At 59.3% G+C, this 57,671-nt stretch carries 47 protein-coding genes and 1 riboswitch (1 of these 48 running past the window's edge); of the genes, 20 read left to right on the top strand and 27 right to left on the bottom strand.

All coding sequences use genetic code 11. The features are described from left to right. Positions 1–649: the 3' end of a serine/threonine protein kinase gene (locus CRI94_RS05135; RefSeq protein WP_143815307.1), read on the top strand. Its footprint begins 818 nt before the window's first position; the window shows 649 of its 1,467 coding nt (coding positions 819–1,467); its start codon lies beyond the left edge, outside the window; it ends in the stop codon at positions 647–649. 87 nt (positions 650–736) lie between these two features. Here CRI94_RS05135 and CRI94_RS05130 read toward each other — a convergent pair whose 3' ends face one another. Next, the gene (locus CRI94_RS05130; RefSeq protein ID WP_098074591.1) at positions 737–1,987 is read right to left on the bottom strand and encodes a D-alanine--D-alanine ligase family protein; all 1,251 of its coding nucleotides are present in this window, start codon (positions 1,985–1,987) and stop codon (positions 737–739) included. A 345-nt stretch (positions 1,988–2,332) separates the two neighbouring features. On the opposite strand from CRI94_RS05130, the gene CRI94_RS05125 reads away from it, so the two are divergent. Then, positions 2,333–3,034: a metallophosphoesterase family protein gene (locus CRI94_RS05125; protein WP_179862170.1), complete on the top strand. Its 702-nt coding sequence runs from the start codon at positions 2,333–2,335 to the stop codon at positions 3,032–3,034. 31 nt (positions 3,035–3,065) lie between these two features. On the opposite strand, the gene CRI94_RS05120 is transcribed toward CRI94_RS05125, so the two are convergent. Next, positions 3,066–4,361, bottom strand: a complete 1,296-nt coding sequence (locus CRI94_RS05120) for a dihydroorotase (protein WP_098074589.1) — start codon at positions 4,359–4,361, stop codon at positions 3,066–3,068. Between the two features lie 305 nt (positions 4,362–4,666). On the opposite strand from CRI94_RS05120, the gene CRI94_RS05115 reads away from it, so the two are divergent. Continuing rightward, positions 4,667–4,999: a carboxymuconolactone decarboxylase family protein gene (locus tag CRI94_RS05115; RefSeq protein WP_245846079.1), complete on the top strand. Its 333-nt coding sequence runs from the start codon at positions 4,667–4,669 to the stop codon at positions 4,997–4,999. A gap of 139 nt (positions 5,000–5,138) precedes the next feature. Here the strand turns inward: CRI94_RS05115 and CRI94_RS05110 are convergent, their stop codons facing one another. Beyond that, the gene (locus CRI94_RS05110; RefSeq protein ID WP_098074588.1) at positions 5,139–7,502 is read right to left on the bottom strand and encodes a S9 family peptidase; all 2,364 of its coding nucleotides are present in this window, start codon (positions 7,500–7,502) and stop codon (positions 5,139–5,141) included. Positions 7,503–8,181: 679 nt separating this feature from the next. Here CRI94_RS05110 and alr point away from each other — a divergent pair. The 7 genes from alr to CRI94_RS05075 all read left to right on the top strand — a co-directional run bounded on the left by alr (position 8,182) and on the right by CRI94_RS05075 (position 18,324). After that, positions 8,182–9,375 carry an alanine racemase gene (gene alr, locus CRI94_RS05105; RefSeq protein ID WP_098074587.1) on the top strand — a complete coding sequence of 398 codons (1,194 nt, stop codon included), beginning with the start codon at positions 8,182–8,184 and terminating at the stop codon, positions 9,373–9,375. A gap of 289 nt (positions 9,376–9,664) precedes the next feature. After that, positions 9,665–10,378: a response regulator gene (locus CRI94_RS05100; protein ID WP_098074586.1), complete on the top strand. Its 714-nt coding sequence runs from the start codon at positions 9,665–9,667 to the stop codon at positions 10,376–10,378. 164 nt (positions 10,379–10,542) lie between these two features. Beyond that, positions 10,543–12,012 carry a sensor histidine kinase gene (locus CRI94_RS05095; protein WP_245846078.1) on the top strand — a complete coding sequence of 490 codons (1,470 nt, stop codon included), beginning with the start codon at positions 10,543–10,545 and terminating at the stop codon, positions 12,010–12,012. Between the two features lie 614 nt (positions 12,013–12,626). Continuing rightward, positions 12,627–14,891 carry an alpha-ketoacid dehydrogenase subunit alpha/beta gene (locus CRI94_RS05090; protein ID WP_245846077.1) on the top strand — a complete coding sequence of 755 codons (2,265 nt, stop codon included), beginning with the start codon at positions 12,627–12,629 and terminating at the stop codon, positions 14,889–14,891. 301 nt (positions 14,892–15,192) lie between these two features. Further along, complete coding sequence (locus CRI94_RS05085) at positions 15,193–15,825, top strand: hypothetical protein (protein ID WP_098074585.1); 633 nt, start codon at positions 15,193–15,195, stop codon at positions 15,823–15,825. A gap of 161 nt (positions 15,826–15,986) precedes the next feature. Next, on the top strand, positions 15,987–17,768 hold the full coding sequence (locus tag CRI94_RS05080) for a S8 family peptidase (protein WP_098074584.1): 1,782 nt from the start codon (positions 15,987–15,989) through the stop codon (positions 17,766–17,768). 232 nt (positions 17,769–18,000) lie between these two features. Then, entirely contained in the window at positions 18,001–18,324 is a 324-nt protein-coding gene (locus tag CRI94_RS05075) for an ArsR/SmtB family transcription factor (protein WP_098074583.1), read from the top strand. Between the two features lie 354 nt (positions 18,325–18,678). On the opposite strand, the gene CRI94_RS05070 is transcribed toward CRI94_RS05075, so the two are convergent. From CRI94_RS05070 to CRI94_RS05055, 4 genes are all read right to left on the bottom strand, one after another. Then, the gene (locus tag CRI94_RS05070; RefSeq protein WP_098074582.1) at positions 18,679–20,388 is read right to left on the bottom strand and encodes a hypothetical protein; all 1,710 of its coding nucleotides are present in this window, start codon (positions 20,386–20,388) and stop codon (positions 18,679–18,681) included. Between the two features lie 154 nt (positions 20,389–20,542). Then, positions 20,543–21,727: a KamA family radical SAM protein gene (locus CRI94_RS05065; RefSeq protein WP_245846076.1), complete on the bottom strand. Its 1,185-nt coding sequence runs from the start codon at positions 21,725–21,727 to the stop codon at positions 20,543–20,545. 160 nt (positions 21,728–21,887) lie between these two features. After that, entirely contained in the window at positions 21,888–22,889 is a 1,002-nt protein-coding gene (locus tag CRI94_RS05060) for a D-alanine--D-alanine ligase family protein (protein WP_098074580.1), read from the bottom strand. A gap of 194 nt (positions 22,890–23,083) precedes the next feature. Further along, the gene (locus tag CRI94_RS05055; protein ID WP_098074579.1) at positions 23,084–23,389 is read right to left on the bottom strand and encodes a hypothetical protein; all 306 of its coding nucleotides are present in this window, start codon (positions 23,387–23,389) and stop codon (positions 23,084–23,086) included. An 860-nt stretch (positions 23,390–24,249) separates the two neighbouring features. Between CRI94_RS05055 and CRI94_RS05050 the strand changes: the two genes are divergently transcribed. Then, complete coding sequence (locus CRI94_RS05050) at positions 24,250–25,686, top strand: OmpP1/FadL family transporter (RefSeq protein ID WP_179862169.1); 1,437 nt, start codon at positions 24,250–24,252, stop codon at positions 25,684–25,686. Between the two features lie 18 nt (positions 25,687–25,704). Further along, positions 25,705–26,988 (top strand): SGNH/GDSL hydrolase family protein, encoded by a 1,284-nt coding sequence (locus tag CRI94_RS05045; protein WP_179862168.1) that lies wholly within the window; start codon positions 25,705–25,707, stop codon positions 26,986–26,988. 308 nt (positions 26,989–27,296) lie between these two features. Here the strand turns inward: CRI94_RS05045 and CRI94_RS05040 are convergent, their stop codons facing one another. The 17 genes from CRI94_RS05040 to CRI94_RS04960 form a co-directional block, all read right to left on the bottom strand. After that, positions 27,297–28,376, bottom strand: a complete 1,080-nt coding sequence (locus CRI94_RS05040) for a DUF4097 family beta strand repeat-containing protein (protein WP_098074576.1) — start codon at positions 28,374–28,376, stop codon at positions 27,297–27,299. Between the two features lie 57 nt (positions 28,377–28,433). Next, positions 28,434–29,318, bottom strand: a complete 885-nt coding sequence (locus CRI94_RS05035) for a cell division protein FtsX (protein WP_098074575.1) — start codon at positions 29,316–29,318, stop codon at positions 28,434–28,436. Positions 29,319–29,447: 129 nt separating this feature from the next. Next, positions 29,448–30,311 (bottom strand): prephenate dehydratase, encoded by an 864-nt coding sequence (gene pheA, locus CRI94_RS05030; RefSeq protein WP_098074839.1) that lies wholly within the window; start codon positions 30,309–30,311, stop codon positions 29,448–29,450. Positions 30,312–30,439: 128 nt separating this feature from the next. Further along, positions 30,440–31,225 carry a CPBP family intramembrane glutamic endopeptidase gene (locus CRI94_RS05025; protein ID WP_098074574.1) on the bottom strand — a complete coding sequence of 262 codons (786 nt, stop codon included), beginning with the start codon at positions 31,223–31,225 and terminating at the stop codon, positions 30,440–30,442. Between the two features lie 229 nt (positions 31,226–31,454). Then, a complete protein-coding gene (locus tag CRI94_RS05020; protein WP_179862167.1) occupies positions 31,455–31,892 on the bottom strand; it encodes a high-potential iron-sulfur protein in 438 nt (145 codons plus the stop codon). 492 nt (positions 31,893–32,384) lie between these two features. Continuing rightward, positions 32,385–32,825, bottom strand: a complete 441-nt coding sequence (locus tag CRI94_RS05015) for an Hsp20/alpha crystallin family protein (RefSeq protein ID WP_098074572.1) — start codon at positions 32,823–32,825, stop codon at positions 32,385–32,387. A gap of 249 nt (positions 32,826–33,074) precedes the next feature. Next, positions 33,075–34,211: a homoserine O-acetyltransferase MetX gene (gene metX / locus CRI94_RS05010; RefSeq protein ID WP_098074838.1), complete on the bottom strand. Its 1,137-nt coding sequence runs from the start codon at positions 34,209–34,211 to the stop codon at positions 33,075–33,077. Between the two features lie 128 nt (positions 34,212–34,339). After that, a complete protein-coding gene (locus tag CRI94_RS05005; RefSeq protein ID WP_098074837.1) occupies positions 34,340–35,704 on the bottom strand; it encodes an O-acetylhomoserine aminocarboxypropyltransferase/cysteine synthase family protein in 1,365 nt (454 codons plus the stop codon). A gap of 254 nt (positions 35,705–35,958) precedes the next feature. Continuing rightward, a riboswitch (SAM riboswitch) is annotated at positions 35,959–36,095 on the bottom strand. A gap of 286 nt (positions 36,096–36,381) precedes the next feature. Beyond that, positions 36,382–37,416, bottom strand: a complete 1,035-nt coding sequence (locus CRI94_RS05000) for a PorV/PorQ family protein (RefSeq protein WP_098074571.1) — start codon at positions 37,414–37,416, stop codon at positions 36,382–36,384. Between the two features lie 59 nt (positions 37,417–37,475). After that, positions 37,476–39,071 (bottom strand): WD40/YVTN/BNR-like repeat-containing protein, encoded by a 1,596-nt coding sequence (locus CRI94_RS04995; protein ID WP_098074570.1) that lies wholly within the window; start codon positions 39,069–39,071, stop codon positions 37,476–37,478. A 239-nt stretch (positions 39,072–39,310) separates the two neighbouring features. Continuing rightward, complete coding sequence (locus tag CRI94_RS04990; protein ID WP_098074569.1) at positions 39,311–39,817, bottom strand: hypothetical protein; 507 nt, start codon at positions 39,815–39,817, stop codon at positions 39,311–39,313. 125 nt (positions 39,818–39,942) lie between these two features. Further along, positions 39,943–41,334, bottom strand: coding sequence for a site-2 protease family protein (locus CRI94_RS04985; protein ID WP_245846074.1), 1,392 nt, complete (start codon positions 41,332–41,334; stop codon positions 39,943–39,945). Between the two features lie 187 nt (positions 41,335–41,521). Further along, positions 41,522–42,742, bottom strand: a complete 1,221-nt coding sequence (locus CRI94_RS04980) for a pyridoxal phosphate-dependent aminotransferase (protein WP_098074567.1) — start codon at positions 42,740–42,742, stop codon at positions 41,522–41,524. A 150-nt stretch (positions 42,743–42,892) separates the two neighbouring features. Next, entirely contained in the window at positions 42,893–43,390 is a 498-nt protein-coding gene (gene coaD, locus CRI94_RS04975) for a pantetheine-phosphate adenylyltransferase (RefSeq protein ID WP_098074566.1), read from the bottom strand. A 56-nt stretch (positions 43,391–43,446) separates the two neighbouring features. Then, positions 43,447–44,178 (bottom strand): RsmD family RNA methyltransferase, encoded by a 732-nt coding sequence (locus tag CRI94_RS04970; RefSeq protein ID WP_098074836.1) that lies wholly within the window; start codon positions 44,176–44,178, stop codon positions 43,447–43,449. A 156-nt stretch (positions 44,179–44,334) separates the two neighbouring features. Continuing rightward, positions 44,335–45,264: a hypothetical protein gene (locus CRI94_RS04965; protein WP_098074565.1), complete on the bottom strand. Its 930-nt coding sequence runs from the start codon at positions 45,262–45,264 to the stop codon at positions 44,335–44,337. 258 nt (positions 45,265–45,522) lie between these two features. Continuing rightward, positions 45,523–45,984, bottom strand: a complete 462-nt coding sequence (locus CRI94_RS04960; RefSeq protein WP_098074564.1) for a hypothetical protein — start codon at positions 45,982–45,984, stop codon at positions 45,523–45,525. A gap of 576 nt (positions 45,985–46,560) precedes the next feature. Here CRI94_RS04960 and CRI94_RS04955 point away from each other — a divergent pair. Both CRI94_RS04955 and era read left to right on the top strand, forming a co-directional pair. Then, on the top strand, positions 46,561–47,283 hold the full coding sequence (locus CRI94_RS04955; RefSeq protein WP_098074563.1) for a pyridoxine 5'-phosphate synthase: 723 nt from the start codon (positions 46,561–46,563) through the stop codon (positions 47,281–47,283). Positions 47,284–47,424: 141 nt separating this feature from the next. Continuing rightward, positions 47,425–48,336 carry a GTPase Era gene (gene era, locus CRI94_RS04950; protein ID WP_098074562.1) on the top strand — a complete coding sequence of 304 codons (912 nt, stop codon included), beginning with the start codon at positions 47,425–47,427 and terminating at the stop codon, positions 48,334–48,336. Positions 48,337–48,595: 259 nt separating this feature from the next. On the opposite strand, the gene CRI94_RS04945 is transcribed toward era, so the two are convergent. Then, positions 48,596–48,931: a hypothetical protein gene (locus tag CRI94_RS04945; RefSeq protein WP_098074561.1), complete on the bottom strand. Its 336-nt coding sequence runs from the start codon at positions 48,929–48,931 to the stop codon at positions 48,596–48,598. 229 nt (positions 48,932–49,160) lie between these two features. Here CRI94_RS04945 and CRI94_RS04940 point away from each other — a divergent pair, with 229 nt between their 5' ends. After that, positions 49,161–49,802 (top strand): MBL fold metallo-hydrolase, encoded by a 642-nt coding sequence (locus CRI94_RS04940; protein ID WP_098074560.1) that lies wholly within the window; start codon positions 49,161–49,163, stop codon positions 49,800–49,802. Positions 49,803–49,899: 97 nt separating this feature from the next. On the opposite strand, the gene bshA is transcribed toward CRI94_RS04940, so the two are convergent. After that, positions 49,900–51,048 (bottom strand): N-acetyl-alpha-D-glucosaminyl L-malate synthase BshA, encoded by a 1,149-nt coding sequence (gene bshA / locus CRI94_RS04935; RefSeq protein WP_098074559.1) that lies wholly within the window; start codon positions 51,046–51,048, stop codon positions 49,900–49,902. Between the two features lie 355 nt (positions 51,049–51,403). Here bshA and CRI94_RS04930 point away from each other — a divergent pair, with 355 nt between their 5' ends. Continuing rightward, positions 51,404–52,045: an outer membrane beta-barrel protein gene (locus CRI94_RS04930; protein WP_098074558.1), complete on the top strand. Its 642-nt coding sequence runs from the start codon at positions 51,404–51,406 to the stop codon at positions 52,043–52,045. Positions 52,046–52,377: 332 nt separating this feature from the next. Here the strand turns inward: CRI94_RS04930 and CRI94_RS04925 are convergent, their stop codons facing one another. Beyond that, positions 52,378–53,079, bottom strand: a complete 702-nt coding sequence (locus tag CRI94_RS04925; protein WP_098074835.1) for a cell wall hydrolase — start codon at positions 53,077–53,079, stop codon at positions 52,378–52,380. A 338-nt stretch (positions 53,080–53,417) separates the two neighbouring features. Here CRI94_RS04925 and CRI94_RS04920 point away from each other — a divergent pair, with 338 nt between their 5' ends. From CRI94_RS04920 to CRI94_RS04905, 4 genes are all read left to right on the top strand, one after another. Further along, complete coding sequence (locus tag CRI94_RS04920) at positions 53,418–54,620, top strand: 4-phosphoerythronate dehydrogenase (protein ID WP_098074557.1); 1,203 nt, start codon at positions 53,418–53,420, stop codon at positions 54,618–54,620. A 167-nt stretch (positions 54,621–54,787) separates the two neighbouring features. After that, a complete protein-coding gene (locus CRI94_RS04915; RefSeq protein WP_098074556.1) occupies positions 54,788–56,245 on the top strand; it encodes an LptF/LptG family permease in 1,458 nt (485 codons plus the stop codon). A 36-nt stretch (positions 56,246–56,281) separates the two neighbouring features. Next, positions 56,282–56,953: a 16S rRNA (cytidine(1402)-2'-O)-methyltransferase gene (rsmI, locus tag CRI94_RS04910; protein WP_098074555.1), complete on the top strand. Its 672-nt coding sequence runs from the start codon at positions 56,282–56,284 to the stop codon at positions 56,951–56,953. A 254-nt stretch (positions 56,954–57,207) separates the two neighbouring features. Beyond that, positions 57,208–57,648 (top strand): TlpA family protein disulfide reductase, encoded by a 441-nt coding sequence (locus tag CRI94_RS04905; protein WP_143815306.1) that lies wholly within the window; start codon positions 57,208–57,210, stop codon positions 57,646–57,648. Positions 57,649–57,671: the final 23 nt, after the last annotated feature.

The following is a 57,671-nucleotide window of genomic DNA, read 5'->3' as shown; positions in this document are numbered from 1 at the left end:
CAGCACAATTTGCCTAGTCCCATCCCTTGGTATCGTCATCAAACAGCCTGGACCCGAGCCCTTCCACGACATCAACCTGGGGGCGCGCACCTATGATGGCAAGCCGGAGAACTGGCCGGTCCTTGAGAAAAACGGTGCCGTGGTGACGCCGCGCGGCCGGGTCCGTATCGTTCTTGAGGAAAACGTTGTGCCTCGCCTTCATGCCGCATTTAACCACGACGTTCGATTCTCCGCACTTCTGGGTTTTATCATCGAAGATCACGTGCCCGGCCCGACCCTTCAGGAGTACATCGAAAACGATTCGAGTCGTATGACCGAAGACCTCTACCGCCGCGTCTTAACCACACAGCACGTCTGCGAGGCTCTCGGGGTCAACAACCCGGACTGGCATTCTGCCAACTTCATCGTCAACGAGGAAACGGGCGACCTCATGCATATCGACTGGGGAGCTGCACGTCCGCTGCCTGAGGGCGACCGAACCGAGGCCGATCGCGATCAGCGCATCGAACAGGTTCGCAACTTCGCCTACTCCTTCCATGATGACGCGATCGCAGAACAGGTGCAGGACCTCCACGAAAAGATCACCAGCGCCCCCGAACATATGCGATCAATCCGCCAGTCCGCGGAGAATCTTGCAGCAAACGTGTGAAACGCTCTGCCTGGAATCCGACTCGGAAACGCTTCGGCCCGTCATTCCCCAGATTCGACGCACGTGATGGATACGATACTATGCCCGCTATTCCCCTTTCGCGCCCTTCAGACCTGAGAGACTACGCTCAGCCAGAAGGTTGACGTCATACGTCCGAACCCGACCATTTTTCTCCCGGTGTTGCTTCCGCGCAATCTGGATCATGCGGTCCATGAGCTCATCGAACGGCACGCCGGACGGATCCCAGAGGTAAAATGAGAACGAGCCGGGGATCGTGTTGATCTCGTTAAAGAACAGCTCGTCGGTCGCCTCGTCGATCATGAAGTCGATGCGTGCGACACCGGCACATTCGAACAGCCGGAAGATACGGATGGCGAGATCCTGAATCTCCTGCGTGCGCTCATCTGACAGATCCGCCGGAATGATGCGGTCGAGCGATGCCATGCCTTCCGGGCCGGGGCCGTCGACCTTGTCTCCGCCTTTTACCCCGCCATCATCCTCTCGCATGTACTTGTCCTGAAAGGTTAGCACCTCGTCGTCATCAGACGCGACGGGCTCCTCCAGCACGCTCGGCTCGACATGCGTTCCATCGCCCAAAAGCGAGCAGTTGATCTCTCGAAGCTCCTGCACGGCCCGTTCGACAACGACCTTATCGTCGTACCGAAACGCGTCCTCGATCGCCGCATCCAGCTGTTCGCGATCTTCTGCCCGCATGATCCCGATCGACGACCCTCCGCGCGCCGGCTTCACAATCGCCGGATAGCCGACCTCCTTCTCGCACCGGTCCAGCCCGTCCTCCTCCCGGTGGGCCCACTCGTGCTCGTAAAATGCTACAAAGTCCACAACCGGGATGCCCACTTCTTGACACAGGTGCTTCGAGAGCACTTTGTCCATGCCGATCGCCGAACCGAAGATTCCGCTTCCGGTGTACGGTACATTAAACGTCTCGCACAGTCCCTGCACTCCGCCGTTCTCACCGGCGCCGCCGTGGAGGCCGGGAAGAACGACATCAATCGAGAATCGGCGTGGGGGCCGCGTCAAATGCGATAACGCCCCTCCGTCCCGGACTTCTACACATTCGAGCGTGCCATGTGGACCCGGAAAAAGAGCCAGCGGGATCGCTGTTTCGCGCAGTTCATCGATATCCCGGTACGCCTCGACATCGAGCAAGTGGTCGCCGGTGTACCACATACCGTCCTTCGCGATGTAAAGCGGAACGGGCTCGTACTTCGAACGGTCGAGCGCCGCTGCGGCCTGCAATGCTGAAATGATGGAGACTTCGTGCTCGGGGGCGACGCCTCCAAGGACGACACCTACCGTAAGAGCCGTATCGGACATACACTATTAGGTTTGAGACGACATTTTGAACCAGCGTGCGCGTTCGGTTGATAACCGGAAACACGTCGGCAGGAAAGAGGTGATACGGCCATGTCTTCCACATTGGACAAAGCCGTCCGCGTACACGTCTTCACGTGCGCGATGGAAAATACGCGATCATAATAAGCGACACCGGAGGACAAACTCGAACGCGCTGGCGTCGTGCAACGCACGAATGGGTCTAGCAATCCCGTTGAAAACGCATGTCGACGCAGCGAGTCGTCTGGTTTTACCTTTCGGACTCCCGTAGATTGCACATCTGATTCCGCATCATCCATCCGTTCTACTCCCCAGTTCGTCCCGCCTGTGCGTCTAGCCATCATCTCCGACATTCACTCGAACCTGGAAGCCCTGCAAACGGCGCTCCGGGCCATCGAGCGCGTCGGCGTCGACCGAATGTACTGTCTCGGTGATGTCGTCGGCTATAACGCCAACCCGGTCGAGTGCATGCATCTCGTCGCCGAGCACTGCGACGGTGTGGTGGTCGGCAACCACGACCTCGCAGTCGCTACGGGGGACGGCATCGAGCAGTTGCCACCGGACGCTCAGAAGGCAGCGCGGCATAATCAAGAGCTCCTCAGTGATACACACAGGGAGGAAATTCTGTCGTGGCCGGATGAAATTGTTGAGCACGACTGCACCTTCGTCCACGCCACACCGGACGAACCCCGAGCGTGGAAGCGCATCAATTCGTTTCCCGCAGCAAAGCGCCAGTTCGAGCACTTCGACACACCTGTGTGTTTCGTCGGCCACACCCACGTCCCGAGCGTCGTGTCGGACCGTCTCGGCGTACTGAAAGTTCGGCCCGGACACCGGTTCATGATCAACCCAGGCAGCATCGGGCAACCGCGAGACAACAATCCGAAGCTCAGCTTTGCGCTGTTCGACACGGCGTCGATGCAGTACCGGAACGTCCGGTTGGACTACGACATGGAGACGACGGCACGCAAGCTACAGGCCGCCGGGCTTCCAGATCGCCTAGCCCACCGACTCCTCGAAGGCGCGTAAAGCGGAAAGCGCGGAAGGCAACGGGCGCAGCTTATTTCTCGCGCGTCGCCGGCACCCACTGGCCTTTGCTGTAAATGCCGAAGGCCCGGCCGATCAGTTCCTCGCCAACAAACGGCGTATTCCGGCTCTTCGACCGGATGTCCGTCTCTTCGAAGGTCCAGCGCGTCGACGCGTCGAAAATTGTCAGTTCGGCCGTAGCGCCTTCCTCCATCACAGGCAGCGGCAGATTCATAATCTCTCGAGGTGTCACAGTAAGCTTGCGCACGGCCTCCGCGACGGAGAGATGTCCCGGCTCCACCAGCTCGCGAACGGTAAGTCCCCACGCCGTCTCCAGACCGAGAATCCCGAACGGTGCGGCATTGAACTCGACGTCCTTCTCGTGCGGGGCGTGGGGCGCGTGATCGGTGCAAATTGCGTCGATCGTTCCGTCGACGAGCCCCTCGATGATCGCGTCCACGTCTGCGGCACTGCGTAGCGGCGGATGCATCTTCGTGTGCGTGGAAAAGCCGGTGGTCTCGACCGCCTCGTCGGTAAGCGTGAAGTGGTGCGGGCAAACCTCGCTCGTAATGTTTACGCCGCGAGCTTTCGCCTCCCGCACAAGCGCCACGCCCCGGGCCGTGGAAATGTGGGCAACGTGAACGTGTCCGCCGGTGGCCGCCGCAATCTCGATGTCCCGAGCGATCATGACGTCTTCACTCAGCGCCGGGATGCCGCTCACGCCGAGACGGGCCGAGACTTCGCCTTCGTGCATGTGACCCTCCGGGTTGAGCGTAAGCTCCTCCATGTGGTTGATGATCGGCGCGTTCAGCATCGAGCTGTACTCAAGCGCCCGTCGCATCAATCCCGCATGTTGAACCGGCGACCCGTCGTCGCTGAACGCGACCGCGCCTCCTTCCTGGAGGTCGGCCATCTCTGCGAGCTCCACGCCCTCCCGCTCCTTCGAGACCGTCGCGATCGGGTGAACGTGAACCGGCGTGTCTTCAGCGCGCTCGAGCACGAACTCCACGACATCCCGCGTGTGGATCGGTGGGTTCGTGTTCGGCATGCAGGCCACCGATGTGAATCCGCCGAAGGCTGCCGCCCGTGCGCCGGTCGCAACGGTTTCCTTGTGCTCGTATCCGGGCTCACGGAAGTGAACATGCATGTCCATCCACCCGGGCGAAATCATCTTCCCGGATGCGTCGACAACCGTGACATCAACGTCCGCGTCGAGCGATGCACCGATCTTCTCGATTCGCCCGTCGCGGATGAGAATATCAGCCTGTCGCGTCTCCCCGTTTTCCGGGTTGAGAATGGTACCGTGACGGATCAGCAGGTCGGCGGGCATGCTGGAATCGATGCATAGAGGAAAGGGGCAGGAGTCCGGCCGCGATTTTACTGCGGCCACTCATAACGTAGAGATGAACCGTTGGAGGGTCAACGACTCACTGCGCGAAGACCTGTTGGATTCGGACGGCACTCATAAAGCAAACCCTTCTTTCGGCCTTATCCCCCCGTCTTCTAACGTGTTCGGTGATGGCACCAGCGCATATCGTACCTACTACTTGCCGATACGCTGCGTAACGTCATCGGAGTTAGCATCACAGTGACATGTAGCAGGCGGAAGAATTCTCGCCCGACGTGACCCTAGACATGACTGAACTCCCTTTTCCGATGAGTAGCACACCCTCAGCACCAACCGCCGATGCCTCGTCCGTCCGAGAGAGTGCGCGTCAAGCGCTCGGCATGGTTCCTAACTTGATCACAGAGATAAGCAACCACAACCCGACAGTCGCCCGCGCCTGTCTGGAGGCCGGCCAGACACTCGGCAACGGCCTGCTCACGGATGCCGAGGAGAACGACTTCTCCGAGCTCGGAATTGATCGCGACGTGCTCTACGAAATCGTCGGATTGATCGGCCTCAAGACCATCAGCAACTACATCAATCACATTGCAGGAACGGAGATTGACGAAGCCTTCCGGTAGAATCCACGATGGTTGCGCTTCAGTTGACAAGAAAAATGCGGCACAAAACAAAACGGCACCGCCTTCCCTCCGGAAAGCGGTGCCGTTCTTTTCGTCGTCCGGCGATGGTTCAACCCGAGGTCGAACCGCGGCTTCGCGATCACTCGGTCGCGCCAATCATCGGTTCCTCTTCGACGAGGCTTTCTTCGACGAAGTCGGTCAGCATCGTAAAGAGGTGCAGTCGCGTGTTGCCCCCATAGATGCCGTGATTCCGGCCCGGATACACCATGAACTGGAACTGCTTGTTCGCTTCCTGCAGCGCATCGGCCATCTGCATGCTGTTCTGGAAGTGAACGTTGTCGTCGAAGTCGCCGTGGACGAGGAGCAGGTCCTGCGTCTCGGCCATCTGATCGGCATAATCGAGCGGCGCACCGCGATCGTAGCCCGCCTCGTTGTTCTGCGGTGTCGACATGTAGCGCTCCGTGTAGATCGTGTCGTAGAAGCGCCAGTCGGTGACCGGAGCCACCGAGAGCCCGGCCGAGAATGTCGACGGGCCTTCGCCAGAGAGCATGGACATTAGCGTCATGTAGCCGCCGTAACTCCAGCCCCAGATTCCGACGCGGTCGGCGTCAACCCAGGACGAATCGGCGAGACTCTGTGCCGCGGCGATCTGGTCGGCCGATTCCGGCGTCCCGAGATTCCGGTACGGCACGTCCTGAAAGGCTTTGCCGCGTCCGCCGGTCCCGCGATTATCGACGCTGACAACCACGACGTTATACGTTTCGGCAAGGTACTGGAACCACATCATACGGCGTCCACCCCACTGATTTGTTACCGTCTGGGCCCCCGGCCCGCCATACACGTACATCAGCACGGCATGGGGACGGTTTTCGTTGAAGTCGTTCGGCTTGATGATGTACGTATTCAGTGGCGTTTCGTCCGCTCCGGGCAGCGTGGTGAACGACGGTGCCGGCAGTTCCATGCTCTCGATCGTATTCCGCAGCGAGTCGTTACTTTCGAGCGTGGTCACGAGCGTACCATCCGCCTCGTGCAGCGTCCACGCCGGGGGCGTCGTCGCGTTGGAGTACTGATCGATGTAGTAACTGAGGTCGTTCGACATGTTGATGCTGTGCCAGCCGGACTCCTCGGAAACACGCTCCGGCTCCATCGCCGCTTCGTGCTTGCCCATCGACACGCCCACGCGGTACAGCTGGCGCTCGATCGACCCGGCCTTCGTCGAAGTGAAGTACGCCTGCAGGCTTCCCTCGTCGATTCCGTGAAAGGTGGTTACCTCCCACTCTCCGTCGGTGATCGGGCCGAGGTAGGTGCCGTCGTTCTTGTATAGGTGGATGTGGTTGTAACCGGTCCGCTCGGACAGGTAGACGAAGTGCTTACCATCGTCCAGGAATTGCAGCTTTCCATCCTCGACGTCGATGTAGGTATCGAGATTTTCCTGCAGAACGGTCTCCGCGCTCGCGTCGTCCGGATTTCCGTACAGGACATCGAGTCGATTCTGGCCGCGGTTCATCCGGAACATCCAGACGCGATGCTTCCCATCAATCTTCGGGGTCCACCCCATCCGCGAGATGTACTCCGTCGGGTCGGATGCCTCCGTCTCCTTGTCCAGTTCGGGGTCCCACGTTTCGGTTTCAAAATACTGAATGGCGTCCGGCTGGCCGGTCTGCGTCGTATCCAGAGCCGTCATGTCGACAACGCCAACTTTGATCTCGCTATTGACCTCACCGGCCTTCGGATAGCGGAAGCGTTCGTACTCGGGATAGCGCGTCCGAAAATCGGTCATGGCAAACTCGCGGGTGTCGGACTCGTCGAGCTTGTAAAACGAAATGTATGCGCCGTCCGGGCTCCAGGAAAATCCATCGCGTAGACCAAACTCTTCCTCGTAGACCCAATCGAACGTGCCGTTGATGATCGATCCATCGGCTCCGTCCGTCGTGAGCGCCGTTTCGTTCCCCGTCCCGAGGTCCACGACGAAGAGATCTCGCTTCCGGACAAAGGCCACCTTCGTCGCGTCCGGGTTGAACTTCGCGAACATCTGGTAGCCGTCTTCACGGTCCGCAATGGGCGTCAGCTCCTCCGTCTCGGTGTCGTATACGTAGTAGAATCCTTTGGTATTCTGACGCCATACCCGCTTGGAGTCGGTATAAAGCAGCACTTTCGAGCCATCACGGCTGTACTCGTAGCCTTCAATCTGAATCAGGCGATCGACATCATCCGCCTGAAGGGTCGTTCCATCAATGATGCGCGTACGCTCATCGGTTTCGAGGTTAAACCGCATGAGATGCGTCGCATCGCTATCGGAAACGGGCTCGATGTACGTAACGACGGGCCCTTCGTCAGCCCAACGTCCTCCCTGAAAGCGATCGGGAGACAACTCATTGCTGGCGTGAATCGTGCGCAGCGTGAAATCGGGGACGGACTCAGCCTGCTGCGCATGGCTCGCCGAGGGGAAGGTCGTCCAGACGAATAAAGCAAGGACGACTGCGACAGTACGAAGTTGCGACATAGAAGGAGGAACGGAAAGTCGATGCATGTGGCGGTAGATCATCGGCAGTACGGGCGGACAGAAGAATGTATCCCGCTCGAATCCTTTTCTCAACCCTGGCCTACTTACGTGTTCGAAGAGGGCCTTTCCAAACGCCACTTTCATGAAGATAGAAAGAAGGGTGTCCGGTTTCGGTCTCGTTTGTCGATTTACACGATGAAGGGCACGTGGTCATTTTGGCCATGAGGCCTTCCCTTTTCGGCCGGGACGCCGAAGAGGTCACTTCTTTCCGATGAACGCATTTCTTTTCATCGACCCTGTGGGGAAGAGCGCCCGGCGGAGAAATCTGCCCGGGCGCTCTGCCATTTAGGGGTATTTTCTTGCATCCGATCGGTGTCTGTCGGCCTCAACCTGTCTACATGGGCGTCGTGTTGGTTCTCGGAGACGCAGCGGAGAATGAATCTCGAGCGTCGCTCCCATGTGAATGATTTGTAGATAGACGAAGGCACGATGGTGTTCGTGTGCAGTTTGGGTCTTCATCTTCACAGAGTCTAGCCTCAGCGGCCAGGATCGGGCGGAACCATCACGGGATGCTGTTCCTATACGGAGTCTGTGAACGCCTAATCGAAAGACTTTTGCCGCTATTTCTGCTTCATCCCCCCACATTGACCCTCAGGCTCCAGCACGATCGCCTGTCGCAATGACCGGAGACGTTCCGGCTGCGGGAAGCTCGGTGTACGCAGAGATTGACCTGGCTGCAATCCGGTCGAACACCCGTCTGCTCATGGAGCGCGCGGCCCCGGCACAGCTGATGGCGGTGGTGAAGGCCGACGCGTACAGCCATGGAGCGACGCAGATCGCACCGGTTCTGGAGCAAGAAGGCGTGGCCGCCTTCGCTGTAGCTCGGCCCACAGAGGGCGTCGAACTCCGGGAGGCGGGCATCACGACGCGAATTCTCGTTCTGGGTGCCCCACTTCCGGGTGATCTTCCCGTCTGTGCGCACCACGATCTCGATGTAACCGTGTCTTCTCTCGAAGTCGCTGAACGCGTACGTGACTACGCAAGAGTTCAACCCCTTCGTGTTCACCTGAAGGTCGATACCGGCATGAGCCGGCTCGGCGTCTCCCCCGAAGACGTATCGGATGTCTACCGCACATTACAGAAGGAACGCCGCGTCACTGTCGGAGGCGTATGGACCCATTTTGCAACCGCCGACGCCCCGGGTCACCCGTTGACCGCCACACAGCGCGAGCGCTTCGACGCACTTCGCCGCGAACTCGACCTTCCCCTTTCGTTTCACACGGATAATACCGGGGCTCTCCTGACGGGGGACGGCACGCTGCCGTCACCTGAAGGTCCCGCATCTCAGACGTACCCGTCCTACGTACGCACGGGAATCGCCGTGTACGGCCTCGCGCCTACGTCTGAGTTGAGCAGTGGAGAGGTTGCATCCAAGCTCCGTCCCGCGCTCGCGTTGCGAGCACGAGTAACGCACCTGCACACGATCGATGCTGGGACATCGGTTTCCTATGGTGCCACATGGACGGCCGACCGTCCAACTCGAATCGCAACCCTGGGCGCCGGCTATGCCGACGGATACCCGCGCCTCGGCAGCGGAAGTGCACGCGTTCGCATCGGCGACGAGCTCCGCCCCGTCGTCGGCACCATCTGCATGGACATGTGCATGGTCGACCTCGGCCCGCCCGATAGCCCTCTGGCACGGCGGGTCGAGGTCGGCAATGCAGCCACCCTCTTCGGTCCCGACGGACCCACCATCTATGATGTGGCCCGATGGGCTCGAACTATTCCGTACGAAATTTGCTGCGGTTTGTCACGACGTGTCCCACGGATTTACACCGACGGTGAGGATTCCGAGGACGAGGCCAACCGCTAAGCATTCTGCTGCACCCGATCACACGCGTCTCGAGACGCATTTCTTCGACTACATACCGATAGTAGAACACTGCGCCTATGCGCGCGGACCTCTACACCGTGATTCCAGTGTAATAACAAGATGAGTCATCGCGGGGTCTTTCGGCCCATGCGTTGCCCTCCGGTGATTACCCCCCACTTCCCGTTCCGTGCGGCGATTGACGCTGACGACCTGACGGAAGATACGTGATCACCCATCTTGCCTGTTGACACGATTCGGTATTTCTCCACCACTGAATTCGTATCCACCCATGCCGATTACCGCAGATCCCAGCGATATCAACATCCTCGTCGTCGACGATGAAAAGGACGTCGTCGAGGTCGTCAGCCATTTCCTTCAGGAGGAAGGCTACAACGTCGAAACCGCATTTGACGGCGAAGAAGCCCTCGAAAAGGCCGGCAGCGACATCAACCTCATCGTCCTGGACATCATGCTGCCGGGCCTCGATGGGTATGAGGTCTGCCGCCGCCTTCGCTCCCGCGTCGAGACGGAAATGATCCCGATCATCTTCCTCAGCGCGAAAACCGAAGAAGAGGACCAGATCGAAGGCCTCATGCTCGGCGGCGACGACTACCTCACAAAGCCGGTGTCGCCCCAGGTTCTCGTGGCGCACGTCAAAGCCGTCCTCCGTCGGTCCGGCGTCGAAGAAAGCAACATCCTCGAGGTCGACAACCTCACGATTTACGAGGACGAGTATCGCGCTGAGCTGAACGGAGAAGACCTCGGCCTCACGCTCACTGAGTTCGAACTCCTCCGCTACCTCGTTCGCCATCCGCGCAAGGCGTTCACGCGCCAGCAGCTTCTGGAAACGATCTGGAAGGATGCCATGATGGTGACCGAGCGTACGGTCGACGCCCACATCAAGAACCTCCGCGAGAAGCTCGGCGAGTTCGCCAAGCACATCCAGACGGTTCGCGGCGTAGGCTACCGGTTCGTCCGCGAGGAAGAATCTGCCGAAGCGTAACCGCACGGCATGGCTGGTATACACATCCCGGGTACGACCGAATCCGTTTCCCGGGGATACCTCCATCCGCACGCGTAAGCCCGTAGCCCCATCCGTGGGCGCTGCGGGCTTCCGTTTGTCGGATGCATCCATCTATCCGTATTGCACGCCCTTTTTCCCTCCCTATGCCGTCTCCCTTCAAACGAATCGGCGAGTGGTTTCTGCCGGATCGCGCATCGACGCAAACGTGGATGGTCCTCACGTTCGCCCTCTTCGTCGGCATGGCCGTCGCCGTCGTCGCGCTCTACGTGGTTCTCGTCCTGACCACCGAGATGCGTACCGCGATGGAGCAAACGCTGCGCGACCAGGCGGAGCGCGTCGCCGTGCAAATCGAGAACGAACCCGACCCCCAGGCTCGCCTCCGCATCGTCGAGGAATTGAGCCGCCTGACGGATCTGCACATCTCCGTCGCAACACCGGATACGGTGTACTACGACCCCAATGGGCAGTCGCAGACGGCGGACTCGACGCTCATCGACCCGAATCGACTGGCAGCAATCGACACGCCGGAGTCGCGGTTTACCGAGCAGGTCGGCCTAGACGGGACGACCGTGTTCTACGCAGCGCTGTATCGCCCGAAGTCGAACCTGATCATCCAGGTGGGGCAACCGACGCCTCCGCTTTACGAACTGGCACAGCGGACGCAGATCGTGCTTGTCCTGGGAATGGTGCTCGCGCTCATTCTCTCGATCATCGGAAGCTGGATCGCAGCCTACCAGGTTACGACACCCCTCAAGCGAATACGTGACACCGCGAGCAAAGTCGCTGATGGTCGGATAACGGGGCGGATCCGTATAAATTCGCGGGCGGCCGAATTTCAGGATGTGGCCGAGAGCCTGAATCGCGCCTCTGACGCCTTCCGAGAAAAGATCGAGGAACTGGAGCGGCTGACGGCGCTGCAGAAGGAGTTCATCGGCAACGTCTCGCATGAGGTCCGCAATCCGATTTTCGCGATTAGCGGATACCTGGAAGCACTCGGGACGCCGAGCCTGACCGACGATATGCGTAAGCGGTACGCTGAGAAGGCACTGATCAACCTTGAACGGCTCCAAAACCTGTTCAATGACCTGATCGAGATCGCGCGTCTCGAGTACCGCGAGGACTTAATCAACCGCAGCGAGTTCGACCTCAAGGATCTCGTCAACGAGGTCAGCGAGATGCTGCGCCCGAAGGCGGAGAAGAAAGGCCTGGATCTGAACGTTGATATTCCACGGTACCTCGTGAGTGCCGACAGAAATCGCATCCGTCAGGTGCTGGTCAATTTTATCGACAACGCCATCGCGTACACCGATGAGGGATCCGTTCGGTGCCGCGTCCAGCGCCGACTCGATAAGGTTCGGATCGAGGTCGTCGACACTGGGAAAGGAATCGACGAAGAACATCTATCGCGCATCTTCGATCGCTTCTACCGGGTCGACCCCGATCGCTCCCGCGACAGTGGGGGCACCGGACTCGGACTCAGCATCGTGAAGCAAATCCTCCAGGCGCACGGCGAACATCCCCACGTCGAGAGCACCAAAGGACGCGGAACCCGGTTCTGGTTCGAGCTTCCCTACGCCGGCGTGCCGGAAGAAGCTGAGCCGGAAGAGGCGTAAGGCCGGTAACGATTTAAGTTGAACAGAGGCGCCTTCGGTTTTCGGCCGGGGCGCCTTTTTCTGTTTGAAGGTCTGGACGTGGGAAGGTTTGGATCTGGAAAAGTTTGAGAGAATGAATGTATGAGGGGAAAAAACTCAATATCCCGAAAACTCAGCAATCCAACGATCCAAACGTCCAACGCGTCAACGCCCAGCGCTTACAGAGCGAAGGCGAACGCACTCCGCCCGATATGATCCGACGAACAATCAACCACCCACGACACACAAGTCGCACAAAAAATGAAGACTCCGCGTGACCGGGTCCGGCCGCTTTTTCTTCCGAGCACCCATCTCTATACTTAATCTTGGTTTCGGGTCGTATGCCGACTCGGCACCGATGCGTACGCGTACCTCTAGACCGCATGTTCGTACATCCTTGATGTACCCGTACGCATCTTCTGCACCGCTGGAAGCGCTTCGTCCCGTTGCTGCTTCCGTTCGCTCCGGTCCGTGCGCCGTCTTGCCGTTCACCCCTCGACGGAGTTGACACCCTGCACAGCAGGTTCACGTCATCATCGTCTGGTGTCACTAACGGCACAGGAAAGAATCGCGACGGATCCGGAATTCCGCTCTGTATGGACGCAACTGGCCCGATAGGTATGGAGATGATGAGCAATTCGCCGGAGTCGAACCCGGAGACGCCCGACGTGCAAGAAGAGACGCCGAGCACCGCCGATGCCGGCTCTGGCTCTGCGCCCGACGGCCTTGCCACGCCGGATTCGCACACCGAGGCCGACGCCTCGGAAAGCATCCCGAACGGTCACTCGTTTCAGGATTCACCTGCGTATGAAGGTGACCTCGACGTAAATTTGCTGACGCCCGACGACTTCGACGCGGACGATCTTCGCACACGTCTCCGCACGATGATGCTGTCGCGGCGACTCGATGAGAAGATGATGACGCTTCTCAAACAGGGCAAAGGTCACTTCCACATCGGGTGCGCGGGACATGAAGCCGCGCAATCCGCGGTCGGCATGCATTCGCGTCCCGGGCAAGGTCCCGGACACGATTGGTTCTGCTTCTACTATCGGGACCTATGCATGGCGCTCACTCTCGGCATGAGCCCGGAGGATGCACTACTCGCCCACCTCGCGAAGGCGGACGACCCCAACTCCGGCGGACGACAGATGCCGGAGCACTTCGGGCTGAAGGACCTGAACGTCATGACGACCTCGTCGTCTGTGGGCGCGCAGTTCCTCCCGGCACTTGGCTTTGCGATGGGCGTCCAGCAGCGAGGCGAGGATAATTACGTGTACGCCTCGTGCGGGGACGGTGCAACCTCGCAGGGCGACTTCCACGAAGCCCTCAACTGGGCGACACGCCGCCAGGCGCCGGTCCTCTTCTTCGTGCAGGACAACAAATACGCGATTAGCGTCCCGGTCGAAGACCAAACCGCCGGTGGCACTGCATACAAACTTGCTCGCGGCTACGACGGGCTCACCCGCATGCGCGTCGACGGCACCGACTTCTTCGCCGCCGCCTCGGCTGCGGATGCTGCCATGAACCACCTCCGCAGCGGAAAAGGACCCGTCTGCCTTGTGGCCGACGTCGTGCGGCTCTACCCGCACTCTTCGTCCGACGATCACTCCAAGTACCGCACGCCGGACGAACTGGAAGCCGATAAGAGCATCGACCCGATCGAGCGGATGCGGGAATCGCTGGTCGACGCCGGCATCATCAGCAACGATGACGCCGAAGAGATGCGCGAGGACGTCCGCCAGCAGGTGGACGAGGCCGCAAACTGGGCCAAAGAGCAAGCCGACCCGGATCCAGAAACGGCGACCAAGTACGTCTACTTCGAGGGAGACGACGACATTGAGTACAGCTCGGAGTCGGACATCGACCCGGATGCCGACCCGATGGTGCTGGTCGACGCCGTCAACCGCACGCTGAAAGAGGAAATGGAGCGGGACGACAGCATCGTCGTCTACGGCGAGGACGTTGCCGGCAACAAAGGCGGCGTCTTCACGGCGACGAAAGACCTCACCGACATGTTCGGTGAGGATCGTTGCTTCAACTCGCCTCTCGCCGAGGCGTCGATCATTGGAACGGCCGTCGGGCTCGCCGCAAGTGGTTTCAAGCCCGTGGTCGAGATCCAGTTCGCCGATTATATCTGGCCGGCGATGCAGCAGATTCGCAACCAGGTGGCTCCGTTCCGCTACCGGTCGAACAACGACTGGGAGTGCCCGATGGTCATCCGTGTGCCATGCGGTGGCTACATCCACGGCGGACTCTGCCACTCCCAGAACATCGAGTCGATCTTCGGCCACATGCCCGGACTGAAGGTCGTGATGCCGTCGACGGCCGCCGATGCGAAAGGGCTGCTCACGACTGCCATCCGCTCGAAAGATCCCGTTCTGTTCCTCGAGCACAAGGCGCTCTACCGCGACGCCGCCGCCCGCACCCCCACGCCGCCGGAGAACTACACCCTCCCGATTGGCAAGGCGCGCACCGTGCGCGAGGGCGAGGACATGACGATCATCACATACGGCAAGATGGTCCCGTTCGCGGAGAAGGCTGCGAAGGAACTGGAGAAAGAAGGCGCTATCGTCGAAATCATCGACCTGCGCAGCATCACGCCTCTCGATAGCGACGCGATCCTGGAGTCGGTCAAGAAGACGAACCGCGCGCTCGTGGTCTACGAAGATCACGAGTTCATCGGGTTCGGCGCCGAGATCAGCGCACAGATCGCCGACCTTGCGTTCACGTACCTTGACGCACCCGTCCGCCGCGTCGCCGGCGACTTCACCTCGATTCCGTTCGCTCACTCTCTGGAGCGCGAGGTGCTTCCGAGCGATAGCGAGATCCTTGAAGCAGCACGCGACCTGCTCGCGTTCTAGCACACGCCTGATCTAGAGACAGAAGATACGAGCGGTGTCGTTTTCGAACGGCACCGCTTTTTTATTTACCCCCATCGATCCGTCGGGGTTTAGCTTGTATACCCGCGATGCAGGTGGCATTCACAGGCACGGGCCTCCTCAATATCCTCAACAGCAGGCACCTTGAATCCCTTTCCCTAACTGGAGGTTAAATTTATTATCAGAGAGCCAATTCTCTCAGGCTCTCCCGGTTCACACGTAGACCTCCTTCGTTCTGCCGGACTCGCTTTCCCTCCGCGACTGGCTCGCTGACGACCGACCCATGTTTTTCTTTCCGAGGCGTATCCCGATCCCCACAGAGTTCTATTCGACGGAGACGCATTCTCCCCTCGATTCATGTCTGGTATGCGACTGTCCACTCCTTGACACAGATGTCGAGTATCTCGTCGAGAAGGCCATTCGCCAGCATCCTGAGTACGATGTGCAGGAAGTGATTATCGAATATGCTCTCTGCCTCCGATGTCACTCAGACCTACAGACCAAGATCTCGTCTGCGTCGAAGCACGCGCTGGAAACGTACTTCCTCGAAAACACAAACCTCCACCACCGTGCTTCGATGCTGCTTTCGCAGAACCTCCCGGGCAATCCGGCATACGGCGGACCTGGCTCGGTTGACCCGTCGTCAGACGAGACCGCAATCCCAGAAGGATGGACCGATCGCTGCATCGTTGACGGCACATCGATAAATGACCTTCACGAATATCAACTGATCGGTCATTGCATCGGGCGGGAAATGCTGCTGACGCACATGCCGCTGGCGATCGGTGGACCCGCGATGGATGAGATCATGCACCAGCTATCCAACGAAACCCTGGACGAACTGGGCGGCTTCCGTGACGAATACTTCGGACCGCCGGAGTCCGCCCGCGACATTCCTGGCCCGATTCTCGCCTGAGTGGTTCTTCCGCCGCGGTCTTTTGTCTACGTCAGGAGCGCACGCCGGCCGGTGCCACAGCCTCAATCGCAACATCGCTCCTGTAATCAGGTACAGAATGGCGGGTGCTGCTGCCGCATGGCGCTCCCCCTTCCGCAGATTGCCCCACACCTCTTTTCGTTATGCCGAAGGCTCGACTTTTCGTTTTTCTGCTCGTCCTTGCCCTCGTATCAGGATGTAGCTCATCTCAACCCACCGTTTCCAATCAGCAGACGTCTGAACCGACCACTCAGACGTCATCTGCGGATACGGCGGATACTCAGGCAGCCGAATCTGCGTCCTCGACGGAGCAGGCAAAGCCGAGTGAGTCCGGGCCGGCGCCAAGTGGTCCTCCCGAGAAGGAAGCGAAACCCGAGCCGAGTCTCGCCGACGCCATCGAGTCGGCTCCGAAGGATTGGCAGCACCGTAGCCTGAGCGATGGGGACGTCCCCGGCATCGGAACGAAGATGGCGTATGAGACCATTTTGCAGGGCCGGAAGCCGAGGCAGACCGTCGTTGTCGCAGTCATTGACTCTGGCGTCGACACCGAGCACGATGACCTGGACGACAACATCTGGGTCAACGAAGACGAGGTGCCGGGCAACAGCGTTGACGACGACAACAACGGGTATGTCGACGACGTACATGGCTGGAATTTCCTCGGTGGACCGGACGGGGATAACATCGATAACGCTCCAATGGAGCTCACCCGTATCGTTCGCACGCTCGGCGAGACGTTCGCCAACGTGGATTCCGCTTCCGTAAAACCGGAATATCGCGAGGACTACGAGCGGTACCAGCGCTTGAAGAGCAAGCTTGATGAGATGCGGGCGAGCAAACAGCAGGAGTTCAACAATGTCCGCAACGCGTACGAAGCAATGAAATACGCGACGCAGATGTTGGAGCAGTCGCTCGGCACCGACTCTCTCTCCCTCTCGAAGGTTCAAAACCTGACCTCGCCGCGCCGCGACCTCCAACAGGCACGCGACATTTTCGTCCACTTCGCCAAGAATGATCTCCGGCTTGAGGACATCGAGGAGTACAAAACGAACATCGAGAACCAGCTCCGATACGGATACGATCTGGAGTTCGACCCGCGACCGATTGTTGGAGATAATCCGGACGACCTCTCCGAGCGCTTCTACGGCAACAACGACGTCACCGGCCCGGACGCTACGCACGGCACGCACGTGGCAGGAATCATCGCCGCCGAACGGAACAACGGGCTCGGAATTGATGGCATTGCAGAGGGTACAAAGATCATGGCCCTTCGCGCCGTACCGGATGGCGACGAACGGGACAAAGATGTCGCGAATGCGATTCGCTACGCCGCGGACAATGGCGCCGACATCATCAACATGAGCTTTGGGAAGGACTATTCACCTGAAAAGGAGGCCGTTGATGCAGCAGTGCGGTATGCGGATTCACTCGGCGTGCTCATGATTCATGCCGCGGGCAACGACGGCGCCAACGTCGATTCAACCGACAACTTCCCGTCGGAGGTCTACTTGAACGGCGAGTCGCCGCAGGCATGGATTACGGTTGGAGCCTCGTCCTGGAAGAGCGACACCTCCCTCGCGGCGTCCTTCAGTAACTACGGTCCCGCCCGCGTCGATCTCTTCGCCCCTGGAGTCGACATCTACTCGACCACGCCCGATCACAAATACGATCGCTTCCCCGGAACGAGTATGGCAGCGCCGATGGTATCCGGCGTCGCTGCGCTCATCATGGCGCATTACCCCGAACTCTCTGCGATGGACGTTCGATCGATCCTGCTAGAGTCGACAACCACGTTCCCGGATCGGATGGTCGTCGTGCCCGGTGGCAACCGCCAGGTCCCGTTCTCTTCTCTCTCGACAACGGGGGGAATCGTGAATGTTGTGGAGGCACTCAAACTGGCTGAACGCCACATAAGCGCACAGTAACACGCACCCGATGAGAACGTCGGGACGTGCGGTGACATTTCGCGCCGGGTGCGTATATACCACTTACTGTTTCTGGAAGGCGCCCCCACCACGACGAACCACATGACGATGGGATGTCTTCCCAGGCGAATTGTTTAAAACATGGTGACAGTGTCTATGGCGCCGAACCTGTTTGTCCATCCGGGCGTAACTGCTTGAGATTGTTGTACCTTACCAACGGTTCTGTCTGCACATGTCAGCGCAGTCTTTCTCTCCCGATCTTGAAGCGATTGCCGAGCGAGCGAAAGCAATCTCGCATCCAGCACGTCTCGCGATCATTCGTCACCTCGCCACACACGACGAGTGCATCTGCGGGGACATTGTCGAATCGCTGCCCCTCGCGCAATCCACCGTCTCGCGCCACCTCCGTGTCCTCCAAGAGGCTGGCATCATCCGTGTCACGCCGGACGGGCCACGTTCCTGCTATTGCCTGGATCGGGCCGCCCTCCGCGACATGCAGTCGTCGTTCGATGCATTTTTGGAGACGCCGGCGAATCCCGTGACGGAAAGAGCCTAAAGGCTCTTGGAAACGTTGCTTTGTTCGTCGAGCCCGAGCGAGTGGGTCTCTGGCAAGACATGCGAAGCAGGCCTAGTGCGAGCTACGGCGATGCAGCGACCCAAAGCTAGTGCCTCTGGTGCAGAACGACGCGAAAGCCCCTCAAAGCCGGGCGCAGCCCAAATGGAGTTTTGTAATCGCCTCCAGGATCCAGCGAAACCGCACGCCCTCAATCGAACGTTATGACGGGACCTTACGGACGTGCTGAGCCTCCACCGCCCCGTCGCGAAATAGCAACAATTGAATGCGCCGCTGCTCCGAACGGAACAGCGGCGCGTCGTGCATTTCATTAAACCAGGGCTCGGGGCGGGTCGGCTATTGGATAATTGTACAGGTCCCGGTTTCGTACGCCTCCTTCAGGGCTTCGGTCGCGTCCGCGCGGAGGGCTTCGGGCGTCTCATGTCGGCGCCCCCGAAGGGCGACGCCAATGCTTGCGCCGCCTTCGAGCTCACCGGTAGCTGCATCCATCGTCTCCTGCAGGTCGATCGCCCACGGCTCAACCTTGTCAATCCCTCCGTAGAAAAACACGCCATACGTCAGCTCGCCGAACCGTTCGACGCGATGCTCGGGCGACGCCTCCTGCAATCGCGAGCGGAGCGAGGCTTCCGCCGATTCAACGGCATCGTCTCCGGCACGCGCAATCGCCTCAGCACGGTTCAAATGCACGAGCACGAGCGCGATGTCTGTCCCGTGGCGGTCGGCCGCCTCCATTTCTTCCGCAATGATTTCGCGGCGCGGTCGCGGTTTGGTCTCCTCGCGTTCGTTTTCAGTCTCCATTTCGTCCTGGACGGCATGCTCACCGACTTCGACGTCGTCTGGATCCGGCGGCATGACCTCTTCGGATGGCTTGTCATCGGCGGCTGGCTCGTTGTTCTCCGCGCGAGCGCCTCCCTCACGTTTCGTCGGTTCAGGCTCGGTAAACAGATCTGGATGCTGGTCTTCATCCTTCGGGACGGGATCCGACTCGCGAACACGCGGCGTTCCTGTCCGGGATGGTGCACTGTCCCCGTGAATGGCTCGATGTGCATCGCCGTCATCCGAACGATTCGACGCGGATGCCTTCGACTGCAGGACGAGTGCGATCGTTTCCGCATACTGCTCGATAATAGCACGCGCGTTCGGCGCTCCGAGGTCGCCTTCGCCGGTTGCATCCACGAGCAGGAACGTCGTCGTAGCGGTGTCTCGCAACTGCACGGGGGCCAACGCGATGTGATCGATGGTCGGCGGGTCGTCATAGTAGCGCAGGTATCCGGCCACCACATCTCGACCGCCTTCGATCCGCCGCACGCTGATTGGCTGACGCGACATCGACGCGGTGAGGAGAGGATCGCTTGTGGAAAACATCCCCTCGCGCTTAACCGCGTCCGATTGGCTCGCGATCGCACGAATATGGTACTCTAGAACAACGTCCTCCTGAACGAGCAGGCAGACGGAGTGAGCATCTACGGCCGCACGCAACGATTCCACGAGCGGGACGAGTACGGGCTCTGTCGCGCGGGAGGATGTCGTAATCCCCGGCCCATCCTCCGTCGGCGACGGTGACACGTCCTCATCCATCGTCTCCGTAGCTGTCACCGCAGCACCGGTCGTCGCCGTCGCTGCCCCTGCTGTCGAAGCCCTATCACCCTGACGCGAGCCTTTGTTCTCGCTCGCACCGCGACCGTCCGTCCGTCCCCGGGGCGTGCTGGAGGGTCTCGTCGAGGGTGCCGTCTCGGCAGACGATGAGGCGCTGGTCACAGAAGCAGATTCAGACTGAACAGGGGTTTGGGAGTGCTTTTCCGCAGATCGCTTGTCCTGCGGACGGATGGAAACGATGCCGAAGTCCTGTAGACGATGCTCACGGTCGACGTCATTGCGGGCTGCGTCCCGCTTACGGCGGTGATATGCGCTCCACCCATATAACGCGAACCATCCGAGGGATGCCACGAGCGAAATACCGGACAGCACGTAAAGCCACGTATTATCCAGCCAGAACGCCATGATGGCGATCAGAACAACGAGGACGACGAGCAAGGCACGGATCATGCGAGCGGAGGTTGGCAAGACCTGCCATCGGAAGAGAAGGAGATCAAGCGTTAAATCTATTTCGGTCGGCGGGGAATGTCAACCAGGGGTTGCGGTACGTCCAGATGACACGATCGTACGCCAACCGATCGGAAGGGGCAATACACTCTGGACATCAACGTATATCGATTGTGTCTGCTTCGGGCGGCAGATCAATCGGCGGCAGCTGTAATGGAACGTTTTCGTCACTCGGGATCGGGTTCGGTTCTGCCCAGAGTTGCCCACTGTACGTTTCCATCACGACGCGGTCGCCCGCACGCCCCCGCACGTAGCTTCGGTGAAGCGGGACCTTTCCATGAGGTGTGTCCAAAACGTAGTCTGGAATAGCAAACCCGGTTGTCCGCCCCCGCAATTCGCGCATGATATGCATGCCGGTCTCGATCGGCGTCCGCAGGTGCGCGGTTCCCCCGATAAGCTGGGCCTGATACAGGTAGTAGGGTCGCACGCGCATTCGGACCAGCCCTTCGTTGAGCGCTTTCATCGTTTCGACGTCATCGTTGATGCCGCGCAGAAGCACGGTCTGATTCCCAACAGGAACGCCCGCTGATGTAAGGCGGTCGATCGCTGCCGCAGCGTCTGCCGTCAATTCCTTCGGGTGGTTGAAGTGGGTATTGACCCAGACGGGGTGGTGCTTCGCCAATAGCGAGCAGAGGTCATCCGTGATACGGTAGGGCAGCTTGACTGGCATGCGAGACCCAAACCGGATAATCTCGACGTGGTCGATAGCGCGTAGCCGCGAGAGAAGCCATTCGAGATGCGCCTCGTTGAACGTCAGCGGATCGCCCCCCGTCAGCAGCACGTCTCGAATCTCGTCGTGCGCGGCGATGTAGTCGATCGCCTCCTGCAATTCGCCCGTTCGCATGAAAAAGTCTGCGTCTCCCACCATGCGTTTGCGGAGGCAGTACCGGCAGTAGATCGCGCATTCGGCCGTAACGCAGAAGGCGACCCGATCACGGTAATTGTGAATCAGGTTCTTGACCGGCGAGTGCGCAACTTCGGTCAGCGGGTCCTCCACCCCGACAAGATCCTCCTCCAGTTCATTCATCGTCGGAATGACCTGCCGGCGAATCGGGCAGTTGGGATCCTCTCGATCCATCAACTGGGCGTAATACGGCGTCACGTTCCACCGAAAGACACCCTCGGTCTTCTCGATCGCCTCAATCTCATCCTCGGTCGGCTCGATCCATTCCCGAAGAGCCTCCACGCTGTGGATTCGATTCCGCATCTGCCACCGCCAGTCGGTCCAGTCCTCACTGGCCACGGTCGGCGGGGAAAGCGTTGCTTCAGGCATTGCAGACATGACGCGAATCGAGGGTGATGATGAATAACACTATGCCTACGCCTGACGAACACACAACGTTGCTCCACCTGGAGCGTCCGGACGCGGATTGTCGCGGTTTCCACAAATCGTGCACATATGTTCGCTCCACTCCCCATCCGCAAGTCATTACCGGGGCAATTCAGTCTCCCAACTGAAGTCGACGAAGCGCGCGCTGGAAGACGTCCGCCAGAAAGGCATCATAGGATTGATTCATCAGTTCGGCGGCGATAGCGAATGTGCCATCCGGTGCAAAGGTCGGCAATGGATTGATTTCAAGAAACCAGGGCCGACCACTGGCATCAACCCGAAAATCCGCCCGGGCAAAATCCACGCACTCGAGTGTGTCGAATACCGTCAGCGTAAGCTGCTGCAATTGCTCTTCCAGCTCCGGCGTCATCTCCCCTTCCAGGTCATACGCCCATTCGTCCGCCGGTTGCTCCGCGCCCCGATGCTCTAGCGCATGCAACCCGATGCGCGTGGACGACTCCACCGCGCGCTGCAGAACCGGAAGCGCCTCAGGCGGATCGTGGCCGATAACTCCGACGGTATATTCGCCGCCGCCCTCGACAAACGACTCGACGATAACGTCCTGATCGTACAGGTTTGTCTGCCGGGCAACTTCCGCCCGAAGCTCGCCGACGGTTGTCACGCGACTTGATGGCGCGATGCCCTTCGAGGATCCCTCGTATCGTGGCTTGACGAACAGCGGGAAATCGGGTAGGTCGTTTTCGGCTACCTCCTCCGCCCGGCCGAAGACGCGGTGCTCCGGGACCGGGACGCCGGCAGCGCAAACGATGTCTTTGGTCCACGCCTTGTCGAGCGTAAGAGATAACGTAAGGGCATCCGAACCGAGACAGGGAATTCCCGCCATTTCGAGCAGAATGGGTGCGTACGCCTCACGATTTCGGCTCCGTGCACCCTCCGAGATGTTGATCGCGGCGTCGAGGGAAAGCCCCTCTCTCAGCTTCTCCTGGAGGTCGAACGCCGTTCCGATCCGCACCGGGCGATGCCCCAGACCCGTGACGGCCTCCGCAAGAGCATCCACAGTTTCGACCGGTTCATACTCCGCATCCGCGTCCGGCGCCTCGTCCTCACGCCACGGGTAATCCTCGAATACATCGTATATCAGACCGATGTCCATGTGGGAGGTTTTTAGGTTTGGAAGTGTGGAAGTTTGGAGGTTTGGAAGTGTGGAAGTTTTGGAAGTGTTAGATGCTAACGTATCGACGTATTAGCGTGTCGGCGTCGTGCCGTGTGAAGCCTCGCGATTTTGCGCTTTACATTCCCACGTCGCATGTCGCACTTAGCATTTCGCACTTAGCATTTCGCCTTCCCCTATATCCCATCGCCCTCCACGACATCGTCCATTTCTTCGACGACCTCATCGACCACCTCTTCTGCCTTTTCCTCCTCGATCTCGACTGCTTCCGTAGCAATTTGAGGCTCGGTCTCAGGACGGTCGTTATGCTCCAGAATAACGAGTGCTGCGACGACTGGTGCGTCCGTGGCCCCGCCGGCGCCACCCATCGGCGCAACCTCGGCGACCGTCCAACCACGCTCAAGCTCGATGTTCAGTTCGTCGAGTCCTTCATGTCCGTCCGGACCGGTTCGGACAATCAGTGCCTTCTGCGTGGTGCTCATAACCTGTTTGGCGGATGGATAAAAAAAGCAAGGAAGAAGGTCGCGTCTCCGGCTGGGTTGAAGGTCATCCGTTTGCACGGACGCGGCAGACACAGTGCGCGAGATCAACCAAGACTGGTGTGACGAACGTTGCGAGGACCGACCAGCGGACGGACTGTACGATTGAATCGCCGAAGGCTGTCCGCCAAACAGGTTCTCTTCGTTTTACGTTTCGTAATGAAAGCTGGGCCGACATCGTGTGTCGTGCGTGCTCAACTGCCTCCGTATACACGGTCAGTGCATTCTTCTCGCTCGTCCACATGGTCGAGAGGACGTTCGCATTTTCCTCATACCAGGCACACCAACGCACACATCTCGACAATTGTTGATCGGAGGATCGGAGAATACGTAGACGAGACGACGGATGCGAACACCGTTCGGCATTCCGACGACATCATCCGCGTTCGAGGCCGTTCATCACACTCCGTATGCCCTCATTTTTCCATGGGTAAATCGACAAATTATGATATCGCCAGATCGAAGAAGAATTGCAGGAAGTACAGTTGATGCGCGTATTACGTTTGCAATTTGTTAACACTGTTAATTACTTGCGCATCGCCGCTGAAGCCGCTTTCGAGAACGTCTTTTTTTCTGCTAACGCAGCCGCGCTCAAACCGTATCAACGAGGGCGCCGTCGCATTCGAAAGCGGTTCCGAAACGTCGGCCCGACTCGAGATCTTTGGTCTCGTCAGATGTCCGTCGAAACGAGTTGCCGATCCTCGGTTGGAACCCAGATTCCGCGAGTAACGACCGCGAGTTTTGATGTGACGATGGTCGGCAAAGCGCCATTAACCGCTCTTCACCACTCACTCCTCTGTCTCATGCAGTCTCCAATCTGCGGGGCCTCGCGCCCCTCGGCCTCGGCATGGGTGCCGCCTCCACGGCGCGTCACTCGGGTCGGCCTCGGACTTCTCGTCGCTCTATTCATCTGGTTTGCCGCTCCCGCCGCACAGGTACAGGCTCAGGGATTCGGCGTCTACGAACAGGGAGCCTGCGCAATGGCGCGGGCGGGTGCTACCGTCGCACAGGGCTGTGGCGACGGCTCATCGCTCTACTTCAACCCGGCCAACATCGTTGACAACGAGGGCCTGGTCATCTCGGCCGGCGCGACGATGGTCGCAGCCGGAGGCGATTACACGAGTGGCCTCACCGGCAACGTGAGCGAACTGCAAAACGACCCGATTTACGTCCCGCACGCGTTCGCAACATACGAAATTAACGAATCTACTGCTGCAGGCCTCGGAGTCTACGTCCCATACGGACTCGCCACGGAGTGGCGCCCGACGTTTGAAGGGGCCTTTGAAGGATATGACAGCGGCGTTCAGTCGATCTACGTGCAACCAACCATTGCGATGAGCGATGGTCGGTTGAGTATCGGGGGCGGGCCAATCGTTGCCATCTCGAGTGTCGAACTGAACCAGCGTCAAGATCTCTCGCAACAGGAGGCATCACCTGGAACGTATTTTTCTCAGCTCGGCGTGCCCCACCATACCGCGTTCGTCGACGTCAAGCTCGAAGGGCACAATGCCATCGGATTCGGCGCGAACATCGGTGCAACGTTTGACGTGAATGACCAGCTATCGATCGCGACGCGCTTCACGACACCCGTCAGAGTAACGTTCGACGGCGATGCCACATTCACCCAGATTGAGACCGGAATCGTTCTTCCCGACGGGACGGGAATCGACGGAATTCTCGCGCAGACGCAATTTGCCGAAGGATCAGGGACGCTCATTGATCAGTCCATCGAGACAGAAATCACGTTTCCAAGCCAGCTGATCTTCGGCGTGAGCTATGACGCCACCGCCGACCTGACCGTTCTGGCAGACTATCAGTGGACGCGCTGGTCGAGCCTGGGCGCAATTCCTCTCGACTTTGAGAAAGACGCCCTCGACACAACACGGGAGCTGAACTACGAAGATACACACGGCGTGCGTCTCGGTGCACAGTACGACGTGGCCGACAACGTAGAGGCGCGGGCCGGGTTCATCTACAACACGGCAGCCGCTCCGGCCGCAACGGTCACCCCGCTTCTTCCGGAAAATGACCGTACGCACTACACCGTGGGCCTTGGCTACCGCCCGGCCGACAGCTTCGAGATCAATGCAGCCTACCAGTATCTCGGGCAAGCGGATCGCGCAGGTCGCGTTCGCGACGTGCGCCCGGGCGAGAACGTCGACTCGCTCGCAGACCTGAACGAAGGTCTGTACTCCTTCGACGCTCACCTCGTCGGCCTGACGCTCACTGTCCACCTGTAAACCACCATGCGAACTGATATGTCTTTCTTCAACCGCTCCGCTGCCTGGGGCCTGCTGCTGATTGCGTTCGCACTGCCCTTCGTGGCCGGGTGCGACAGCGATAGCCTTTCCGACACCGACCCACGCGAGTCGTCGGTCAACCCGATCTTCGACCGCTACGTGTCGATCGGCAATAGCATCACCGCCGGCTTCCAATCCGACGGAATCAACAGTAACACCCAGAACGAATCCTACGCCGTCCTCCTTGCAGATCAGATGGGCACGCCGTTCGATATCCCGGAGGTCCGCACTCCGGGTTGCCCACCTCCTTACACAAACATTCTGACTGGCGAGCGCGTCAGTGGCGCGAGCCGGAGCGATTGTGCGTTTCGCTCCACACCCGCTCCGCTCGTGTTGAACAACGTAGCGGTTCCGGGCGCCCTCACGATCGATGTCACAACGAACGATCCGTCCGAAGGCGCCAGCCCGTCCCCTCTCACAAGGCTGGTCCTTGGCAACCGCACGCAGACGGAAGCGGCCCTGGATGCGAACCCGACGTTCGCCAGCGTCTGGATCGGCAATAACGACGTGCTGGGCGCCGCCCTTGCCGGCAACCCGGATGGCATGACACCCGTCGCGGACTTTGAGTCGCAGTACACGGCCATGCTGGATGAACTCGAAAACGGTGGCGTGGACCGCGGTGTGCTCGTGTCGGTCGCCAACGTCGCCTTCGTCCCCAACCTGTCGCCTGGCCCAGCATACGCGGCGGCAGAAGCACAGCTGAACCAGTTCGGCTCACAGCAGTCTCCCGCCTGGGGAAGCTACACCGTGGACAGCTCTTGCGCACCGGGCGGCAGCGGAGACGCATCGCGGGTTCCCTTTAGCTACGGGTTTGGAGAGCTGTTTCAGCAGGCACTTCAGGGACAAAACGTAACGCTCGTCTGCGACCCAGCAACGGCTCCAGAGATCATCCTCACGGGAGCCGAGGCCCAGCAGATCGTCGCCCGCCTCACGGCCTTCAACAACTTCATCCAGAGCCAGGCCGACCAACGCGGCTGGGCGTACGTCGACGTGAACCCGTCGTTGCAGGCGCTGTATGCTGCCGGTAGCAACACGCCGATGGACCCGTCGGACGACCTCGTGCCGAAGTTTCCAAACACGAGCACGCCGACCTTTGGGCAGTTCTTCAGTGAGGACGGCGTCCATCCGAGCGGAGACACACACGAGGTGGTCACCAACCTCATCATCGAGGCCGTCAATACGGAGTATGACACATCGCTCGAAACGATCGATGCACCCTCCGTGCCCAGCGTGACGCCGTAGCACCAACACATCCCCTGTCACGCTTGCGTGACTCGCGAGATGTCAACGCGGAGTTCTTCCCGACCGGGAGGAGCTCCGCGTTTCTGGTTCTGGGTTCAGTGTTCAAAGTTCAGGGTTCAACGATCGAGGTCAGTCGCTATGAGCAAGCAGTGGGCCGGACCGTTTGAGGTACACAGCAGAAGGATCCGACGGAAACAGATGTACTGACATAAAAAAGCGTCGCACGGCCGTGCGACGCTTCGAGCCCTGGCAAACGGGTGCCAGGCGTGTCGTTCCCGCGGATTGGTAAGGACCGGAGTTCCAGAAGGCTATCGACTCGTGTCGGTATCGACGGTATCTGAGAGCACGGTGTCGGATGGCTCGGGCGTCGGCGCGTCGAGCGAGTCAGAAGGCGGCATCGTGTCCTCAGTCGTCCCGGTATCGCGGGGCGGCGGGCCGAAAACGCCGAGTTCTGCTCCGCTCGACGTGTCGGCCTGTGCCGAGTCCCCGTGCGGAGCCGCTGTCGAGTCCGTCGCCGTCGTATCCAGGAGAGACTCAGCATCCGGCAGTGCGCTCGGCGTTTTCTGTATCACGATCGAACCGTTTTCCGTTCGGAGCGTCGCGACGGCCTCGCCCGCACCGCGCTGAGCGGCGTACCGTGCCCCGGCACGAAGCGGCGTCAGGCGCTGCGGATTGAACGTCAGGTCGCGAATGAAAATGTCGCCCGCGTTGGTTTCGGCCTCGACCTGTACCGATGCATCCGAAGGAATAGCCAGCGCCATGTCTCCATTCTCCGTGGAGAGATTGATCTTCGCGCTTGGCGGCAGTTGACGATGCTGGACCATCACGTCGCCGTTTTTGATTTCGACCGTGACACTCGATTCTGCCTCCCGAATGTCGACGGATCCGTGTTCGTGCTCAATCTGAATCGGTCCGTCGACGCCGATCATCGCCACGGGTCCGGCGGCATGCTCGACGCGCAGGCGAACACCGGACGGAATCGTGCCCCGGATATCGGTCGCACTCCGCCTCTCGTCATCCGACTGCACCGTGTAGGTGTATTCATCCGCCGTTCCCTCCTCCATCACCCGAATGCCATTCAGGCTCTCTCTGGCCTCCTCTTCGGTTCCGCCCAGGCCTCGCTTCACGAACTCAAGCTCCGCCGTGCTCTGCGTCGTTCCCTCAAGCATGACGCTCCCGCGAAAGCCTTTCAAAACGAGCGTCCGGTCGCCGGGAGCGACTCCGCGCCGCACCGTCTCCGACTCCACGGCCGGCCCGACGCGCGCACGACCGTCCGCCTCGGTTACAACGTCCGACGTCCCACTCGGCTCACATCCGGCGAACACAACAAGGAGTGCCCCGGCGATACCGCTCCATAGTCTCGGGCGACAAAGAATTCCGGCGGTCATAAGAGAGAGTATACGGTTACGAAAAAGAAGCGAGAGGCCGACAACGGGATACGTCTGCTAGTGTATGTCGACGCTTTTAATGAAACGTCGAACGGCGAAAAACGACCCGACCCACCCAAGCAGAATGCCGCCCACAATGAGCCCGCCCACAAGAATGAGCTCGGCATGAGGGACAACGTAGCTGATCGCGAGGTCCGGAAGTTCTTCCAGCATCAGCCGGTACAGCCCCCAGACAATGCCGGACGCCACCGTGCCAGCAATCAGACCCTGCAGCACGCCCTCGACGAGAAAGGGTCGTCGAATGAATGCGTCCGTCGCCCCAACGAGTTTCATCGTGCGAATAAGCAGGCGCCGGGCGTAGATCGTCAAACGAATGGTGTTGCCAACGAGGAAAATCGCTGCGAGAATAACGATCGCTCCCAGCACCAGGCCGGCGAGACTGACGAGACGTACGTTCTGCTGGACGCGAGCCAGCAGCGCCTGATCGAAGACAACATCGTCGACGTAGTCAAAGCTCTGAATTTGACCCGCCATCTGCGAAATGCTATCCGTATGGATGTAGCTGGTCTTGAGCCTTAACCGAACGGACGCCGGCAAGAAAGGACCGTCGTCGTAGATCTCTGCGCCCTCTCCAAACTCCTCAGCGAAGATGGTCTGGGCCTCCTCCCTGCTGATGAACGTGGTCGATGCGACGGCAGGAATCGTCTTCAGTCGCGTGTGAAGCGCCTCGGCCTGTCGCGTGGACGCGTCTTCGTCGACGAACACCTCCACCTCACCGACGCGATCGCGCAGCCAAGATGAGACGTTCTGTGCTTCGAAGGTAACCAGCGCAAAAAGGCCGACGAGAACGAGGGCCACCGACATGGCGCTGGTCGAGGCGAATACAGCAAATTTGGCTCGCCGGAAGTTGGCGATGCCTTCGCGAATAGAGTACGGCAACATGCTGGGGAACGCGATGAGCAAAACGAGCGACCGCCCCGTTGGCGTCGCGATACGGGAGGGCGACCGAAGGATACGAACTATGATCCGAAGTTGCAGGTACGTCGATTCGATCTTTGCCCCGCCGCACCTTCACTTGATGGGACCATCGGACGACTCGATTTGAGAGGCGCGATACGAACCCAGAACGCGAAGATCTGTGGCAACTTCGCGGAGATTATCAAAGGCTCGCTCGAGCGAACGGTCCGACGCCCGGCCACGCACGTCGAGATAGAAGAGGTACCGTCCCGGTGCACCGACCAACGGCCGGCTTTCGATCTTTTCGAGGTCGAGATCACGAAGGGCAAAAACCGCCAGACTCTTGAACAGCGCTCCCGGGACATTCTCCCTCAGGGCAAAGACGATCGACGTCTTGAAGGGCGCATCGTCCGAACCGATCGGCGTAGCGTCATCGTCTGCGTCGGCCAGGACGAGGAAACGAGTGTAGTTCTGAGGGTTGTCCTCAATTCTTTCCGCCACCACCGTCAGCCCATACCGCTCGGCCGCACGCCGGCTCGCAATGGCCGCGACACTCATATCTCCTTGCTCGGCGACTTCACGGGCCGCTCCGGCGGTATCTGACGCGGGTTCGGTGCGCGCCTCAGGCGTGAGCTCTCGGAGAGACTGGCGGCATTGCCCAATGGCCTGCGGATGAGATCGCACACACCGAATCGAGTCCATCGTCGCCCCGTCCGGCGCCATCAGGCAGTGCCGGATGCGAACCTGGACTTCTCCGATGATCGTCACATCGTACGATCGGAGGTGGTCGTAATTGACATGCACACTGCCAAACAGCGAGTTTTCGATAGGCAGGACCGCACGGTCGGCTGCGCCATCCGCGACCGCTTCGAATGCGTCCACGAATGTGGTACACGGAACGAGGTCGGCGTCGGGATATACCCGCCGAACGGCTTCCTCACTGTAGGCACCGAGCTCACCCTGAAAAGCAACAGTCATGGATGTCCGACTGAGACGATGAATCGGGAGGTGCTGAAAAATGGCGCCGTTGAGGGCGAAGATCAACCGTTGCGGTATACGACGGGCGACTTCAGCGCCGCGTGGCGAGGCGCGCACAGCCTGAAGTCTCACGTAAGAGCGGCAAGAGCGTCCATTAGTGCGGATAGGCCCCAGCCATCGACCTCTGTTCTCGCTCGGAGCGTGCACCAGAAATCCAGCAACATCATCTGTGCGGCGTGAATCGGGACGGCGATCCAGAACGAGCGGCACCGCCAGCAGAGCGCCCCGAGAGCCACGCCTCCTACGATCGACAGCATCGCTTCGGGCCACGGCTTGTCCACGTGGAGCACGGCGAACGGCACCGCTTGAACGAAAATGGCATAGAGCCCGAGTTTATGTACCGTCCCGAACAGGACGAAGCCACGCCAGAGGTACTCCCAGCCCATCCAGTAAAACAGGAACAGGGCTTCGTAGATCAGGAAGAACTGCCATTTGAAGGCGGCTCCACGGAAGTGTGGATACTGGCTCTGGAAGGCAGCGCCGTCACTTAGAATCCACGTACCGATGGCCACGAGCGGCAGGTAGAGGGCGGCGATTCCCGACGCGAGACGCCAGTTGCCCAGCCCAACACCACACTCGCGAGCGGAACGACCAAAGGCGAAGTACAACACGAGCAGCGGGACGACGAAGCCGAGAATACCCTTCGTGCCAAACCACCATCCCCACGACCAGAGAGTCCGCCAGGATGGATCGAATCCGTCTGCGAAGTTGCTCAGAAAGACGCTGCGACTCCCAATGTTGAAGTGCAGAATCACGATAAAGGCGGCAAGCGTCAGCACCACCATCGTCTGAAGGTCGAGAGACTCCACGGCTCGACGTAGACGACGCCATTCGTCGCGAAAAAAACTGCGCATCTGTAACCGGAATCGGAAATTCGTGGGGAAGCGATGAGCCGGGCGTTGCACGCGGAGCAACCCGAGCCGGTTGCACGGCCCGTATTCATCCGCGCCTGGCTCTCCATCAGAATTTGTACCGCGGTGCGGCTACCACGTCATCCGAACATAGCAACGGCCCTCGATCCGTTATGAGAGAACGAAGTCGAGAGCCGTGCTCGATTGAATCCGGTGCTACATCGGGGCTAAATCACCCAGCTTTTGCCTGCCACGTGTTGCACCATCCTTTCGGGTTCACCGGGCCCGGGAAGAGCTGGCAGCCACCGCACTCAGATCCTTCTTCGGGTTGCTGGTAGAACAAACAGTTATCGCAATACTGGCCCTCTGTCTCGGACTCTTCGACGTACTGAAGCGCCTCGACCTGCGTCTGACGACGTTCACGTTCACTTGCCGTAAGACCCGAGAGATCATCGCACTGGAGGTTGCCTGAGGCCGCGGTGTCGGACGTGGCGCTGCCAGAGTCGTCGGAGCCGCCGCATCCGGCAAGGATGGCACTTGCACCAAACCCGGCGAGACCGAGAGCGGAGAGTTTCTGGATGAATCCGCGACGGGAAACGCCTTTTCGAGCGTTGCTGTCGGACTGATCTGTGCGTTGTGAGTCGGAGCGTTCGGAATTGGAATCGTTCATGCGAATCGAGTCGGTTCCATGTGTAGGGACGTTATCGGTGCAGGAGTGGACTCCGATCACGGCGGATCGGACGCGCCACCCAGGGGAGCAGGCACCGCTGCCGGCGGTTCGTAGCGTGGCCGGCATATCTAGATTTCAGTCTATTCGGCGGAAATGCAAACACCGTTGGTGGAAACCTACACAATTCTGTAGCAACATGTCAATACAGGCGGAGGTAGATAGCGATGAAAGGTCATCGATCCCCCAGGCGATCGCGTAAAGAAGTCGTCACGAGCAATCGATCGCTCACGCCGGGCAGTGAAAAGGAAAAGCCCCCGACCGGGGCGGAACCGGTCGGAGGCCGTCATTGCTGTTCGTCCGTGAGATCAAGCCTGCCATCGTGGACCTCGGCAAGCATCACATCAACAGGACAAGCCTGGTGTCAATGCACCGGCTCAATGAACCGGCTCAGTGAACCGGCTCAGTGAACCGGGGCAATGCCTGCATACGGTTCTATTCGATCTCAATGCGACGACGTTGTGCATTTTCGGCCTTGGGTACGTTAACCGTTAGCACGCCGTCTTCGTACTTGGCCTGAATATTCTCGGCATCGACGGAACGGGGAAGCGCAAACGTGCGGTGGAACGTGCCGAATGCACGCTCAACCCGAACGCGCTCTTCGCCTTCGGATGTACGCTGCATCGAGCGCTCACCGCTGATTGTCAATGTGTTATTCTGAATGTTGATATTCAGATCATCCTTCGACATGCCTGGAACGTCGAGCTGAAGGTGGTACCCCTCCTCCGATTCGACCATATCGGTCCTCGGCGTCCAGGTCGTTGTGTTGCTTCCCGATCCGGAGCCTTCACTGAAGAAGCGACCGAAGATGTCATCTACCTCCCGCTGCAGATCGCGCAGCGTCCGCGTCGGAGAGTGACGTGTCATCTGCGTCATAACGATCACCTCGTCAACAATTCGATGTCGTTAATGATCGAATGTCGAGTGTCGGGCATTCGCATGCACCCGATCACAACTTTACGTGCATGTACGTGACAAACAATGTCCATTCCAGCCCCGAACAGTCCCCGGGGAAAGTGACCTGAAGGCGCTCGCCGGGGATTTCCATCCGCCATTATTTCAATCCACGCGACAGTTCGTCGTCTGTCTGAAAAACTGACGCCGAATTGTGTGCTGTACTTTCCATCATGATCCAGACGTCGATGATTTCGATAGAGGAGCACGCGGGACGGATGAGACGTTGGCTTCCACGGAGAAGGTAGACGCTCCTTGAGCGCTGGGCCTGCTATGCGTTTCCAACCACGGGTGCAAGACCTCTGCGATCGCATCCTGCTCGATAAGAAATCCGTCGTGCCCGTGTGGTGAGTCAACGACATGAAGGCTCGCGTTTGGGAGGAGCGACGCCAGTTCCTCCTGCTCTTCAACCGGGTACAATACATCCGACGAAATACCAATCACGAGCGCCGGCTGCTCGATCGATGCCAGCACGTCTTCGTAGGCCCCGCGTCCGCGCGAGATGTCGTGTGAGTCCATCTGACGGGTCAGGTGAACATAGCAGTTGGCGTCGAACCGATCGTCAAGCTTTCGACCCTGGTACCGCAGATAACTCTCCACCTCAAACGGGGCGGCGTCCGCACTCGAAGATCCGTTGTTCGATTGAAGACGACGCCCGAAGCGCTGCTCGAACGAGCCGCGCGACCGGTACGAAACCATCGCCATCATCCGAGCGGCAGACAGCCCGCGCGAGGGCCGCGCGTCGTCCGTGTATTGACCGCCATTCCAATTCGGATCCGCCATGATGGCCTGGCGCTGCGCCTCGCTCCAGCCAATCTGCCACGGCGAATGGCGCCCCCCGACGGCGATAGGCACAATCGTCTGGACGAAGGATCCGCTCACGGCCCATTCCAGGACCTGCATCCCGCCCATCGATCCACCCACAACCGCTGCAACCCGTCGCACGCCGAGACTCCACAGCAGTCGATGATGTAGGCGAACGGTATCGCGAACCGTCGCCTGCGGAAAGGTAGCGCCGTAGCGCTCCCCCGTGTCGGGATTCAGACTGAGCGGCGATGCGGTTCCATACGGGGAGCCGATCGTATTCGCGCAAACGACAAAGTAGCGGTCGGTATCGATCGGGCGTCCGGGGCCGATCAGGTGCTCCCACCAGTCGTCGGCGTGTGCATCTCCGGTTAACGCATGACAGACGACGATGGCGTTCGTACCGGCCTCATTGAGCGTTCCCCACGTCTCATATTCGACAATAGCGTCCTTCAGGACCGCGCCGGACTCCAGCCCGTGGCGGTCAAATGTTCGTGATGACATACTTGATGCTCCCTTGATCAGTAGGCGGTTTGGGTGGATCCAGCGCCGTGCGATTGCACGAAGCCGGATGCTATCTCCGCGCGGGGACGCCTCCATCATGGACGCGTCCCCGAACGAAGGAAGCAACACTATGCGGGAACCGCCTCACGGACGGCCGTCAGTGCCTGGCGAAAGTCCGCCTTGAGATCGTCGATATGCTCGATCCCCACGGACACACGGACGAGATCGGGAGATACTCCACTCGCCTTTTGCTCCTCCTCCGCCAGTTGCTGATGTGTCGTCGACGACGGATGAATCACGAGCGTCTTCGCATCTCCAACGTTCGCCAGATGACTCGCGAGCTCCACGTTTTCGACGAAGGCTCGACCGGCGTCTACGCCCCCGTCCACGCCGAATGCCAGGACAGCGCCGTAACCGTTTTTCAGATATCGTGTTGCCCGGTCGTGGTACGGATGATCCTCGAGTCCGGGATAGCTCACCCAACTTACGCCGTCCTGCTCCTGCAACCACGTCGCGAGCTCGAGTGCGTTGTCATTGCTTCGCTCCACGCGCAGACTGAGCGTCTCCAGCCCCTGCAGCAGCAGGAACGATCCAAACGGATTTTGCGCCGGACCGATGTCGCGGAGCGCTTCAACCCGTGCCCGCGTGATAAAGGCCGCGTTGACTCCAAGCACACCATCTGGGCCAAAGGCCTCCCAGAAGTTCAGCCCGTGATACGACGGCGACGGCTCGTCGAACTGTGGAAACTTGCCATTATTCCAGGGGAAGGTTCCTGCATCCACGATGACGCCTCCGATCGTCGTTCCGTGGCCGCCGATCCATTTTGTAGCGCTCTCTACCACGATGTCCGCGCCGTGCTCGATCGGACGACCCGTGTAACCGCCTGCGCCAAATGTGTTGTCCACGACCAACGGGATGCCGTTCTCTTCGCTCACTCGTTTCAGCGCCTCGAAGTCCGGCACGCTGAACCTCGGGTTGGAGATCGTCTCAACGTAGATCGCCTTGGTGTCATCGTCGATCAGCGAGGCGACGGAGTCGGCTTCCGGACCGTCCGCAAACCTCACGTCGATGCCGAAACGCGGGAAGGTGTTTTTGAACTGGTTGAACGTCCCGCCATAAAGATGGCTCGACGCCACAATGTTGTCCCCCGCCTCGGCAAGCGTCGCAATCGTCAGGAATTGGGCGGACTGTCCACTTGCTGTCGCCAGCGCGCCGACGCCTCCCTCCAGCGCAGCAACGCGCTTTTCAAACGCGTCGTTTGTCGGGTTCATAATGCGCGTATAGATGTTGCCGAACTCCTTCAGGGCGAAGAGATCAGCGCCATGGTCCGCGTCTTCGAAGGTAAAAGAGGTCGAAGCATAGATTGGAACAGCGCGGGCCCGGGTCGTGGGATCCGGGTCGTGCCCGGCGTGAACCTGCAGCGTTTCGAAGCGATGCGCTGCTTGACGATTCGCGGGTTCGCTGCCATTGGATGAAGCGTCGGTCGTACTCATGATGTCGGTCGTAGAATCACGGTTGAAGAGTCGAGCGAGAAGCGCGGTGCGTTCTGCACCGGCGCCAACAGGCTCATCCGTTTGAGACCGACGGCCGAGGATGTGATGGGACACGTTTCGATCGAACCGTTCATCGCGACCGGAGCCGGGAGTCCCGCTTCGTGAAACGCTACGTCCAAACATAGAAAAATCCTCTACCGCTCGGCATGCGGAAGAGGATCGACATCGCCCGGAAGGCGGGAGCGAGTCCCTTCCGCTCATCTGCCCTCGCCGGCACACTTTCGCGTGGCGAGGCAGGAGGTGGCACCTATCCCGACGATCACGGGCGCGATCAAATCGGGGGTTGCCAGGGCGTCAACGGGCCTGAACCCTCAACCCTTCTGGATGAGCATGAAACTGGCGAAGCAGCCGCTATCGTCCGTCGGTTTCCCGACCGGACAAACGGCTAGAGGTGGACCCAGAGACCCACCGGCGTTTCGCTAGCTTCTATGGTTTATACGACACCTGCGTCGTAAAGCAGGTCAATATCGTATTATGTTGGTAGCGTAACCGACATTATTTCTGGAAGGTTCCGGGCACCAGCCAAACGGTATGAACCTCGTTACGAGCACGCTCATGAACCGTTGGGCACGAAAAGATAGCAACGATCCCGGCCTCAGCCGACACCTGTAGCGATTCTAGAAATGCATTCGCACGGAGACGAAGTTCGCCGTATCCGTGACATATGGCTCGAGCACGAATGCATAGCTGACTTCGAGGTCGAGCTCGCCGATCGATTCGCGAACGCCAAATCCTGCGCTCGGGCGCATGCCGGAGGTACCGTCTACGCCGATGCGATCCACTCCGCCTCGGATCTCAAGGATCTCGGCCAGTGGGTAGGCCACACCGATCCGCCCGCCGCCCTGATGTAGAAGCAGCGACTCCGTCTGAAACTGCGTTGTCGGCGACCCGCCGGACAGTGCGGGGACTCGCTGGCGTTCGTCCCGCCGCACAAATTGCGACTCGTATTCGGCCATCACCTTCAGCCGACCGTCGGAGAGGAAACCGTAATGTCCAGCCAGGCGAAGCCGGACTGGAAAGCGATCCGTGTTCGTCCGACCTCCCTGCGCGGACGTATTCCACTCGTACTTTGCGAGAAGGTCTGCCACGATGAAAGAGACCGCTCCTCGCTCCGTCACATCGTACGTCAAGCCAAGATCCAACCCAAACCCGAGCGGATTGTCGACGTCATCGAGATAATTCGCCTGGTACAGCTTCAGCGACGCACCAATGGACAGCCGTTCTTTGAACCGGTTTCCGAACGCAAGAAAAAGAGCATATTCATCGGTGGCAAGCGTTTCCGTTCGGTTTCCGTTCGCATCACGTCCGTCGATATCATCGACACCGGCGCGAATGATCCCGAGCGCGACCCCGGCCGACGGCCCGAGCGGCGTACCAAACTGCAATGATTGCAGCTGGCGATCAAAGGACAGAAGGCCAACGGATGCCGTCAGTGTCTGCCCCTCGGCGTTTGGCGCCAGCGCCGGATTGTAGTACGGACTCGTGTTCGACGCCGGTGAGGCACCCAGCGCATTACCAAGGGCCAACCCGTGAGCATCAAACCCGAAACGAGCGAACGCACCGGCGGCTGCCTCCTGCCCTCGGGCGTCAGGCACCGAAACGAGGAGAATCGTCACGACGACAAGGAGCGGTGCGAGAAGCCGTTTAGTCATACCGGATACGAGCGTGGTGCGTGGCGGGCGAGGTGACATCGAGAGACAAGTGCGATCGGTCATTCGAGCAAGAGAATCTTTCCACGAACCGTTGTACGGCCGGTATCAACCGTATAGAAATAAGTCCCGTTTGGAAGGCGAAGACCGCCCTCATCCGTCCCATCCCAGGTCGATTCAACCTGTCCCTGTCCCACATCGTCCCTGATCGTTCGGACGCGGTTCATGCTGAAGTCGTAAATGTTGATCTCGACCGAGGTTGGACCTTCTGTCTCGTAGCGAATGCGCGTGAATTCGTCGCTGGCCGGAGAGAACGGATTGGGATACGCGTACGTCGCGACATCCGGTGCTTCATCCGTGGGGTCATCGGGATTTACCGGCGCACTGGTCCGGAAGATCTGCCATGTCCGCCCCTCGTTCGTACTCCGGAGCAGTCCGTCGGTCGTGCCAAGCCAGAGCGCCCGTGGCGTCGTGACGACCGCCCGCAGACCAAGATCGCGGGGGAGCTTATCGGGCTCACCATCTTCTGGCTGGAACGTCGTCTGCGAAATCCACGTCCGGCCGCCGTCCTCGCTGCGATATAATGCGTCCTCCGCCGCGGCATAAACCCGATCGCCGCGAAACGCGAAGTCATAGACTCTCTCGCCGAGGAGCGTCTGCCGATACGTTTGGCCGCCATCGGTCGTCACCGTCACGCCGAATCGATCCGTCTGGTCAAGTGCCCAGGAGGCGATCCAGACCGGGTTGCGTCCCGGCGTCGGTTGCTCCTGAATGCGGACCACGCTGTTCCCCGTGAGAAAATTCCGCGTCCCGTCGGCGATGATGTGAAGCCACGCGCGCTCCCCGTTGATCACGTCCTGCGGACGCGACCGATTAATTCCCGCGGCCGTACCGGCCCACACGGTGCCGGTCTCGTCGACGAGCGTGCTAAACACAAAGTGATTTCGGTTTCCGCGGCCGTCGTTGAGCGGAGGACCGAGCGTGAAGTCGTTGGGGTCATCCGGCGTAATGGAGACGGCAGAGTCGGGTGGCAGCACTACGCGAGACCACGTCTGTCCGCCATCGGTCGTCCGACGCAGACCTCGGCGCGCACCGGCTAGCCACGTCGTCCCGGATGCCTCATCCACGTCGATATCCTGCGGGGCGGCACCGGAGGGTTCCGTGATCGGGATGGCTGTAAGCGTCGAAGATCCGTACTGAATCGTGGTGTCACCTGGCGCATCGAGCGGAGGATTCAGGTACGAAAAGTTCGCCCCACCATCCGTTGAAACGAGGAGGCCGCCCGCCGTCGGTTGGTTGTCCGTTCCCGAAAATGCAAGCCCAGCCCAGATCGTCGACGTCGGCAGGGGATCGCTTACAACGTCCAGGGCAAACACGACGTTCTCCTCCTCTGTGAGGGTAGGATCGTCCACCGTCAGAAACCGCTGTCCTTCTGGAGCATCCTCTACATAGACCGAGAGTAGCGGTCCATGCCAGAGCGAGTCGCCCCCTGCCGCCATGATCTGAATAAAGTTGCTAACAACCGAGCCTCCCTGGATCGGCGTCAGGCGCTTTGCCTGCTTCTCCCAGCGGCCTTTCGAAAACGAGTCGGACTGGGCCTTGACATCCGGCACCCCGACCAATAGTACGGCAACGAGACAAAGAGAAAAGAATCGCATGGAGCGAGAACAATGACAAAAGATCGTGAGACCGGCAGAGAGATGTGAACCTGTTTGGTGGATGAATCGGTAGCCGACACGAGCGAAGCGACTGACGCAGTAAACACAGTGGGCGAAGCCCGTGTGGAGCGCTCAAGCGAGTCATGTAGCGGAGCTACCTGGCGAGTGAAGTAGCTGCACAGGGCGAGATCCACGAAGTCGCAGACCAGAGACCGTCCGCCAAACAGGTTCTGCCCCCGTCACGGCGTGCCCGGAAGCACACGGAGTTGCCCGAGGCCAACGTTGCTAGTCAGGCTATCCGTGTCGACCGCAAAGACGCGCAGAGTGTAAAGCGCATCGGCTCGTGGCAGGGTCAGGTCAATCGCCGCGCCGTAAACACCCTCTTGGCCAGATACTTCCGACAGAGTCCCGTCGATCGTGGCCCTGGGCGCGGAACCCGGTTCGATTGTGAAAACGACGCGTTCGATGTCGCTATCGGTGTCCTCGACCGCCGTCAACAGGCGAAGGTCCACAGTGACCGTAGTATCCGTAACGCGGGAGGGATCGACCGTTCCGGCGTCAACGGAATCAGGCGAATAATCGAAGTCGGCGACGACCGGTGGCTGCAATGAACGATCCGCAGAGCCCGGCACCTGATCGCAGGCCGTCAACATCGATATAGCGACGGCGACGACGAGCAGTGTCGAGACACCGGCTTTCCAGAAAGAGTCGAGCACGTCGGCGATGGAAACGAGGAGTGAACACACGAGCGAAGAGGCGTTTGACGATGAGCCGCCCCAAGTATAGGCAATACGGGCGGGCGATCAAACCCATAGATAAGAATCGTCCGACCGAATCGCACGCGCCCCTGTGACCAACAGAACCGCAGCGTCTACATCAGATAGATCGGCCGGAAGCTGAAGCACAGGAAGAAGATCGCGATACTCACGTAGCCCAGGAAGCGGCGCATGGGTGTGAGGGGCTCGCGATACCGAACCGGCGGGTGTTCGACGCGCACGAAAAACACGATCAGCGCCGTCCAGACGAGCCATCCGCTGTAGCCGACGTTCGTAAACGGCTCGCCTAGCCACATCGCGCCACGGGCTCCCACTAGGAGCACGAGCAGGGACGTGGCAATGTAGCGGTGATCCCCATTGAACGTCCGATACAGATAGACGAAGAGAATAACGGCGAGAATGATGTACGTCGAGTCGCCGACCCAGTCTGCCATAGCATAGAGTTCAGGCCGGGCGGACTGCAAAAACCCGATGCTTCCAGACAGAAGCAGGAGCAGCACGAAGCCCCGGGCCAGGCGACGATGCCATGTTTCGCCAAAGAGAGCGTAGAGAATATGTCCTCCGTCAAGCTGCCCGACCGGAAGAAGGTTCAGAGCTGTAAAAAAGAGCCCCAGCCACCCGGCATAGAGCACCGGATAGTGATAGAGCTCGTACATCGGCGGCACGTGCTCGAAGAACTGCGACAATATCCAGAAAAGAAGCGTTTCCCCCAACACGATCACTTCGCCCCCCTCGCTCTCGGGCATGACGGAGGGGAACGTTCCGAATTGCCGGATATGTTCTTTCAACGCTTCGTGACCGCCCAAATCCAGGAGATACTCCGGGGGCGGAAGCGTTATGAAACCATACAACACAGCCACAAGCGCGATCACGAATCCCGCAAGCGGGCCGGCTGCTCCAATGTCAAAGAGCTTCCGTTCACTCGGAATCGGCTCGCGGATCCGGATCACCGCCCCCAGCGTGCCGATGGGCATAACGGGCAACGGAATGTAGTACGGAAGCGACGTGTTAATCCGATGATGCCGAGCGGCAAAATAGTGCCCGAACTCGTGAACCGTCAGCGCGCCGAGCAGCGCAAAGGAATACTTGATCCCATCCCAGAGCATGTGACTGTAGCCCTGGGCCTCATACACTTCGATGCGGCCGGCAAACATACCACCGACGTAAACCGTCGATGCGACCGTTAGCAGAAAAAGCAAGAGATGAAGCCACGTCCGATCCTTGTACGTCTTCGGCTCCGGTCGCTGCCCCGCGACCTCCTCGTGCCATACGTCGTCGTCACCGGAAGAAACGATGACCCGGCGCGGCGGAACGCCGTTGCCTGAGGGCTTATCTGATGCCTGCTCTTCCTCACCCTGCCATGGCGACTCCGCTCCACCGAACGCGTTGTTGTCATCGCCACCATCACGTGAAGCCGCGCCATCCGGCGTAGAGCCATGGGACGAGGAATCGGAGGAGGCGTCGGACCGAGAGAAGTCAGAATCCACGTGTTCGGCAGCGTTCATCAACAGAAATAACGACCCCGAGACAACGGAGCGAAGATCACACCGAAGTGAAGTCGTCCGGTGCCGAAGCGAAAACGTCTCCGGTCACCCGAAACGTACATAACGTGAATGCACCGTCGAGGGCGTAAGTTCGATCTCGTTCGACCGGGTTGGATTTCTGCTTCCGATTTTACGCGGACAAGTTCGCAAGTCCTCGCTGAATCCGGTCCATGGCGGTCTTGAGATCCTCCATCGAGGAAGCATAGGAGATGCGGAGGCCCTTCGGTTCACCAAATGCGGTGCCTGGCACGAGAGCAACGTGCTCCTCGTCCAGAAGGTAAAAGCACAGATCGCTGCTATCCTCGATGCGGTTGCCATCCGGTGTCTTCATTCCGAAGAACTCGGATACATCCGGGTACAGGTAGAAAGCGCCCTTCGGAAGTGGGCATCGGATTCCGTCGATCTGGCGAAGCCGTTCGACCATGTAGTCGCGCCGCTGCCGAAAGGCTTCGACCATCCGGTACACGGGCGACATGTCCATCGTCATCGCCGCCACTCCCGCCTTTTGCGAGACGCTACAGGGAGCCGACGTGAACTGGCCCTGCACTTTTGCGCACGCCTTCGTGACGGCCTCCGGTGCGGCAAGATATCCCAGCCGCCATCCGGTCATGGCGAACCCTTTCGAAAACCCATTGACCGTGATCGTTCGGTCGTACATTCCATCGAGGGTCGCGAAGGATACGTGCTCCGCGTCATCGAACAGAACGTACTCGTAGATTTCGTCCGCCAGAATGTAGACATCCGGGTACTGCCGAAAGACATCGGCGAGGGCTTCAAGCTCGTCCCTCGTGTAGACCGATCCGGTTGGGTTGGATGGCGAGCACAGAATAAAAAGGCGTGTCCGATCGGTCAGTGCTTCGTCCAGCTGTTCCGGCGTCAGACGGTACTCGTTTTCGACCGACGCCGACACCACGCGAGGCTCCGCTCCAGCAAATCGCGCCATCTCCGGGTAACTGACCCAGTATGGCGCCGGGATCAACACCTCGTCTCCTTCATCGCACAGGACGGTCGTCGCAAGCGCGATCGACTGTTTGGCGCCGTTGCTGCAAAGAATTTGCGAGGGGCTGTACTGCAGGTTGTTGTCCCGCGCCAGCTTTCGGCTAATGGCCTCGCGCAATTCCATGGCGCCGGGGTTCTCCGTGTAATGCGTGTACCCGGTCCGGATGGCCTCGATACCGGCCTCCGAGATCTCGCTCGGTGTGTCGAAGTCCGGCTCCCCCGCACTGAGGGCGACCACCGGATGCCCCTGACGACGCATCTCCGTCGCGCGCGACTTCATCGCGAGAGTAGCAGACGGCTGCATCGCCGCCACGCGTTCGTTGAAACGAACAGTAGTAGAGTCGGTCGGCATGGGCGGTAGAAAACTGGGGTAAAAGAGGCAGGGAAGGCGGCTCCGTAAACCCGATCGTGCGTCTTCGGACTCGACGCGTTCGATCAGAGCGGATTTATCGCCCGTCACACAAAACTGACACGCGGTATTTGGGCTGATGTGCCGGTGAACTTACGACGCACCGGCAGCGGCTTTCTTCTCCGCAAGTGCAGCAACGACGGGGGGCGGCACGAATTTCGAGACATCCCCATCCCATCGATGCGCATCCCGAACCATCGATGAGCTAATGAGCGCGTACTCTTCGGATGTCATCAAGAAAACCGTCTCCACGTCGTCGTAGAGCTTCCGATTGGCAAACGCCATCCGAAACTCGTAGTCGAAGTCGCTCACCTGACGCAGGCCCCGCACCAGGGCACGTGCTCCGACCGCTTCGGCCCGATCAACGATCAGCCCTTCGTGCGCCGCAACACTGACCCCGTCGAGGTCGACCGTGCATTGCTTGATCAGGTCGATGCGTTCCTGCGTCGAAAAGAGGGTCTTTTTCTCTGCGTTGACGCCGACCGTTACCTCAACACGATCGAACAACCGGAGGGCACGTTCCAGGATGTCCCGATGCCCGTACGTGAACGGGTCGAAGGTACCGGGATAGAGTGCAACAGGATCGGGCATACGAGATCAGGCGAGCTAAACGAGAACGATGGGGAATTAACGCGATACGGATCCGACTACGAAGCGTCGCTTCCGTCGGTCCGGACATTCGCATCATCGTCCAGATCCTGTGCTTCTTCAGGCGAGGGGGCGGCTGGCGCTTCGTCTTCATCGAACGAGGCCCCGAGCACGTCCGCGATGAGATCGTCCGTTTCCTCGCTCTCTCCGTCCAAGGCTTCCCCTTCTGCTTCCGATTCCTCATCCTCAGGCGGAAGCGGCGGACGGAAAATCGTGACGATCGTGCGCCCGTATTTTCGGCTTGTCATCTGATTCGGATGCTCATCGAACCAGTCGTGCGAACTGTGCTCAAGCGTGAGCACACCATCTGTCTGGAGATGGGGAATCGCGAGATCGGGAATGTCGCGCAGGCCGTCGAGATCGTACGGCGGGTCCGCAAGAATGAGATCGAGCTCGGGCCCGTTGTAGCGACGCAGGTACGTCAGCGCATCTCCGTTGATAAAGATGCACTGGTCCTCAACCCCCAGCTCCTGTGCATTCCGACGTGCGTACTCGAGCACCTCCGCATCCTGCTCGACGAACGTGACCAGGGATGCCCCCCGGCTGATTGCTTCGAGTCCGAGAGCACCGGTTCCAGCGAACAGATCCAGAACCTCCGCGCCGTCTAGATAAATTCGGCTGTCGATGAGCGCGAAGAGAGATTCGCGCGTGCGTGCGGTCGATGGTCGGGTCAAATGACCGGGCGGCGACTCAATCGTGTGACCGCGAAAGCGTCCGGCAATTATGCGCATGGAAGAATAGAGGAAAGCAAAGAAAGCAAACAGGGAGGCATCACAGAAGACACTGGCAGGGATGATGGCGACGGCCAGATCATCCTGATTGTTCGGCGCGGCTCGTTCCGCTGGCACGGATATACGGCACAACGCGCCACCTGAGCGGAGACGGCGTTAGAGCAGTGCGCCAACACACGATGCGTACGCACCGACATCGAACGATGTCCCGAACCGACTCCGATCCGCACGCAGGACACTCAGCGGATCTAGCGTCTCCGGCTCCACACCGAAGATCGTCTGAAATGGCGCGTAGGCATTGGGATCCACATCCAGACCATAGACGAAGAGTCGTCCCACGGCCCCAGGCGACACACCGAGACGATTCAGCAAGCCGATCGCAAAATACAGGCGATCCGTCGGCGTATCTGCCTCGTGCGTGTAGTGGCTATGATACCACTGGCGATCCCGAGACAGCGTGTACTCGGTGTGCCCTTCGTATCGGCCCACGGAGAGCGTGAACGGACGCAGCGCCTGCGCCTGCGTAATCCCCGTAAGATCCGTATGCGCAGCAACCTTGGCGGCCGACTGCGTGCTGACGACCCAGTCGAATCCGGTAACCGGCAACGAACTGGCTAACCGCTCAAATCGCTCGTGAATCGGGCCAGGTGTAGCCAGCACGTGAACCCACATCACTGCTTCTCCCTCGCTGTCCTGCGCCGTGCGCACGGTTTCGGACGCCAGATCCAGACCTTCGGGATCACGCGTGCCGGTTAACAGAGCAGCCTGCTGGTGGATCTGTTCTTGCCGACTCCGGACAGGTAGCGTTGCGGAGAGAGGCGTAAAAAACGTAAACGAATCCGGTGGGTGAACACAGATCCGTAGGCGAGACGCCTCCGTCGCGTCGAAAGCTTCCTGCAGGGCCGCGACAACCTCTCCTCCGTGCTGCGGTGCTCCGGAGCGCAGGAGATCCTGGACGAGATCAAAGTCGAACTCACAACTCCCGAGCCGCAACAGCCGGGGCGCAGCGTCCTCCTCTTTTTCAACCTCGGCATACCGAAGCTGCGAGCCGTAGATATCGATCGCTGCAAGGACCGCTTCACTCATGCCGATTCAGGTTACGTCGAGGCGATCACGGGATGAGCTCCCGACCCCGTGGAGCCCAAAATTAGAGCACCACCAGATCGGAAGGACACATTCTCATAGACAAGGTACGGCGCGAAACGATGCGATGCGACTTCGTAAACTCAGCTGGCCGACTCTGCCAGGAGACGATAGGCACCGCATCCGGCAGCGCAGGTTGAACAGCTCATTTGGAATGCTGCGCCGGATGCTATCACCCGACGCAGCCGTAATAATCACGCGTTACTCCCAGGAGGCAACGTTTGTCTGAGTCGGGTCGCCAGACAGCGTACCGATCTTGTCGTCGGTATCCGGGTCTTCGAGCAAGTATGTTTCGACCTTGCCGGTATCGCTAACCGTGTAGAGGAAGCGCTTGCCCGTCCGAGGCGAGAAAAAGAGGGAGTCGAGATTAACCGGGCCTCCGAAGATGCTGTCCTGGGCGTTCGTCAGCAACGAGTCACGCTCAATATGAATGCGAAGGGTATCGAGCGAGTCAGGAAAGGCGGCGCTGTCCCGCTCGTAATCAACGAGAGCGGTCCGGATGTTCGACATCCGCTCCCGGGTCTGCTCCGTCAGTCGCTGCTGTCGCTCGATTCTATCGTACGGTTCGGTGATCGCCCGGTACAAAAAGTAAGACAGGACAATGATGGCGATCCCCAACACGATTTGAACTCCGGTGCGAAGATTCTGGCGGCTCGAAGCCATGTGAGCGTCAACGATGATTGATTGTAAAAAGCGAATCGGACGACGCCGTCGCGTAGAGCAGCGGCGTAGCGTACGAGGACGTGAAAACACATTCGGCGAGCCGTGTCGACTCTTCGAATCGGCTAACACGCAAATCCCGGAATGACTAATCGCCCCGGCCACACACTAGAGCCGTATAGACGGGACTGCACTCGGCCGTGTGGATCCAAATAAGGACGATGCTGCAATGAACTACGTTGCGGGCACAACGGCAACACGGCCAAAAGTACGTGCCCACTCCCCGAAATGCAACCAGTTGTGACCGAGTCGGAAACGTTAATCAGGAATTCGGTAAAGCAGGTGCAAAGAATCAAGCACGCCACCTCTTCCCTCACCAACAAGACAATCTTCGCACGCCTTCCCATCCTATCACGGGCTAAAACCCAGTTCGCAAATGCCCAGTGAGGGTCAAGATTCGAAATCCTACGATTCTTCCGACGCGTTTCTGCCAGCACGGTCTATTTGCGAAAACAAAGATTACGGGGCATCAGTTGCACTCTCGTTCATTCTTGCCCCGTCATCTTGAACCCTGTGCCTGTGATCCGTCTGCTGATCAATGTCGACCACGTTGCTACGCTGCGAAACGCGCGTGAGGAGTCGTTTCCGGACCCGATCCATGCCGCTGCCCTATGCGAGCAAGCAGGAGCCGACGGGATCGTCTTTCACCTGCGAGAAGACCGTCGGCACATCACGGAACGGGATGTTCGCCTGCTTCGCGAAACCGTAAAAGGCAAACTCGACTTTGAACTCTCAACGGAACCGGAAGTCGTCGACATTTGCTGCGACGTTGCGCCAGACCTGGCTACGCTGGTCCCGGAGCGCCGCGAGGAGGTTACGACGGAGGGCGGACTCAATGTCACCGCCAACCGCGACCGGCTCGACACCGTGATTCCTAAGCTGTATGATGCAGGCATCGAGCAGGTTGCTCTCTTCGTTGACCCCGTCCCGGAGCACATTCGGGCCGCCGCCGACGCCGGCGCCAATACGGTCGAACTCCATACCGGCGACTATGCTAACGCGGAAACCGAAGCAGACCGCCGCGCAGAAGCCCAGCGCCTCGCCAACGGGGCGCAGGTAGCCCACGACGCCGGTCTGCGCGTCCATGCGGGTCACGGCCTCGACTACAACAACTTTTCTCTTTTCCGGAAGACGGTACCCCACGTGGCCGAAGTCTCCATCGGCTTCGCCATCATCGCACGGGCCGTCCTGACGGGCATGGACCAGGCCGTCCGAGACATGATTTCCGTCGTGAAGAAGTAAATTGATGAAGAAGTAAATTTTCGCGACGCTAACCCACACAAACGCTGACCACCTTTTCGCTCCGACCGGAGAGATGCATCTGCATCTGCCTCCAGGTTCAACCGCGACACGTATTTTCACCTCGACCCGACTTTGCAGAGCATGGACGCCCCTTCTCCATTTTTCGAAGACCTTCCCGACGGACACAAAAGCGGCTATGTCGCCCTGATCGGTAAGCCGAACGTCGGCAAGTCCACGCTGATGAACGCGATGGTCGGGCAAAAGCTGTCGATCGTCACGCGGAAGCCACAGACGACCCGTAACCGCGTCATTGGGATCCACTCCCGCGAAGATCATCAGGTGATCTTTCTGGACACGCCCGGGATCATCAAGCCCCAGTACCGTCTCCACAAGGCGATGATGGGGCAGGTGGAAGATGCAGTCCGTGACGCTGACCTGCTCCTCTTCCTCCACGACGCAACGAAGGGGACGCCGGATACCTTCAGCCTGAAACAGGCCGGGGACCGGCCAGCGTTTCTCGTGCTCACGAAAATGGATTTGATTCCCAATGAGCAGGCGCTCCCGCTCGTGGAGTCGTACATGGAGCTTCGAGGATTCGACGAGATCGTTCCCACCTCGGCCGTCAAGGGCACGAACGTGGATACGCTACTCGACCTGATCGTCGATCGCCTTCCGGAAGGACCGCCCTTCTACCCGAAGGAAATGGTCAGTGAGCATCCAGAGCGCTTCTTCGTCGCAGAGATCATTCGGGAGAAGGTCTTTCAGCAATACCATGAGGAAATCCCATACTCCGTGCAGGTCAACATCGTCGAGTACGAGGAGCGCACGAACGAAAAGGATTTCATCGATGCGGAAATCGTCGTCAACCGGAAGTCGCACAAGGGCATCCTGATCGGAAAGGGCGGCCGCGCACTGAAACGGCTCGGCATGTCCGCGCGGAAGGACATCGAGCAGTTCGTTCAGTCGGACGTCTATCTGCAGCTCCACGTGAAGGTCAGGAAAGACTGGCGCGACCAGGAATCTTACCTGAAGTCGTACGGCTATCGCGGCTAGACGCGGACGCCCGACACCCGATACTCGACGGGTGAAGCGGCCGCCGCTCGGTTCCCCGCCACTCGGTGGAATCGAGCGCACTCATCCTCTCCGACGGACACGACCATGACGTTCGGATACACGATTCTCTACCTGGACGACATCGACAGGACGGTCGCCACACGACGGTGATTCTCGTAATGCTTTTTCAAATGAGCCGGCCGAGAAAACGTACAGATCCGAGCACATGGATCACCCACTTCGAACCTGGCGAGAAGGGTCACTCTCCCGGCACCCTAGAGGACTCGAGGGCAGACGGAGGCGCCCCATCCTGCTCGCCGATGTCGTCAAACACGCCATCGCGAATCTGCTCAGCGAGTTCTTCCGCAGATGTGGCCGTGATCGTCGTTCGCGTCGTGCGGTAGTGGACGAGGTACAGCGGTTCGTCCGCCACAACTTCCCGGACAACAATCCACTCTGGCGACAGCGTTTCCGAAAGCTCTGGGGCGCAGCAGGAGATCGCGTCGCGAATGAGCGCTCGCTCTCGCGGACGGGCATCGAAGCTGTTGTGGAAATGAATACTCCGATCCGACTTCTTCGGTGGGGGGTTCGTCATCGTTGAATACGACCGTGATAGCGGGGTCGGAAGAGTGCGTTCTGCAACGGGACGGTATCCTCCATACCACGATTACGCCAGTCTCCCCCGACTCACCGTCTTCTATGTCACCGTTATGTAATTGGCACGGACGACACCGGCGAACGTTCATCTTGCAGACTCGTAGAGATTTCTTCCGTGCACACGCCGCACGTCAGCCCCTCCCTACATTCACTTCACGCCTCGCCTCATGAAGGTCCAGTCGTTTACTTACAACCCGTTCATGACGAATTGCTACGTCTGCTATGATGCAGGCGAAGCCGTTGTCATCGATCCGAGTTGTGCATCCGCCGAGGAAAAAGACGAGGTCACGCAGTTTCTCGAGTCCAATGATTTGACGGTAAAACATCTGCTTCTGACGCACGCGCACATCGATCACATCTTCGGCTGTGCGTTCTTCGAGGCGAGATACGACGACGAGTTCAAGATGCACGAGGCCTCAATCCCGTTTATCGAGCGGTCCGTGGATCAGGCGAAGGCATTCGGTGTCGAGGTGGACCCACCGTCGGTGCCGGATACGTTCCTGGAGGAAGGAGACACGATTTCATTCGGGACCGTAACGCTGGACGTACTCCACACGCCCGGGCACTCACCGGACTCGATCTGCTTCGTCGACCGCGACAGCGATCAGGCCGTGACCGGCGACGTTCTGTTTCAGGATTCGATCGGACGCACGGAGGGATTGCCGCAAACGTCGATGCCGCAACTCATGGCATCAATCCGGGACAAGATTCTGCCGCTCGGGGACGCATTCACGATCTACCCAGGCCACGGACCGAAAACCACGGTGGCACGGGAGCGCCGACAAAACCCGTTTCTAAACGACATCTAGGATCTGGTCAGCAGGCGTGAGGACATTCGGAAGGCATCGGCGCGCTCCCTTCCTTTCGTGGTGCTACACCCAACGATACATGGGCAGCCCTTCCGGCCTATCCCACCGATTCCAGCAGGTTCTCTCGCACCTTCTCGTAGTAGCGCTCGTAGTGCGGAACGATCTGCCGGATGTCGAACGTGTCCTCCGCTCGCGAGCGAGCCGCGTCTGACATCCGCGTGTGAAGATCCTCGTCGACCAGCAGGCGGCGACACGCCTCTTCGAACGCGTCGATGTCGTCCAATTCACAGAGGAAGCCCGTTTCGCCATCCTCGACGAGTTCTGGAAGCCCACCGACGTTGCTCGCCACCACGGGAACGTCACAAGCCATTGCTTCGAGCGCAGCCAGACCGAATGTCTCAGAGCCACTCGGCATCAGAAAGACATCGGCAATCGACAGGATTTCCTCCACGGGATCCTGCTTTCCGAGAAAGCGGATATCGTCATAAACCCCGAGGTCGCGGGCCTTGCGTTCGGATGGAACGCGATCAGGACCATCGCCCACGAGCAGGAGCTTGACCGGTAGGTCGTCCTCGCGAAGCCGATGAAAGATTTCCACGACCTGCTGCGCGTTCTTGACTGGCCGAAAGTTCGACACGTGCGCGATGACCTTCTCCCCGTTCGGACAAAGCGCCTGCTTGAAGTGCTCTTTGTTTTGCCGGAAAAAACGCTCCGTATCGATAAAATTGGGAATGACCTCGATCCCGTTATCGATGTCGAAATGGTCGTAGGTCTCCTGCCGCAGATAGTTGGACACGGCGGTGACGCCATCAGACTCATTGATTGACCACGTGACGACCGGCGCGAACGAAGGGTCTTGCCCAATGAGCGTAATATCGGTGCCGTGGAGGGTCGTGACGACCGGCATGTGCACCCCTTCCGTCGCGAGTATCTGCCGCGCCATCACGGCGCTGGTGGCATGAGGAATGGCGTAGTGCACGTGCATGAGGTCGAGACCCGCGTGCTTCGCGATATCCACCATTTTGCTCGTCAGCGAGAGCGTGTACGGGGGATACTCGAAGAGCGGATACGACTGAACATTCACCTCGTGGAAAAAGATGTTTCCGGCAATGTGAGAGAGCCGGAAGGGCATCGATGACGAAATGAAGTGGATCTCGTGACCGCGATTTGCAAGCGCCTTACCAAGTTCGGTCGCCACGACGCCACTTCCGCCGTACGTGGGATAACAGGTGATACCTATTTTCATCGGATGCGTAGACGTAAAGCCAATCGATTGGATGCAGAACCAACTCACGACCTAATGGCAGGTTGCGGAGACCGCATGGACTCCGGCGTCGAAGACCGACATAGCCGTCACGGGACCGTAATTTCTAATAATCGCCACATCGCGTTCCGCAGTCACGTCCACCCGCGTTAGCGCACATATCGTCGGAAGAATGTAATAATCCGCTTGTGACTTTGGACACCGTACCTGCGGCTCGTAGTGTACGAATTGGAATCTGAAGGTCTGTTGTCTCGACGGTCGAGCCAATGATACGGGCTCACGCCGACCCAGCTTCGATTCTACGCTCACAATCGTTTCCATAGCCCTCTACCGGTTCATGCGCGCAATGCTCAAACGCTTTGCTACTTCTGCCCTCGCTCTCGCCATCATCGTTCTCGTGGGAGCTTCGCCGGCTCATGCCCAACTCGGGATTGCCGGAGGCCTCAACTTTGAATCGTCTGACGACATCAGCACAAGCAGCGCGGACGCAAACTTCGAAAATTCCACCGGTTACCACATCGGTGTGGTGTACGACGCTGGGTTCGGTCCCGTGAACATCCGCCCGGGCTTCTTTTACCGAAAGGTCGGTACTTACGAATTCGGAAACACGACAGGGGGTGGCGCAGCCGGAACGATTGATATTAGCACATTTGAGGTTCCGGTCGACGTACGACTCAACCTGCTGGTCACGCCGGTCATTACGCCATATGTCCTTGCCGGCCCGATGCTAACCATCCCGCGGTCGAACGTGGACGGCTTCGGTAACGGTGATGACTTCGACGACTTCACGGAGGACATGTCCCTGTCTGCGAACGTGGGTGCTGGTGTGCAGCTGAACCTCCCTGCCGTTCCGTTCAAACTGCAACCCGAACTGCGGTACGAATTTGGAATTTCGGAGTACGTGGACACGGATGCTGTCGAAGTTTCCGAAAGTCCGAAGTTCAGCGCATTCAGCCTGCGACTCAACGTCATATTCTAGCGAAGGAAGTGACCTCTCGTGACAGAGAGAATTGCAAAAGAGGTGCATGGACCATCATCGTCCGTGCACCTCTTTTCTTTTGCGACATGCTGAAATCGCGACATCGGACCTCGTCGTCTCCCCTGCCGCCCAATCACTACGGCGGGCAGCCAGAAGCTCCGTCGTCTCCATCGCCGGTCGCATGCCCGTACGCATCCACCGATCAGACATACGAAAGTGCGGTTTTCAGGATCACAGAAAAGCCCTCCTTGCTGGTATACACGAAAACGCCGGACTCCAGCAGTACTGGAGCTCCGGCGCCTGGACATCAAAGAATGTAGAGATCCGTCCGCTCAGGATATCTTCTCATAGAACCGGAAGCGGCGGGAGTCCACCGTGTAATTCCAACCGGGAGAGACGTGCTCACGCTGCTGCACCCAGTACGGGAACTGGTTGTTCGGCATTGAGATCTCGCTGAAGAAGTGCCTGGTTTTGATCGAGAACGGCCGATACGCTGGGTCCGCACGTCGAACGTAGTGCGCAATTGTGAGCGCTCGTTGCCAGCCCGGAAGCTGCGTCTCCGGTGTCAGATTCATGTAGAACGAGCGTTTCTGCGAGTTGGGATTGAACGCACTGAACTGGTACGGGTCGAGCACGACATCCTTGTAGTCCGACCGTCCCCGGTATTCTGTCTCAACCCGATTCCGAACAACCCACGCGACGAGTTCTTGCTCGTGCGGAATCTTGGTCTCGGAGTAGATGCAGCGGGCCAGCCACAGCGTGGCGTTATCGATGGACGGAAGCGACGCACTCTGTCCAGACGTGTGCTGTGAGTAGCCGTAAATCGCGCTCAAAAGTTCATACGCCTCTCCCGTCGTATCTGCTGCCGTAATGGTACGTGGTCCATGCGAGGGAGCCGGCGTAAAAGCGGCTGCCCAGGAAGCAGCATAGAGAGACGAAGACCTGCCTGATTCGCCGAAGGTCAACGTCGACACTTTGGCGGCCGAGAAGACCAAGACGATACTCAGACCGAAGAAAATAGCGCGGTAGCTCATGCGGTTGCCCATTTGTTATACAAGCTGCGAACGACGCCCGACACTGCAAATTACGCCGTATGGGATTGGAAAATAAGGACTTAGCGCTTGTGCCCCTTTTCCAAGTTCGGAGCGATCAACGAGTGCTGCATAAGCAGGTTTCCGAATCGGATTTTATGTAACTCGTTGTATTGATTTGCCTTGTGGGTCCAGCGCGAGGGATCTTGACACGACCTTCCCTATCTCTTGACGCCTGGTTCCTTCCGTCTTTAAAATGTTTACGACCCTATCAGTGGATCTATTATGGTCTGGTCAATCTTATAAATTGGAAAAAGCGCTTCCTCCGTACACCTGTGCTTATGCCCACCCTGTCGCTTTCTGTACTTGCGGATGAGAATATTCCCCTCGCCTCAGAAGCTTTTGGCTCACTTGGAACGGTACAAACCCTACCGGGCCGGGCAATCGAGCGAGCTGATTTGATGGACATCGATGCCCTCTTCGTTCGCAGCGTCACCACCGTCGGCCCCGAGCTGTTGTCAGGGACCCCGGTCCGGTTCGTGGGCTCTGCAACGATCGGAACCGACCATATCGATCAGGAATGGCTACAAAATGAAGGCATCGCGTTCGCACATGCACCGGCCTCCAACGCCGACTCCGTAGCGGACTACGTGGTCGCCATTGCTCTCCATCTGGCGCTTAAGACTGACACGTCTCTCGCCGACCGTACAGCCGGAATCATTGGATGCGGCAACACCGGCTCTCGTGTAGCGGCACGGCTGCGAGCACTGGGCGCAAACGTCCTGCAGAATGATCCACCGCTCGCAGAAGAGGCAGACAAACGAGGAGAAGACCACCCCTATGTATCGCTCGATCACGTGCTCGAAAAGGCAAATCTCATTTCACTCCATACGCCGCTGACGACACACGGTCCGCATCCAACGCACCACCTGTTCAACGGCGATCGGATTGGACAACTTCAGAAAGAGACGTGGCTGATCAATACGTCACGCGGGGCAGTCATTGACAACCAGGCCCTATCGAGCTGCCTTCGTGCCCCGAGGGCCAACGTGACGGCCACAGCCCTCGACGTCTGGGAGAATGAGCCCACCCCAGACGCGGAGTTGCTTCGCCACGTCGATCTATCCACACCGCACGTGGCGGGCTACGCGTTTGACGGGAAGGTCCGCGGCACTTCGATGCTTTACCACGCCTTCTGCGAGTTTCTCGACATCGAGCCTGCATGGTCGCCGGACGCGGCTCTGGCACCGGCCCGTCTGGGGGCTCTTCGCCTTTCCCCGCCCGACGCGCGTCTGCCACGAACGGAGTACCTCGACGCCCTCGCCCGGCAAGCATGCGATGTCGCAGCCGACCATCACCGACTTCAGAAGGTCCTGGATGTGCCACCAGATGAGCGTGGCGCGTACTTTAGCCGCCTTCGGAAGACCTACCCGAAGCGCCGAGAAATGCAGATGCACTCCGTCTCAAAAGATGCGGTCCCGGAAGCCTACCACGAGTTCGTTCGCGACGGTCTGCAGATCACGCTTGTAGACGATGTACGGTAGACGTGAACGTTCATGTCGTACCCGATCGGTGCCGTATGGACCTACTAGAATCATGTTGAATGGGTGTCCTCCGATGCCGGGCGGGCGAGTTTCTTTCCCTGCGAACAGCACGCGGAGTTAAAGGTTGACGTTATGCTGTTGTCACGTTCCTCGTCGCACCCGTACCTGTGAAGCGCCTACACTGGATCATTCTGCGCCGCCTGCCGGGCCCGTTCCTGGGCTGGCTGGGCACGCTCATGTTCCTGTTGGTCATGCAATTCCTGATTCGCTGGCTACCAGAGATCGCCGGGAAGGGCATACCGATGACGGTCATCCTTGAGTTGATCGTCTACAACCTCGCGTACATGGTCGTGCTGGCGGTGCCGATGTCGGTTCTTCTGGCAGCACTCATGACGTTTGGCGGACTGGCTGAATCGCAGTACTATGCCGTCATCAAGAGTACGGGCATCTCGTTCGCTCAACTCGTCTGGCCTACCCTCGTCGTCGGACTGCTCGTGACGGGCGGGATGATGTATTTCAACAACGTGATGCTACCGGAGGCCAATCATCGGGCGAGCGTGCTGTGGAAGGACATTCGTACAAAACGTCCTGGATTCGACCTTCAACCCGGCGTCTTCTACAACGGAGTCGACGACTACAGCATTCTGATTGGCGACCGTCCCGAGGGTACGAATAAGCTGTACAACATCACGATCTACGACTACACGGAGGGGCGAAGCGAACAGGCCGTAATCAAGGCTGCACACGGACGGCTTCAGCCGAGCCGCGACGGCACCAGCATCACACTGTTGCTCTACGACGGCGAGATGCATCGCCCTCGACCGGGTACCGGGGGGCGAACATCCAAGTACGAACGCCTCTCCTTCGCGCGTCACTCGCTGCGCCTCGACCTGTCGGACTTCGTATTCCAGCGTTCGGACGACGGCAGTCGCCGATCTGACCGCACCATGCCGACTGCAACGATGATTGATGTGGTCGACTCCTTGAAGGTGGAGCGAGACTCGCAACTTGTAGACCTCCAGTCCAACCTCGTCGGATACGTCCATCTTGATTCCGAATCGCCGCGCAACGACCTACCCCAACTGGTCCATCCGGACTCCACGAGCGGTGGTTCGGCCCTCGACACGATTCCCGTCCCGACGCCGTACGCCGGCCTTCACGGATTAGCCGTGTCGCAACAGCATGCCGTCGCTGGTAAAGCGCTGCAGGAAGCGCGATCCGCTCAGTCCGTTGCACGAAGTGCAGCACGTACGCTCGGCTGGAAGACCAAACGTATTCAGCGCTATCGTGTCGAGATCTACAAAAAGTTTTCGATCGCGATCGCGTGCCTCATTTTTATGTTTATCGGTGCCCCCCTCGGGCTCAGCATCCGACGCGGCGGACTGGCAACGATCGGAGGCATCGCCCTGGGGATCTTCATGTTCTACTGGGTCACACTCGTCCAGGGTGAGAAACTCGCCGACCGTGGCCTGCTCGAACCGTGGGTTGGTATGTGGATCGCCAACGCCATCATGATCGTCGTCGGATTGTGGCTCGTGATGTATGTGATCCTCGACCTTCGCGCCACGCCTCCCCTGCGAAGCCGTCTGTGGATGTGGCTGAAGTCCCTCGTCGGACGCTCCTGACGCAGCGTTTCTCCCTTCTCCTTTCTCCGCCTGCCGGTGCTTTACCTCGTACCCACCCCCATTGGCAATCTAGAAGACGTCACGATCCGAGCCATTCGGGTACTACGTGAGTCCGACCTGATTGCGTGCGAAGATACGCGCACCTCCGGTGTGTTCCTCTCGAAGTACGGCATCGATACGCCAACGACATCGTACCACGACCACAATGAACGAGAGAAAGCCCCGCAGTTGGTGAAGCGAATGCGGGCCGGTCATCAGATCGCATTGATCACCGACGCCGGGGCACCGGGCATATCGGATCCCGGTTTTTTCCTCGTCCGCGCGGCACACCGGGCCGGCGTTGACATCCAGGCTCTCCCCGGCCCCACCGCCTTTGTCCCCGCGCTGACGGCAAGTGCCCTGCCCTGCGACCGCTTCGTGTTTGAAGGCTTTCTACCAAAGAAGAAAGGGCGCCAGACCCGAATCAAGACCATCGCGAGCGAACCTCGTACCGTCGTCTTCTACGAATCGCCGCATCGCCTCCTCCGCACCCTCGACGATCTGATCGAACAATGCGGTCCAGAGCGCCCCGTCGCCGTTGCACGTGAGTTGACGAAGACCTACGAAGAAATTGAACGTGGAACGCTACGAGAGGTGCACTCGTATTTTGCCGGGTATGAAAAAGTCAGAGGGGAGATCGTCATTGTCCTCGGCGGAGCGGACGCGTAGTCCGCGAGCCCTCTCCACGGAAGCACCTGCCTATTCCCCTCACTCGTGATCTACATCCCGTCATGATCTCAGACCTCGTGTCCGGACGTTCGACCTTCCCCCGAGTCAACCTACAACTGACTTCCGTCCTTCTCGCTCTCGTAATCCTTGGCGCGTCTGGCATCTTGAGTCCTGCTGCCCTTGCGCAAGACGGTCCAACACCTCTTGACGCTGACCGTGACTCGGTTGGGGATGTCACAAACCCCACGCCCATTATGTCCGCACCGGCACCGACCGACGCGGAAAAGGCGGTTCGCGAAATGCTAAAGGAGGACGGCGTAAACGTCGTTCATTTCTGGGCGCCGTGGTGCTCGAACGCCAAAAACGAACTCGAATCTGGCTGGGGCGATCTCGTCCGTAATAATCCGGACATTGACTTCGTATTTATCAGCATCTGGAACGATGGGGAAAGCGGCGCATCCGTTCTCGATCAGTACGATATCCCCGACCGCGTGACGACACTTACGTTGCCCGACACCGGTTCGAGTGACAACGAGGACCTGCGCCGCCGTCAATTTCTCGGCCTCCCGTTCACGTGGAGCCCGTCGACGTGGATCTTTCACCAGAATGGTGAGCTCGCCTTCGCTATGAACTACGGCGAGATGCAGATGTCGACCATCCAGCAGCTTATCGACAATACGCAGGCTGACTGGTAACTGCACCCTCTTTCGACTTTTCC

Source organism: Longibacter salinarum (assembly GCF_002554795.1).
Taxonomy (GTDB): domain Bacteria; phylum Bacteroidota; class Rhodothermia; order Rhodothermales; family Salinibacteraceae; genus Longibacter; species Longibacter salinarum.
The sequence above is the reverse complement of the archived record's forward strand: the minus strand, read 5'-3'. Positions and strand labels throughout refer to the sequence as shown.

Excerpts from the sequence above, each read along its gene's own strand:
- CRI94_RS05130 (WP_098074591.1), bottom strand. The coding sequence starts at position 1,987 with ATGTCCGATACGGCTCTTACGGTAGGTGTCGTCCTTGGAGGCGTCGCC.
- CRI94_RS05120 (WP_098074589.1), bottom strand. The coding sequence starts at position 4,361 with ATGCCCGCCGACCTGCTGATCCGTCACGGTACCATTCTCAACCCGGAA.
- CRI94_RS05115 (WP_245846079.1), top strand. The coding sequence starts at position 4,667 with ATGACTGAACTCCCTTTTCCGATGAGTAGCACACCCTCAGCACCAACC.
- CRI94_RS05110 (WP_098074588.1), bottom strand. The coding sequence starts at position 7,502 with ATGTCGCAACTTCGTACTGTCGCAGTCGTCCTTGCTTTATTCGTCTGG.
- alr (WP_098074587.1), top strand. The coding sequence starts at position 8,182 with ATGACCGGAGACGTTCCGGCTGCGGGAAGCTCGGTGTACGCAGAGATT.
- CRI94_RS05100 (WP_098074586.1), top strand. The coding sequence starts at position 9,665 with ATGCCGATTACCGCAGATCCCAGCGATATCAACATCCTCGTCGTCGAC.
- CRI94_RS05095 (WP_245846078.1), top strand. The coding sequence starts at position 10,543 with ATGCCGTCTCCCTTCAAACGAATCGGCGAGTGGTTTCTGCCGGATCGC.
- CRI94_RS05090 (WP_245846077.1), top strand. The coding sequence starts at position 12,627 with ATGGACGCAACTGGCCCGATAGGTATGGAGATGATGAGCAATTCGCCG.
- CRI94_RS05085 (WP_098074585.1), top strand. The coding sequence starts at position 15,193 with ATGTTTTTCTTTCCGAGGCGTATCCCGATCCCCACAGAGTTCTATTCG.
- CRI94_RS05080 (WP_098074584.1), top strand. The coding sequence starts at position 15,987 with ATGCCGAAGGCTCGACTTTTCGTTTTTCTGCTCGTCCTTGCCCTCGTA.
- CRI94_RS05075 (WP_098074583.1), top strand. The coding sequence starts at position 18,001 with ATGTCAGCGCAGTCTTTCTCTCCCGATCTTGAAGCGATTGCCGAGCGA.
- CRI94_RS05070 (WP_098074582.1), bottom strand. The coding sequence starts at position 20,388 with ATGATCCGTGCCTTGCTCGTCGTCCTCGTTGTTCTGATCGCCATCATG.
- CRI94_RS05065 (WP_245846076.1), bottom strand. The coding sequence starts at position 21,727 with ATGTCTGCAATGCCTGAAGCAACGCTTTCCCCGCCGACCGTGGCCAGT.
- CRI94_RS05060 (WP_098074580.1), bottom strand. The coding sequence starts at position 22,889 with ATGGACATCGGTCTGATATACGATGTATTCGAGGATTACCCGTGGCGT.
- CRI94_RS05055 (WP_098074579.1), bottom strand. The coding sequence starts at position 23,389 with ATGAGCACCACGCAGAAGGCACTGATTGTCCGAACCGGTCCGGACGGA.
- CRI94_RS05050 (WP_179862169.1), top strand. The coding sequence starts at position 24,250 with ATGCAGTCTCCAATCTGCGGGGCCTCGCGCCCCTCGGCCTCGGCATGG.
- CRI94_RS05045 (WP_179862168.1), top strand. The coding sequence starts at position 25,705 with ATGTCTTTCTTCAACCGCTCCGCTGCCTGGGGCCTGCTGCTGATTGCG.
- CRI94_RS05040 (WP_098074576.1), bottom strand. The coding sequence starts at position 28,376 with ATGACCGCCGGAATTCTTTGTCGCCCGAGACTATGGAGCGGTATCGCC.
- CRI94_RS05035 (WP_098074575.1), bottom strand. The coding sequence starts at position 29,318 with ATGTTGCCGTACTCTATTCGCGAAGGCATCGCCAACTTCCGGCGAGCC.
- pheA (WP_098074839.1), bottom strand. The coding sequence starts at position 30,311 with ATGACTGTTGCTTTTCAGGGTGAGCTCGGTGCCTACAGTGAGGAAGCC.
- CRI94_RS05025 (WP_098074574.1), bottom strand. The coding sequence starts at position 31,225 with ATGCGCAGTTTTTTTCGCGACGAATGGCGTCGTCTACGTCGAGCCGTG.
- CRI94_RS05020 (WP_179862167.1), bottom strand. The coding sequence starts at position 31,892 with ATGAACGATTCCAATTCCGAACGCTCCGACTCACAACGCACAGATCAG.
- CRI94_RS05015 (WP_098074572.1), bottom strand. The coding sequence starts at position 32,825 with ATGACGCAGATGACACGTCACTCTCCGACGCGGACGCTGCGCGATCTG.
- metX (WP_098074838.1), bottom strand. The coding sequence starts at position 34,211 with ATGTCATCACGAACATTTGACCGCCACGGGCTGGAGTCCGGCGCGGTC.
- CRI94_RS05005 (WP_098074837.1), bottom strand. The coding sequence starts at position 35,704 with ATGAGTACGACCGACGCTTCATCCAATGGCAGCGAACCCGCGAATCGT.
- CRI94_RS05000 (WP_098074571.1), bottom strand. The coding sequence starts at position 37,416 with ATGACTAAACGGCTTCTCGCACCGCTCCTTGTCGTCGTGACGATTCTC.
- CRI94_RS04995 (WP_098074570.1), bottom strand. The coding sequence starts at position 39,071 with ATGCGATTCTTTTCTCTTTGTCTCGTTGCCGTACTATTGGTCGGGGTG.
- CRI94_RS04980 (WP_098074567.1), bottom strand. The coding sequence starts at position 42,742 with ATGCCGACCGACTCTACTACTGTTCGTTTCAACGAACGCGTGGCGGCG.
- coaD (WP_098074566.1), bottom strand. The coding sequence starts at position 43,390 with ATGCCCGATCCTGTTGCACTCTATCCCGGTACCTTCGACCCGTTCACG.
- CRI94_RS04970 (WP_098074836.1), bottom strand. The coding sequence starts at position 44,178 with ATGCGCATAATTGCCGGACGCTTTCGCGGTCACACGATTGAGTCGCCG.
- CRI94_RS04965 (WP_098074565.1), bottom strand. The coding sequence starts at position 45,264 with ATGAGTGAAGCGGTCCTTGCAGCGATCGATATCTACGGCTCGCAGCTT.
- CRI94_RS04960 (WP_098074564.1), bottom strand. The coding sequence starts at position 45,984 with ATGGCTTCGAGCCGCCAGAATCTTCGCACCGGAGTTCAAATCGTGTTG.
- era (WP_098074562.1), top strand. The coding sequence starts at position 47,425 with ATGGACGCCCCTTCTCCATTTTTCGAAGACCTTCCCGACGGACACAAA.
- CRI94_RS04945 (WP_098074561.1), bottom strand. The coding sequence starts at position 48,931 with ATGACGAACCCCCCACCGAAGAAGTCGGATCGGAGTATTCATTTCCAC.
- CRI94_RS04940 (WP_098074560.1), top strand. The coding sequence starts at position 49,161 with ATGAAGGTCCAGTCGTTTACTTACAACCCGTTCATGACGAATTGCTAC.
- bshA (WP_098074559.1), bottom strand. The coding sequence starts at position 51,048 with ATGAAAATAGGTATCACCTGTTATCCCACGTACGGCGGAAGTGGCGTC.
- CRI94_RS04930 (WP_098074558.1), top strand. The coding sequence starts at position 51,404 with ATGCGCGCAATGCTCAAACGCTTTGCTACTTCTGCCCTCGCTCTCGCC.
- CRI94_RS04925 (WP_098074835.1), bottom strand. The coding sequence starts at position 53,079 with ATGAGCTACCGCGCTATTTTCTTCGGTCTGAGTATCGTCTTGGTCTTC.
- CRI94_RS04920 (WP_098074557.1), top strand. The coding sequence starts at position 53,418 with ATGCCCACCCTGTCGCTTTCTGTACTTGCGGATGAGAATATTCCCCTC.
- CRI94_RS04905 (WP_143815306.1), top strand. The coding sequence starts at position 57,208 with ATGTCCGCACCGGCACCGACCGACGCGGAAAAGGCGGTTCGCGAAATG.